Below are 57,671 nucleotides of genomic sequence, written 5' to 3'. Positions count from 1 at the left end.
CGATCCGCCTGATCCGCTCGACCCGCGCGATCGATGACACGTTCGCGCGCGCCCGGCATTACGGCCAACGCGCGATCGACTCGATCGCCGGCTTCCCTAACGGCGCCGCCAAGGACGCCATGATCGAAGCCGTCGAGTTCGCGGTCGCCCGCGCATACTGATCGCGCTAGCGGATCGGTGATCCGGCATTCGGCAGCGTCGCCTCGCCAACCGGCGTCGATTTGCCGAACAAGGCGCGGTCCGCAGGGCCGAACGCGTATTTCCACAGGATGTAGAGATAGGTGGCCGCGATCGCGGGTTCGCCGATCGCAAGCTCGACCCATTCGTAACGTTTGGGCAGCGCTGTGAAGCCTGCGCCCACCACGATCGCTGCTAGTGCGGCCCACACTAGTGGCCAGCGCCACGGCGAGACGCTGGTCCCGAGCAGATGGCCGAGTAGCTTCGATTTGATGATCGAGGTCAGACCCACTGACAGCATCAGCGCGATCGCCGGGCCTGCGGCCTGGTAATTGACGGGGTAGCCCAGTACGCGGATCGTAAAGATCAGCGCAAAGCTCAGACCGACCTGGAACGCGAGCATTGCCGCCGAGATCATAAGGTTGCGGTGTCGGGCGATGTAGACGAGCGCGGATTCGCTGACCGCGCCGGTCGAGGCGAGCACTTCGGCGGTGAGCAGGAACGCGAGCGCGGCGGTGCCGGCGACGAACTGCGGACCGACCACGCCCATGACCGCTTCACCGGGAATCGAGCCCATCAGCGCGAGTCCGCCTTGCGCGGCCATGATCCAGAACGCGACCTGGCGGACCTGGTTGGCGATCGCGGCGCGGTCGTTGATCGCGAGGCTGTGCGTGATGACGGGGCCGAGGATCGGGTCGAAGCTGGTCTTGAGCTTCTGCGGCAACGACGCGACCTGCTGTGCCATGTAATAGATGCCGACGACCTTGGGCTCGAACATCACGCCAAGGATGAAGCGGTCGACGTTACGGCTGCCCCATTCGAGGATGTCGGCGCCGGCAAGCGGCACGTTAGCGCGGGCGAGCGCGTAGAGCGGGCGGAGCTGCGGCGCCCAACCCCGCGGCACGCCGTAGCTGCGCAGGAACGGGACGAGGCTGGCGATCAGCGCCGCGGTCATCGATGCGACGTAGCTGAGGACTAGGCCGTCGCGGATCGTGAAATAGGAGAACGCCCAGGCGGCGATCGAGATCGTCCACGGCTCGACGACCGCGCGGGCGGTGACGGCGGCCTTTACGTTGAGGCGGTAGGCGAGCGCGGCGAGGCTGACGTCGGACCAGGCGATCGCGACGATGATCAGTGGCAAGAACCGGTCGAGCCCGGTGATCGCGCTGTTCGGATACATGATCTGCGGGAAGGTGCAGAGCACGGCACTGGCGATCAGCGAGGCGACGAACGCGACCGCCATCGCATCCCAGACGACGTTGGCGTGTGGGCGGTCGGCGCTGCTGAGCGCTTGGGCGAGGCCGCGCTTGAGGCCGAGCGTGGCGAGGAGTGCGGCGAGTTCGACTACCACGACCGCGATCGCGAACCGGCCGACGAGGTCAGGGCCGTAGATGCGGCCGGCGATGAACAGGAACGGGATCCGCGCGGCGAGGCGGAGGACGAAGCCGGCGATGTTGGTACGGCCGCCCTTGGCGAGCGTGTCGATATCCTGCGTGGCTTCGGTCACGTGTCTCCCCTCCCTGGAAGGGAGGGGTAGGGGGTGGGTTGGCCCGTGAGGTTCGGCTGCGCCTGCCCCAAGCCGACCCACCCCCGGCCCCTCCCTTCCAGGGAGGGGGGAAGGTTTTCGGGCATTGACTGGCTCAATGCGCCGCGCCCCAGCTCAGGCCGGTGCCTATCTCGATACCCAGCGGAACGTCGAGCGTGACCGCAGGTTGCGCGGCGTTCGCCATGACCTGCTCGATCACCGGCTTGGCTGCGTCCACGTCACCTTCCGGCAATTCGAACACGAGTTCGTCGTGGACCTGAAGGAGCATGCGGACATTGGGCAGACCCGCTTCGAGCAACGCCGGCCCCATCCGCACCATCGCGCGCTTGATGATGTCGGCGCTCGTCCCCTGGATCGGCGCGTTGATCGCCGCGCGCTCGGCGCCCTGCCGCTCGTGCTGGATCTTCGAGCGGATGCGCGGGAAGTGCGTTTTGCGACCGAACAACGTGGTCGTGTAGCCGCTCGCGCGAACGCTTTCGGTGGTCTCGACGATGTAGTTCGAGATGCCCGGGAAGCGATCGAAATAGCGGTCGATCATCGCCTGCGCTTCGTCGGCTGACACGTCCAAACGCCCGGCGAGGCCCCAGCGCGAGATGCCGTAGAGGATCGCGAAGTTGATCGTCTTCGCGCGGCCGCGAGTGTCGCGGTTTACCTCGCCGAACAGTTCCTGCGCGGTGAGGCTGTGGATGTCGTCGCCGTTCGCGAACGCGGCCTTCAGCGCCGGGACGTTCGCCATGTGCGCCGCCAGCCGCAGTTCGATCTGCGAGTAATCGGCGGCGAGGATGACGTTGCCGGGTTCCGCCACGAACGCGTCGCGGATCTGGCGGCCGATCTCGGTGCGGATCGGGATGTTCTGGAGGTTCGGATCGGTCGACGACAACCGTCCGGTCTGTGCGCCGGTCAGCGAGTAGGACGTATGGACGCGGCCCGTCGCCGGGTTGATCTGCGCCTGCAACGCATCGGTGTAGGTCGATTTCAGCTTCGACAGCTGGCGCCAGTCGAGCACTTTCCGCGCGATCACTGCGCCGGGCGAGTCCTTGTCCGCCGCAATCCGCTCGAGTTCGTTGACGTCGGTCGAATAGACGCCGGACTTGCCTTTGCGGCCGCCCTTGATGCCCATCTTCTCGAACAGCACGTCGCCCAATTGCTTGGGGCTGCCGATCGTGAACGGCGCGCCCGCGAGCGCGTGGATCTCGGTCTCCAGGCTCGCCATCTGCCCGGCGAACTCGGTCGAGAGCTTCGACAGTTTCGCGGCGTCGACCTTGATCCCGTGCATCTCCATCTGCGCGATGACGGGGACGAGCGGGCGGTCGACCATCTCGTACACGCGGGTCGAGCCTTCCGCGGGCAGGCGGCGCTTGAACCGGCGCCAGAGGCGGAGCGTCACGTCGGCGTCCTCGGCGGCGTAGCGCGTCGCGGCCTTGAGGTCGATTTCGTTGAAGGTCCGCTGCGTCTTGCCGGTGCCGACGACGTCCTTGAACGCGATGCAGCTGTGCGAGAGGTGCGTGGCGGCGAGTTCGTCCATGCCGTGACCGTGCAGCCCGGCGTCGAGATCGAAGCTCATCACAATCGTGTCGTCGAACGGCGTGATATTTACGCCGCCGGTGGACGCATAGGCGCGGCCGAGCACGATCATGTCGTATTTCAGGTTGTGGCCGATCTTCAGGACGCTGGGATCCTCCAGCAACGGCTTCAGTTTCGCTAGCACGAGCGCGCGATCGAGCTGGACCGGGTTTTCCGCGAGCAAATCGGTGCCGCCATGCGCGATAGGTAAGTAGCAGGCGAGGTTCGGATGCAGCGCCATGCTCACCCCGACGAGATCGGCGCGCGTCGCGTCGATGCCGGTGGTTTCGGTATCGATCGCGATCCAGCCCTGGTGTTTCGCCACCGTGATCCAGCGGTCGAGCGCGGCTTCGTCGACGACGGTTTCATAGTCGTCGTGCTTACACGGTTCGTCCTCGTCGAGATCGGCGGTGCTAGTGGGCGCCTCGACAGGGGCCTCGGCGACTGCGGAGAGCTTGGCGATCAGCGACTTGAAGCCGTGATGCTCCAGGAATGCACGCAAGGGCGCGTCGGGGATGCCCTTGAGTTCGAGATCCTCCAGCGGTTCGGGCAGCGCAACGTCGCATTTGAGCGTGACGAGCACCTTCGACAGCCGCGCCATCTCGGCATGCTCGATCAGATTGTCGCGGAGCTTGCCCTTCTTCATGCCGTCGGCGGCGGCGAGCACGGATTCGAGATCGCCGTGCTCGAGGATCAGCTTCGCGGCGGTCTTGGGGCCGACGCCGGGGACGCCGGGGACGTTGTCGACGCTGTCGCCCATCAGCGCGAGCACGTCGCCGAGCTGCGCAGGCGTGACGCCGTGGAATTTCTCCGCGACATGCTCCGCGCCGAGCCGGCGGTTGTTCATCGTGTCGTACATGTCGAGCCCGGGCTCGATCAGCTGCATCAGGTCCTTGTCGGAACTGACGATCGTGACTTCCCAGCCTTGGGCGAGTGCGGCCTTCGCGTAACACGCGATGATGTCGTCGGCTTCGAGGCCTTCGGTCTCGATGCAGGGGAGGCTGAACGCACGCGTGGCGTCGCGGATCATCGGGAACTGGGGGACGAGGTCCTCGGGCGGGGGCGGACGCTGCGCCTTGTACTTGTCGTAGAGATCGTTGCGGAAGGTCTTCGACGACTTGTCGAGGATGACCGCCATGTGGGTCGGGCCGTCGGCGGCGTGAACCTCGTCGGCGAGCTTCCACAGCATCGTCGTATAGCCGTACACCGCGCCGACGGGCTCGCCATGCTTGTTGGTGAGCGGCGGCAGCCGGTGATAGGCGCGGAAGATATAGCCGGAGCCGTCGACGAGATAGAGATGGGGCATCGCGCGCGGTCTAGCGGATGCGAGGGCCCGCACCAATGGGCGAAGCGTGGTTGTTGGGTATCAGGTGGGGAGAAAAGCGGTGGGGTGTTTGGGGGTTATCCCAGCCGCCCAACAAACGCCCCACCCCGGCGGAGGCCGGGGCCCAGTTGGGGGACGGCGATAACGAAGCGATGCGTGTCGTTACTGCAACCTTTCCAACTGGGCCCCGGCCTTCGCCGGGGTGGGGCGGTGGTCAGTGCCAGCGCTTCCTTGTTCTCCCCCGAAGGCGGGAGCCCAGTCTGGGTCCCCGCCTTAGGGGGGAAACATGATGCCTCTACTTCTTGATGAGCCCGATCTCGACCAGCCGCTCGTACAGGTAATCATGCGCGGTGATCGGCGTTGGATAGCGGTTCGCGTTGTCCGGCGTGATCGTGCCCGGCAGCGTCTCGATCAGGAAGTCCGGCGCGGGGTGCAGGAAGAACGGCATCGAATAGCGCGAGTGACCGCGACGCTCCGGCGGCGGGTTGACGACGCGGTGCGTGGTCGAGGGCAGCACGTTATTGGTCAGCCGCTGGAGCATGTCGCCGACGTTGACGACCATCGCGCCCTCGGGCGGCTTGATCGACAGCCAGCGGCCGTTCGCGCGGTCGAGCAGTTCGAGGCCGGCTTCCTCGGCGCCGAGCAGCAGCGTGATGAGGTTGATGTCCTCATGCGCGCCGGCGCGGACACCCTCGGCGTCGGCGGGGATCGGCGGGTAATGCAGCAGGCGAAGGATGCTGTTGCCGTCTTTCACCGCCGGATCGAACCAGTCGGGCTTAAGCTTCAGATGGCGCGCGATCGCAGACAGGAGCTTGTCGCCGGCGCGGTCGAACGCGGCGAAGAGTTCGAGAAAGACCGGCTTGAAGCCCTCGGGCCGCGTCGGCCAGACGTTCGGCGCCATCGTGTCGGCATAGCGATGACCCTCGGGCAGTTCGCGACCGACGTGCCAGAATTCCTTGAGGTCGACGACCTTGGCGTCCTTGGCGATCTCGGTCTTGAACGGCGTGTAGCCGCGCGCACCGCCGCCGCCGGGGATGTGGTAGCCACGCTTTTCGTCCTCGGGGAGGTCGAACAGGAGCTTGGTTTCGGCCCAGGCGCGCTCGATCAGGTCGGCGGGAATGCCGTGGTCGGCGACGATCGCGAAACCGTATCGCTCGAACGATTCGCCGAACGCGGCGGCGAAACCGTCGGGGTCGGTATCCTGCGTGGCGAGGCTGAGCGTCGGGACCTGGGCGGCGGGGGTATCGAGCATGGGGTGCGTGTCCGGTTTGGGGGATGCCCGATATAGGCGATCGGGAGTGGCGTGCCAAATGCCTGGATTAGGGTTGATTTCGATTTTTCACGATCCTCCCCCGCCAGGGGGAGGTGGCGCGAAGCGACGGAGGGGGAGGACAAGGAACCAGCGTCGCTCCTTCCTCCCCCTCCGTCTGGCAAGTGCCAGCCACCTCCCCCTGGCGGGGGAGGATTGGAGCGTTAGCCGCTGATGACGATCGTGCCGGTCGCCTTGTCCTTGCCATCTGGGGCGAGTTCGAGGCGAAAGGGTTTGTTCTCGTCGGTCGTGCCGATCAGATTCGCGCCTTCGCCGTGCACCTTGTAGCCGACCTTGCCAAGCGCTGCGCGAACCAGTCACGGACGATTAGCGGAGTCGCCGGGCTGGTGAATGCAACACGTAGGCCGCTTCCTGCATCGCTACCGTTGTTTTCGTTACCGACGATATTCAGGTTCTTGATCGAAGACCCCGGATACAGGCGCACACCGTTGAGATCGAAATTGCTCGTGTCGATCTTGATTTTCGGCAGCTTCACCGAGCCCTGGAAGCCGGGGACGTCGATCTTCATCTCGCCGGTCTCGCCGTTAATCGCGCCCAGCACATTGCCGCCATCTGCGTTGATCGAGACCGATGCGCCCTCGTTCGAGCGATCACAGGCGGACAGGGCGAGCACGCTGGTGAGACCGACAGCGGCGAGCAAATACGGGCGGATCATGGTCATCTCCGAAGTGTGTTGTTCTGGCAATACAGATAGGGGTCGTCGGTGCACTGCGCAATCGTCGCGTAGCTGCGCCGGTTAGCGGGTTCCGCGCGACTGCCCGAGCGGGTACAGGGCCACGCATCATGCAGACCCAGGATCCACAATCCGACGCGCCAGCGATGCGCGGCGCGCCGATCGGCTTCGTCGAGTTCGTCGCGCTCGTCGCCTCGCTGATGTCGCTGACCGCGCTCGGTATCGACTCGATGCTGCCCGCGCTGCCAGCGATCGGCAACTCGCTCGGTGTAGCGACCGAGAACGGGCGGCAGTTCGTCGTCACCGCGTTCGTGATCGGTTTCGGCGTCGCGCAGCTCGTCCACGGCCCGCTTGCGGATCGGTTCGGGCGGCGGACGGTGCTGCTCTGGTCGCTCATGCTCTACATCATCGCCAACGTTGCCTGCGCGACCGCGGGAAGCTTCACTTTGTTGCTGGCCGCGCGCGCGTTTGGCGGCGCGGTGATCGCCGCGGCCCGTGTCGCGACGATCGCGCTGGTGCGGGACTGTTACCACGGGCGGGCGATGGCGCGGGTCATGTCGATCGCGTTCATGGTGTTCATGATTGTCCCCATTCTCGCGCCGACGTTCGGCTGGGCGGTGCTCCAGTTCGGCGACTGGCGTGCGATCTTCTGGACGGTTGCGGTGCTGACGCTGGGGGTGTTGATCTGGTTCTATCTGCGGATGCCCGAGACGCTGGCGCCCGAGAACGTCCTGCCGATCACGCCGGGGCGGATCCTCAGCGACTGGCAGCAGACGCTCGGCGATCGCAATTCGCTTGGCTATACGCTCGCCTCGACCGCGCTGCTTGGGTCCTTGTATGGCTATCTCAATTCGATTCAGCAGATCATGGCGGACGTGTTCCACAAGCCGTCGCTGCTCGCGCTGATCTTTGCCACCACGTCGGTGACGATGGCGATCTGCAACCTGCTCAACTCGCGGATCGTGATGCGGCTGGGGACGCGACTGATCAGCCATGGTGCGCTGTCGCTGATGATCCTGGTGTCGCTCGTCCATCTGTTCGCAATCGAGGTCGGGTTCGAGACGCTGGTCAGCTTTGCGGTTTTCCAGGCGCTGACGCTCGGCTGTTTCGGGCTGGCGACGTCGAACTTTTCGGCGATGGCGATGGAGAATATGGGGCGGATCGCCGGTACCGCGTCGAGCGTGCAGGGGTTCCTGAGCGTGACCGTCGGTGCGGTCTTCGGCGCATTGATCGGGCAGGCCTTCAACGGCACCACCGTGCCGCTGGTCGGCGGGTTCCTGCTCGCCGGGCTCGCTGCACTCCTGTCGATCCTGGTGACCGAACGCGGGCGGCTGTTCCGGCCCGCATCGACGGCGCCCGTCCGCGCTTGAAGGAACCACCGCGCACGTCCACCGTTCGCATCTGGTAGGCCCGCAACGTGCGGGCGTCCTGGAACGAGGGAGTGTGACCATGGGCGGACATCAGGTGCCGAGTGCCGGATCGGGCGACGACGGTTATGACGAAGAGGGCTATGACGAGAGCCAGCGCGCCGAGATCCTCGAGGCGACGCGCAACGGGCCGAGCGACGGCATCATCCTGACCGACCTCGAACCCGATCTCGGCGAAGACGACACCGACGACGAGTCGATCGACGAGACCAAGATGGATTCGGAAGAGGTCGGCGAGACGGACTCGTCGGTGACGATGGACGAAGCCGACATGGACGAGGACGACGTCCAGGACGAACTCGACGACAACACGATCGACGACGACGAAGACCTTAAGGACGCTGACGACGTCGCGCTGAAGCCCTGAACTATCCGCGGCGCGCCTGTACCGGGCGCGTCGCTCTCAGCCGGCCGCGTTCGCGAGGATCGCGAGATCGTCTGCGTTGAATGCAGCACCGGCGGCGTCGGTCGGTCGCTCCATCGTATTATACAAAGTCGCGTTCGTCGCGACTGGTTCCGGTGCGTCGCTCGCGACGTCATAGGCCGTCCACACGATTCCCGCGGACCAGAAGAGCGCCGCCCAGCGGCTGCGGAACAGGCGTGAAAACCCCATTGATGCTGCATCGCACACTGGATGTCACCAGAGGGTAAACAGACGGCGTTAACACCAGCCGCGGCTGCTTTTTGCCGCTTTTCCGCTGTATTCCTGCCTAGTCCGCCCCGCAGCGGCCATGGTTCGTTCATCCAAATGACAGGAACCGTTGCTGTAACGCAACACAGCGGAACAGTTCCCTGCCAGTTCCCTGAATGTGACGTTTTTTGTGCAACCATGTGCTCGCCGACCGGTTTGGCTTGCCTGGACCGAACCGACGCACCGTGCAGTCGGCGATCCACGCAACAACACGGTATAAGGTCAAACTCATGCGTAAGCTTTCCCTGGCAATCGCCCTCGCCGCCGCAACGGTCGCAGTTCCCGCCTTCGCGCAGGACATGTCGGCACCGGCACCCGTCGACAACAGCGCACAGCCCGGCGAAGCAGCAGCGCCCGACGGCTCGAAGGCATTCGGCATCGAGCCGTATTTCGGCGTGATGGGCGGCTGGGAGCAGTTCGACAACGAGCGCGGCCACGGCATTCCGCAGGCGATCAACGCTGACGGTTCGACCCGTCGCAGCTACAAGCCTTCGGGCTCGCTGGTCCAGGGCGTGCTCGGCGTGAACGTGCCGCTCGGCCCGGTCTTCGTCGGCGCAGAAGGCAACGTGATCAAGGGCATCGATGGCAACATCGATTGGGAATACGGCGCAGCAGGCCGCTTCGGCTTCCGCGCTGGCGACAGCGGCCTGATCTACGGCAAGGTCGGCTACCAGTGGGTCAACTTCGACCATTTCTCGGGTCGTTCGAACGTCGTCGCAGACACCGGTCGTGACTACAGCGCGATCACCTACGGCATCGGCGCAGAAGTCGGTCCGCAGAACATCGGCCTGAAGGGCATCACCGGCAACGCAGGCTTCCGCATCCGTGCAGAGGTCAACACCTTCGGCGACGCGCAGAGCTTCCGTCCGATGCTCGGTATCATCACGCACTTCTAAGCCTTTGCCTCGCAAGAGGGAAAAGCCGGACGCGTAACGGGGGCGGGGAGTGGCTAGGGCCATTTCCCGCCCTTCGTGTGTCTGGAATCGTTGGGTTTTCGGGCCGAGATCGAGCGGTTCGAACGCTTGCCATCGCGGTGTTGCCGATGCCCGGATTGCGCGGAAGTGCACAAAGTTCACACGCTGGCGCGGTTGTGCACATCGCGCGACAGCGTTGTAATCGGTCGTCCGGATGCGGATGGATGCCATGCTCACGCCGCATCTGATCACGGCTCGGCGATGTAGGACAGCGGCATCGCGCGTGCCCACGGCGCGTTCCCGGGATGCTGGACGCCACCATGAAGTTGCTGCGGCACGACGCTGATGCCGCGACGCACACCGGCTATCGTAGCCGAGATGTTCATCCGTCGATGTTCACGATGCGTTCGCCTTATTTCCGACTCCGCCCGTCGCAACCTTCGCCGCCGCGAGGTGACATCGTCGCGCGCGCGCGTACGCGCGAGGGACGATGGAGTATGTGTTTGATTTCATGCGGTTGCTGAGTGGCGATCGCGCTGGCGCCACGCGCCGCGGTGGATCCGGTCGACGCCCGGCGCCCGGAGTCCTGCTGCAACTCCGCCTGGTATTCTACGGCGTGCTGCTCGGGCTGATGGTGCCGGTAATCCGCCAGATCGACTGGGCGGCTCTGGTGCCGCCGGGCTTGAAGGTCGAATGGCCCAGCGGGTTCGGGATCGCCTGGCCCGCCGGGCATCTACGTGTGCCCGGCGGCTGGAGCAAGGCTGCGGACGCTGCCGCGGCGGACGCGTCGTCCTCGGCAAACGCTGCCGCCGCCGCCGCTTCCACCACCACCGGGGCGCTGGCCACCGCGGCAGGCGTCGCGAGTGCGGCGTCGACCGCCGCTGCCGCCGCCTCCGCGCTGTCGGGCGGCAAGGCGGTATCCGCGCGCTTCACGATATGCGGCCATGCCAAGCGGATCGACTGCATGGTCGACGGCGACACCTTCTGGATGGCGGGGACCAAGATCCGCATCGCCGACATCGACACGCCCGAAACCCATCCGCCCCGTTGCGCGTCCGAAGCCCGCGCCGGCAAGGCCGCCACGCTCAAGATGCAGGCGCTGCTAAACGCCGGCCCCTTCACGCTGGTCCCGATCAAGCGCGACGTCGATCGCTATGGCCGCAAACTGCGCATCGTCGAGCGTGACGGGAAATCGCTCGGCGAGGCGCTGGTACGGACCGGGCTCGCGCGGCGTTATGGTGGGGGCAAGCGCGCGCCCTGGTGTCGAACCGGCTGGTTCTGACGGGACGGCGCAGCGGCCTCCCGGCGATCATCCTCGTTTCGGTTACCGACCTCGCCTTCCGGGAAAAGCGGTTTCCCTCTCTCCGTCCGTCATGGTGCGGACGGCTCGCTTAGTCGAAGTGCTTGCGCTCGATCGTGATCCGCTTGTCCTGACAGAACCCGCAGTCCTTGCCGACGAAGCGCGCGGCGGCAGTGCGGTCGTTCTTCAGCCGCCAGTCCAGCCAGGCGGTCACGACCTCTGCCGCGATGCCGCCATGCGGCTGCATGTAGGTGCCGCCATGACCCACCGGTATGTTGACCAGCACCGCGGGGATATGGTCGATCCGCTGGAAATCGTCGGTACCGTTCGCGACCGCGATGTCGGTCGGGCCGCCCAGGACATAGAGGATCGAGCCGTGCAGCGTCTTCAGCAACGCCTTGTCGGACACCACGCCGCCGATCGGGTTCGCGTCCTCGGGAAAGAAGCCGCTGTTCATGATCACCGCGGTGGTCACGCGTGGGTCCTGCGCCGCCGATAATGCCTGCAAGCCGCCGCAACTCCAGCCGGACGCCGCGATCTCGGTGGTGGCGATCCTGTTTTTGAACGGACTGCCGGCGCGGGCATTCTCGCGCTGTGCCCAGTCGATCGCGTCGGTCAGCGCGCGTGTCGGCGTTGCCGAGGTCAGCTTCGTGCCGGGGGCGGGGGTTGGGCCGGGTTTGGTGGCGGCGTCGGACTTCGGCTTGGGGATCGTGCCCGACGCGATGACGAGATAGCCGTGCGAGGCGATCTCCAGCAGGTGGTTGCGCGAACTCGTCCCGTCCGCGCTGCAGCCGCCATTGCCGAAGACGTAGATCCCGAGCTTGGCCCGACCCAGCGCACCAAGGTCCGCCGGGCGGTAGACGACATGGTCGGACAGGTCCGGTCGTTCCTCGAAGATCGCGGGGTACGTGCCCGACCCGCGTTCCCGTGGCGCTGGTTGCGCCACCGCGCCGTCAACGGTGCGCGCGATCGCGGGCGAACCCAGCATCATGCCGGCAATCAGAAGGGCGAGAGCGCGCATGCTGGATCTCCGTATTGGTAGGCGGGGGGCGTCAGAACGAGAAGCGGACGCCGACACGGTAGATGCGCCCGACGATGTCGTACAACGCCGGGTTAGCGCTCTGCGGCGAGGCGGCCGGGTCGTGATCGAAGACGTTGTCGACCTTGAAATACCCGGACACCTGTTTGGTGATGGTATACGTTCCGCCGACGTCGAGATAGAAGGCGCCGGGCATGAAGTTGCGGTCGATCGTCGGCGCGGTCGTGGTCGATTTGGGGCAGGTTCCGGGCGCGCAGACGACGTACTGGTTGCCGTAATTGCCGTCGCTGAACCAGCGTTCCTGTACCGTCAGGCTGAAGCGGTCGTTGCTGAATGCCTGGACCGCGAGCAACTTCCAGCGCGGGGTGGCGCCGAGGTTGACGCCGGCGCCGTCGGTCGGAATCGTCCCCGGCAGGCCGGTATCCGTGACGAACTTCCGGATGTGCGTCGCCAGGCCGCGGAGCGTGAACGTCCCGTCCACACCGAGCGGGCGCCGCCACCGATAGCTTGCCTCGATATCGAAGCCGTCGGTCTTGATCGAGGCGAGGTTGAACGCCTGCGTGTTGATGAAATTGGGGCCGGCGGTGTTGTTCAAATTATACGCGCTGCACGTTTCGGGCAGGATGTTGCGGAAGCACAGGTCGACGATCTGGGCCGCGCCGAGGCTGGAGATCACGTCGGTGACCTTGATATTATAGTAATCGACCGAAGCGCTGAACCCCGGCAGCCAGGACGGGTTGGCGTATACCGCGCCGACCTCCGTATTTCGCGCGATCTCGGGCGTGAGTGTCGGGTTGCCGATCGCGTTCTGGATGGCCACGACGTTGACGTTGCGCGCAGGGTCGAGAAAGTTCGGCAGCGTGGTCGTCACCGGTGCGGCGAACAGCTCGGACAGATTGGGTGCGCGAACGTCGCGCGAGGTGACGCCGCGCAGGCGAAGTCCGTTGAGCGGCGTCTCCCATGTCCCGCCGATCTTCCACGTCCAGACCCGGCCCGACGTGCTGTAGTCGGTGATGCGTGCCGCGCCGTTGACGTTGGCCCTGCCCATCATGTCCCACTTGAAGAGTGGGACGTCGAGCTCGAGGAACGCTTCCTTGACGTCGTAGGCGCCGGTGCCGTTCTTGTAGTTGCCGGCATACCAGTTGTTGCCCGCGGTTAGCAGCGTCGGGTCGGCGGGGTATTCGCTGGTATAGGGACTGAGCGCGGAGACGCCGGCGCCGTATGCATCGGCGCGGACCTTGTAGAATTCCTTGCGATATTCACCGCCGAACGCGACCGACAGGGGACCCGCCCAGAGTTCGACGGGGGTGCCGGAGAAGGCGAGGCTCGCGACGTCCTGCGTCAAGTGGAGGCGCTGGATCGGACCGTTCTCGGGCTGGACGTAGCGGCGTGCCGACTCCGATGGCGTCGCGCCGCCGATGATATTGAGCGGGATACAGCCATTGGCGCGCGCGACCGGATTGGCGCAGACTATGGCGCCGTTGAGCGTGATCGCCTGGATCGCCTGGTTGAAATGCGGCGTGAGGACGATGTCGTCGACGTCGATCGCGGTATCGGTGATGCCGCGCTCGTAATAGGCGTCATAGGTCCAGGGCGAACCACCGAGATCGAACTTGCCCTTCAGGCCACCTACGACACGGTATTGGCGGCGATCGGTATGAACGATGGTGTTCGGCAGGATCGCGACGCTGGCGCCGAACTGGAAGTCCGTGATCCCCGCGGTCGCGCACGCCGCCTGGATCGAGGCCGGGACGAACGGGTTCGCGCACTGCAGCCTTAGGCCGGGTCGGTTGGCGCCGTTGGTCGGCTGGTTATGAGTCTTCACCTGGCCGACATTGACGCTGACATAGACTTCGTTGTCGGTCGCGAAATCATAGCCGATACGCCCATAGCTATCGAGGCGCTGGATCGCCGACTGCAAGGTGCGGCCGGTATCGATGTTCCCCGACAGGTCGCCGCCGACGCAGAAGCCGGGCAGGCAGCCTCGGACCGCGCCGGAATTGTCGCGGGCCGGCACGCCGTTCGAGCCATATTGGAACTGGAAGGGGCGGCCGCTCTGGTCGAACGCCGTGCCCTGCAGCGGACCGGCGGTGATGAGGCCGTATTTCGTGAAGTTATACGGCTGGGCGAAATCGCGCAGGACGTATTGCGGCGATCCGTCGTCGACTACGTTGCGGTTGATCATCGTCGTCTGCGTGAACCAGTCGCGACCACCGGCGAGGTCGGTGCCGAAATCGCCGGGGCCGACACCTGCTTCCTTGGCATATTCGCCGCTGACGACGAGGTGCAGTCGATCGTTCAGGTAGCTCCGTCCCGCGGCAAGCTGGACCAGCCCCTGGCCGTCGTCGCCGTAGTTGGTGATGCCGCCCTGGACGTTGCCCCTTGAAGCCCTGGAAATGCGTGTCGGTGATGAAGTTGACGACGCCGCCGACCGCGTCCGATCCATAGGACGCCGACGCGCCGCCGTTGACGATGTCGACTCGCTTGATCAGCAATTGCGGGAGCAGGCTGACGTCGGTGACGCCGGTATAATAGGCGCCGACGACACGCTGGCCGTCGACCAGGGTGAGCGTGCGGATCGTGCCCAGGCCGCGGAGCGAGAACGAACTCAGGCCCTGCTGGCCGCTCGACGTGCTGAACGTGTTGGTCGTCGAGCCGCTCGATCCCTGCAACGACGGCAGCTGCGCGATCGTCGTGAAGACGTTGGGCTGCGCGTTGTTCTGGATATCGGCTTCGCTGATGACCGTGGTCGGCGTCGGGGCGGTAAAGCCGCTCGACTGGATCCGGGAGCCGGTGACGATGATGTCGGCGGTTCTGACGGCCTCGGGTTCGGCGGCCTTGGGCGTCTCGGCGACCGGCTCTGGGGCGGCGGCGGTGTCCGTGGTTTGCGCTGGGGCGGCCTGCGCGAAAGACGGCGCTGCGTATAGCGAGAGGATGAGCGCGGCGATGCTGCTCGATCCGGCGATGAGGGTGCGCCGTTGCCGTGTAGTCGGACTGGAAACGGTAGAAACCGATCGTGCCGCTGTTGTTAAACGCGATGTCTCTTGCGCCCAAACGCTGGCGCGGACGTGAGCCGACAGAGTCGTGATTCTGGAAACCATTGCATCCTACCCCCTTTTTCGGCGCGCCGATTTACCAGCGTTCCTGCCACGTCATCCCGCAACTCGATGTTGCTGTTTGATAACGTTACCACGCAACAATGCGTCGACATCGTTGAGGAGTCAATACTCATACTATCGGTGGCGTGGAGTGAGGTCGTCGACGTCCGCAGAAACGGCGGATGGCGTTAAGGCGTGGCGTCGTCCTGTGGCGGCGACGTGGACTGTCGCTTGACGATTTCGTGGTCCAGCACCCGGTCGGCGCGCTTGGCGGGTGTTCTCGGCGGCGTGGCGATCTCCGCGACCAGAAGGCCGAGCGCTTCCGCGGCGAGTCGGCGGACCGGCTGATGTACCGTGGTCAGCGGCGGCCACAGCATCACGGCGGCGGTGGTATCGTCGAACCCGACGACCGTCAGTTCGCGGGGTACATCGAGCTGTCGCCGATGCGCGACCGACACGACGGCGGCGGCCATGTCGTCGTTGCTGGCGAAGATCGCGGTGGGGGGCGGATCGGCCTGGAGCAACTGGTCGCCGGCGGCGAGTCCCGAGGCAAAGCTGAAATCGCCCTGCGCGATCGTCGCACGAACGCCCGGATGTTCGCGCACCGCGGCATAGAAGCCGTCGAGCCGCTTGAGACTGGCGACCTGGTCGGGGTTGCCGACGACGAACCCGAGCCGGCGATGACCCATCGCGATCAGCTCGCGCGTCATCTCGTACGCGGCGAGGCGATCGTCGATACGGACGCAGATCACGTTGTCGACATCGTGCGCGCCGACCGCCGCCACCGGCACGCGCGCCTTGCGCAACACGTCGAGGACCGCCGCGGATTCGCTTAACGGCGGCGCGCAGATCATGCCGGAGATGCCCGTTGCGACCAGATTTTCCAGCGCGGCGGGGCTCGGCGGACGACCGTCCTCGCCCTTCAGCAGGATCAGCCGTGCGCCGCGGATCGAGGCCTCCTCGAACACGCCGGTGAGGAAATCGCTCATGAACGCGGCGCTCGGGTTGGCGTAGATCACGCCGATCTTGAGTTCGGTGGACGTGACCAGGCTGCGCGCGGCGAGGTTCGGCGTGTAGCCCAGTGCGTCGATCGCATCCTGGACGCTGGCGCGGGTGGTCGGATCGACGCTGGCGCGGCCGTTGATGACGCGCGACACGGTCATCGGCGATACCCCGGCCTGCGCGGCGACATCGATGATCGTCGGGCTGCGCGAGCGCCGAGCGCGTTCCTTCACACCGATCCCTTCAACCCCGCCCGACGACCGTCACGTCGAGCCCCTCAATACGAACCATACACGTCGAAGCGACCTAGACCTTTGGCCCCGCGATGCAAGTTGGTCGGATCTCGACCAGAGTATGCCGACACGCCGAACGTCCATGTTGACGTTATCATTAGTCTGCGTAATCTATCTGGAAATGCGCTGCGACGTCGGAATCGAACCGGCGCGTCGCGATCATCGCCGGAATGGCGAGCACGCACAAAAGGGGAGAGGTCGATGAAACCGGTCGTCGCAGCGTTTGTCCTGTTTGCGGGTCAAGCCACGGTTTTCGTCTCGGCCGAGGCGCAACAGGCTCAGCCTGTTGCCGTCCGGATCGACGCAACGGCGCGATCTGCGGCCGTCACACCCTATGAATACGGCATGTTTATCGAACCGATCGGCGGACTCGTCGCGCGGACGCTGTGGGCAGAGATGCTCGACGACCGCAAATTCTATTACCCGATAGGTCCTGCGGCGAGCGACGCGCCGCCACCGGTCAATGCCGAAGGGCGGCCCGGTGTCGTCTACCGCAAATGGCGCCCGATCGGCGGCGACGCGGCCGTCAAGATGGACACGCAGCATCCGTACGTCGGCACGCAGAGCGCGCGGATCGCAGTGTCCCCCGACCATGTCACCGGCATCGGCCAAAGCGGGATCGAGGTCGTCCGCGACCGGCGGTATGTCGGCAAGCTCAGGCTGAGTGGCGAGCCAGGCGTGTCGGTGTCGGTGACGTTGGTCTGGGGCGATCGACCGCAGGACCGGCAGGTCGTGTCGTTGCCGACCCCGGGCGCGGACTGGAGCGAGGCCAGCTTTGCGTTCACGCCGACCGCGGCGGCGACCGATGCGCGGCTGGAGATCACTGGCACCGGCCACTCCACCGGTACGGCCGTTTTTCGGGTCGGCGTGGTGTCGCTGATGCCGGCGGACAACGTCAATGGCTGGCGTGCGGATACGACCGCGATCGCGAAGTCGCTGAACTCGGGCTTCTGGCGCCTGCCTGGCGGAAACTTCCTGTCCGACTGGGACTGGCACGAGGCGATCGGGCCCCGCGATGCACGCCCGCCGATGTTCGATCACGCCTGGAGCGCGATGCAGCCGAACGATCTCGGCATGGACGAATGGATGGACCTGACGCGTATCCTGGGCGTCGAACCCTATGTTACGGTCAATGCCGGGCTGGGCGATGCGAACTCGGCGGCGGAGGAAGTCGAATATCTCAACGGTGCGGCGACCTCCGAATGGGGCGCCAAGCGGGCGGCGAACGGTCATCCCGAGCCATATCGCGTCAAATGGTGGAACATCGGCAACGAACCGTTCGGCTGGTGGCAGATCGGCAAGACCTCGCTCGATTACTTCATGATCAAGCACAACGAATTCGCGAAGGCGATGCGCGCGAAGGACCCTTCGATAACGCTGATCGCATCGGGCGCGATGCCCGACCAGTTGCATCCGAAGGGCGTGCAACAGAACTCGTCGATCGAGAGCATCCAGGCGAAGTTCGGTACCGAGGAGGACTGGACCGGCGGCTTCTTCGCCAAGGCATGGGGTAATTTCGACGGCATCACCGAGCATTGGTATGATCGCGCGGAGAAGCGACCCGAAGCGCCGGCCGCCGACGAGCTTATCGAGTTCGTCCGTTCGCCCTCGAACCATGTCCGCATGGAAGCGGAGGAATGGGCGATCTACGAGACGAAGTTCCCCAAGATCCGCGCTGCCAAGACGTTCCTGTCGATCGACGAATACGCGTACATGGCGGGGCCGCCGACGCTGAAATCCTCGCTGGCTTATGCGATGGTATTCCAGGAGATGCTCCGCCACACCGATTTCCTGACGATGTCGGCGTTCACGACCGGCGTGTCGACGATGGACATCTCGCCATCCGCCGCGACCCTCAACGCCACTGGCACCGTGTTCAAACTGTACGGCGAGAATTTCGGCGCCGGGACGGTTCCGCTGAAAGTCGATGGCGATGTACCGCAACCAGAGCCGAAGTATCCGGTCGGCCATGCGCATCCCAAGGTGCGCGCGGGCAGCCCGACCTATCCGCTCGACGTGATCGCGGGACTGTCGCCGGACGGCACCAAACTGCGCCTCGCAGTGGTGAACGCGACGTTCCAGCCGCAGCGACTGAACCTTGCGCTTTCCGGCATGAGGCTGCGCGGCGGCGGCAGGCGCTGGGTCATGACCGGCAAGACGGTGGAGGCGGCGAACACCATTGCGTCCCCGAATGGCGTGACGATCGTCGAAAGCAAGGTGGCGGAGACACGCACCGTGATGGTACCGGCGATCTCCGCGGCGATCTACGAATTGCCGATCGCGGCGGCGCACTGAGCCGGACCGCGACCGCGCCGCGCGTGGCTACAGTTGCTCTCGACCGCATTTCGACGCGTTTTTGCAGCAGCAATGCTTGCCTAAGACGAGCGTCGGCGGCTACCACGCGATGATAACGTTACCGAGGGGGTGAGGGTGCGGCGCTTCAGGAATATCCGCTGGACCATCATCGGCCTGTTCGTGGTGGCGATGGTCATCAACTATCTCGCGCGCAGCGTGCTCGGCGTCGCGGCGCCGGCGATCATGGCCGAGCAGCATATCAGCGCCGCCGAATATTCCTGGATCACCGGCGCATTCCAGATCGGCATCATGTTCCAGCCGCTCGCCGGCTATGTGCTCGACGTCGTAGGGCTGAAGATCGGCTTCACGCTGTTCGTCGCGATCTGGTCGCTGATCACGATGGCGCATGGACTGGCGACGGGCTGGATGGGGTTTGCCGGCCTGCGCGGCGCGCTGGGGTTGGTCGAGGGATCGGCGCAGCCGGCGGGTATGAAGCTGGTCGCCGAATGGTTTCCGGCCCGCGAGCGCGGCGTCGCGGGCGGCATCTATCAGATCGGAGCCTCGTTCGGCGCGGTGTTCGCGCCGCCGCTGGTGGCCTGGGCGGTGCTCAACCATAGCTGGCGGGCGGCCTTCTTCATCGCCGGCGCGCTCGGGCTGGTGTGGGTGATCGCCTGGCTGTTCTGGTATGCGCCGCCCGCAAAACATCGTCGACTGTCGCCGGCGGAACGCACGCTGATCGTCGAAGGACAGGAGGCATCGCTCGCCACGCATCGCAAGCGTCCGCCGCTCGGCGAACTGCTGCGGCGTCGTAACCTGTGGGCGATCGCGGCGGCGCGGTTCCTCGCCGATCCGGTGTGGGGCATGCTGTCGTTCTGGATGCCGCTATACCTCGTGCAGGTGCGCCATTTCGATCTCGGCCAGATCGCGATGTTCGCGTGGCTGCCGTTCCTGGCGGCGGACCTCGGATGCTTGTTCGGGCCGATCGTGGTGGCGTGGCTGCAACGGCGCGGGGTCGACCTGATCGATGCGCGGCGTGGCGCCTTCACGGTGGGTGCGGTGCTGATGACGGGGATGATGTTCGTCGGCACGGTGACCAGCCCGATCGCGGCGATCGCACTGCTGTGCCTTGGCGGCTTTGCGCACCAGACGCTGTCGGTGACGGTCATCACGCTGTCGTCGGACCTGTTCCCGCAGGACCAGGTCGCGACCGCGACGGGTATGTCGGGCACCGCCGCCAATCTCGGCGTCCTGATCTTCACGCTGGTGCTCGGCTCGATGGTCGCGGAGGTCGGCTACCAGCCGTTCTTCATTCTGCTCGGACTGCTCGACCTGGTCGGCGCCGCACTCCTCTGGGTCCTGATACGAAAGCCCGCATGACTATTCGCAACCCGATCCTTCCCGGCTTCAATCCGGACCCGTCGATCGTCCGCGTCGGCGACGATTATTACGTCGCAACCTCGACCTTCGAATGGTATCCGGGCGTCCAGATCCACCATTCGCGCGACCTCGCGAACTGGCGGCTGGCAGCGCGGCCGCTCAACCGCGCGAGCCAGCTGGACATGCGCGGCAACCCGGATTCGTGCGGAGTATGGGCGCCGGACCTGAGCCATGCGAACGGCCGGTTCCACCTGATCTACACCGACGTGAAGCGCTACGGCCAGACCACGATCGACGGTGCGCGCGGGGCGTCGCTGCGCGATTTCCATAATTACTGGGTCACGGCGGAGCATATCGACGGGCCGTGGTCCGATCCCGTCCATCTTAACAGCAGCGGCTTCGACCCGGCGCTGTTCCACGACGATGACGGGCGGAGCTGGCTGCTCAACATGCTGTGGGACCACCGGCCGGGCGGGCGTCGCTTTGCCGGGATCGTCGCGCAGGAGATCGACCTCGCGACGGGCGACATGCTCGGCGACCGTCGCATGATCTTCGAGGGCACGTCGCTTGGCTTCACCGAGGGCCCGCACCTCTACAAGCGCGACGACTGGTATCACCTGCTGGTCGCGGAAGGCGGCACCGAGCGCAACCATGCCGTCGTGATGGCGCGGGCACGGTCGCTGTTCGGCCCGTATGAGGTGCATCCGGATGGCCCGGTACTGACCGCGGCGGGCAAGCAGGGCGTACAGTTGCAGCGGACAGGGCACGGCGATCTGGTCGAGACGCCGACCGGCGAAACCTGGATGGTGTATCTATGCGGGCGGCCGCTGCCCGTCAGTGATCGGTGCGTGTTGGGCCGCGAGACCGCGATCCAACCGATGCGATGGGGCGAGGATGGCTGGCTGCGGACGCTTGACGGCGACGCGAGTCCCGCGCTGGTCGTGGAGGATGGCACGGCGTCAGCCGCGCCCGAACCGCGACGCGAGCGCAGCGTGTTCGATACCGCGACGTTGCCCGAGGCTTTCCAGTGGCTGCGTACTCCGGATGCCGACCGGTTGTTCAGCCTGACCGCGCGGCCCGGTTATCTGCGCCTCTACGGCCGCGAGACGATCGGCAGCCACTTCACGCAGTCGCTGGTCGCGCGCCGGCAGCAGGCGTTCGCCTACGCCGCCGAGACGCTCGTGACGTTCGAACCGCGTCACTTCCAGCAGGCGGCGGGGCTGGTCTGCTACTATAATTCGACGAAGTTCCATTATATGCACGTCACCGCCGACGACGATGGCCGGCGCGTGCTGCAGGTACTGTCGGCGATCCCGACCCCGCTCGGCAGCAGCGTGATCACCCAGCCGATCGCGATCGACGCGGGACCGATCGGACTGCGGGTCGAGGTGGATCACGAAAGCCTTCGCTTCGGATACCGGTGTGCGGGATCGAGCGCGTGGACCTGGCTAGCCGAACGGTTCAACGCGAGTATCCTGTCGGACGAGGCGACCCTGCCGGGCCTGCCCAACTTCACCGGTGCCTTTGTCGGGGTGGCCTGCCAGGATATGTCGGGCGCAGGTGAACCGGCCGATTTCAGCTATTTCGAGTATGTCGAAGCCGGCGGCGACTGAGCGGACTGAACGCGGCGTCGATCCGCGTTCAGTCCGTGACCACTAGCCCAGCCTTATGCCGCGATCTTCAAGTCCTGCATCACGTCGGCGGTGATCGAGAGGCTCCGCTTGCGGGCTTCGTGGTCGTAGATCGCGCTGGTCACCATGACCTCGTCGACGCCGGTCCGCTCGACGAACGCCGCGATGCCGCGGGCGACCTTGGCCGGGCTGCCGACCGCCGAGCATTGCAGGACGTGGTCGAGGATCTGGTTGCCCTGCGCGCCGAGCGACTCGCGGTAGCCGGCGAGGGGGGGCTTCATCTTTCCGGGGTTGCCGGTGCGCAGTGCAACGAACGACTGCTGCTGCGAGGTGGCGAGCAGTTCGGCTTCCGCATCGGTGTCGGCTGCGAAGACGTTGAAGCCGGCCATGACGTGGGGCTTGGCGAGGCGTGCCGAGGGGCGGAAATCGCGGCGGTAGATTGCGAGCGCGGCATCGAGCGCATCGGGGGCGAAGTGCGAGGCGAACGCGTAGGGGAGGCCAAGCGCGGCCGCCAACTGCGCGCCGAACGTGCTGGAGCCAAGGATCCACATCTCGACGTCCGCGCCTGCGCCCGGGGTCGCGACGATGCCGGTCTGGCCGTCGTTGGCGAAGTAGCTTTGCAGCTCCATCACGTCCTGCGGGAAGGCGTTGGCGTCGGTTTCCAGCGTGCGGCGCATCGCGCGCGCGACGCGTTGGTCGGAACCGGGTGCGCGGCCGAGGCCGAGATCGATGCGGCCTGGGAAGAGCGCGTCGAGCGTGCCGAACTGCTCGGCGATCACCAGCGGAGCGTGGTTGGGGAGCATGATGCCGCCCGAGCCTACGCGGATGGTCTTCGTGGCGGCGGCGATGTGCGCGATCACGACGGCGGTCGCGGCCGACGCGATGCCGGTCATGCCGTGATGTTCGGCGACCCAGTAGCGCTGGAACCCGACGCTCTCGGCGTGCCGCGCGAGGTCGGCCGCGTTGGCGAGCGATTGGGAGACGGTGCCGCCTTCGATGACGGGGACCAGATCGAGCAGGGAATAGCGTGTCATGCGGCAGAGATAGGTACCGAGCGGTAGCTTATCCAGCTTTTTGATGAATTGACCTATAATCCTCCCCCGCAAGGGGGAGGTGGCGCCGAAGGCGACGGAGGGGGAGGACACGGAGCAGAGGTTTCCCTTTCCTCCCCCTCCGTCTGGCAAGCGCCAGCCACCTCCCCCTGGCGGGGGAGGATCGCCGCTGCTTTCCTCAGAAGCCCAGGCTGTAGCGCATCGCCATGCCGTAATCGTTCGGCAACGCCGCGAAATTGCCCGGGTCGCGGCGGAAGAACAGGTTCGTATCCAGGCCGCCGCCGAGGGCGGGGACGCCGTAGCGTAGTTCTACGTCGAGTTCGCGGCCTTGCGGGGCGAGGTTGAGGCGTTGGGTGGTCCAGTTGGTGACGGTACCGGACGTGTAATCGTAATAGGTCGGGAGGCCGAGGTCGATGCCGCCGCGCGCGACCCGCAACGGTTGCGCGACGCGGAGGCCGAGCGTGTCATGGCCGAACACACCGTCCTTGCCGATGTCTGCCGCGAAGGCGTTAGTGCGGACGAGGCCGTCGCCGCTGAGACCGCCGCGTACCGCCGCGCGGGTTCGGCCCTGGCGCATCGATCCGCCGATGCTCCAGCCGCTCCCCGCATCGAACCGCGCCTTGGTGTCCACGAACCACGTTGCGGCGCGCGTCCCGCCGAGGGCTGCGTCGAAGCGCGCGCCGAGGACGGTGTCGCGCTCGTCCATCCGCGTCGCGGCGACCATCGTCGAGAGCGCGCCGAAGCGTCGGTCGACTGCAAGCGAGACGCGATTGTAGCCCGAGCGTTGCCAGCGGTCGCGCAGGCGAAGGTCGCTGTCACGCTGCGTCACGACGTCGCCATTCTCGATTCCGAAGGTGAAGCCGAACCCGCCGAAGCTCTGCCGCATCGCGCTCGATGCCCGCGTGGTGCTGTCGAAGCCTATGCCGCCGGGGTTGGCGATCAGGAAGGCGGGTTCGGACTGGCCCGACAACTGCGCACTGAGCGCGCTCGATCCTTGTGCGAAGCCGAACCCGAACGACAGCGTGCTGCCGAGCTTCTGCGTCACCATCCCGGCGATCGCGCGCGCGCTGATCGCGTCGGAGCTCGACAACGAGGTGCGATCGAGCGCGATGTCGCCGTTCGCGCGCGGTGCGAGCGTCATCGAGACGGTCATGCCGCCCTGCGCCAAAGCGACCGTGCGGAATCGTGACTGGAGCGCGCTGCCGAGCGAGCGTTCGGGGCTGCGGCGCGCGATCGTCTTGGCGAGGTCGATCGCGAACGCGCGGCTGTAGCCGTCGAGGATCACCGCGCCGAGTTCGCCTTGGGTTGCGTCGCCCATCGGCGCGGACAGGCTGGCGTTGCTGATCGTAGACACGACCGCTTTCGATCCCGCGATCGAGGTCGTGCCGAGGGGCTGGAATGCGCGCGTCAGGTCGAGCACGCCATTACCGTAGACCGCGTCGACTCCGGGCGCGCCGGCATCGCGCGCGCTGCGAAACAGGATGTCGACGATCTGCGCGCCGGTCAGGTTGGGGAAGGCCTGCGCCAGCAACGCCACCGCGCCGGAAATCTGCGGCGCGGCGAACGACGTGCCCGACCAGAGATAGGCGGTGTCGGTCGCGTCGGGCGCACGGACGCTTTCGCCGACCGCGGTGAGGAAGTGCGCGGCGCCGGTGCCCGCGCGGTCGCTGAAGGTGGAGATTCCGTCGCTCGCGCCGACCGAGCCGGCGATGATCACCTGGTTGCGGCCCTGCGCTTCGCCAGCGACGTTGGTGAACGGATCGGGGTTGACCGAACCGTCATTGCCCGCGGCGATTACGACGACCAGCCCGGCAGCAGTCGCGCGGCCGATCGCATCCTTCAAGCTCTGCGGCATCTCGGAGCCGCCGAGCGAGATGTTGACGACCTTCGCACCGGCCGTGCGGGCCGCATCGACCCCGCGGGTGATCGCGTCGGTGCCGAACTTGCAGCCCGAATCGTCGTCGTCCTTGCTCGCGGTGGCGCAAGTACCGGGGCGGTCGGCGCGGAGGACGATCAGCGTTGCGTCGAACGCCACGCCGTGCGAGCCCGCGCCATTCCTACGGCCCGCCAGCGTGAAGGCGACCGCGGTGCCGTGGCCGCCTTCGTCGTCAATCGAGCTATTGCCGGCGACGTCCTGCGAGGCGGACGAAACGCGGGTGCCGAACTCCTGGCTTTGCAGGTCGATGCCGCTGTCGATCACGCCAACGCCGATCCCCCTGCCGGTCGCGCCGACATTGTAGGCGGCCAGCGCGTTCATCGAGACCGCGCCGACGGTCGCACGATATTCGCTGGTGTCGTTGCTGGACGGTGTCGGGGTCGGGGTCGGCGCGGGAGTCGGAGCAGGGGAGGGCGCTGGTGTCGGAAGCGGTGTCGGCGTCGGGGTGGAAACCGTGGGAGGGGCCGGCGTGCTGTTGATGCCACCACCGCCGCCGCCTCCACAGGCGGCGAGGAGCAGGCCACTTGCCACCGCCGCCGTTCTCAGCAGCCCCGCCTTCGTGCCGCGCATTCATCCCGCCCTTTTGTGATTTTCCGTAACATACTGGAATGCAAAGCCTTACGCGATCGTAAACATCGGTCCTGAAGGTCGGCAGTGTCGCACCCCGCTTGTCGCCGCGTGTCGCGGTCCGTAGAGGTTCCGGCCGATGCTTGCCCGCCTTGACCCCCGCCTCGACCATGTCCGCAACTGGATCTTCGATCTCGACAACACGCTGTACCCGGCGAGCGCGGACCTGTTCGCGCAGGTCGATGCGCGGATGACCGGGTTCATCCAGGACCTCCTCGGGTTGGAGCATGACGAGGCGCGGCGCGTGCAAAAGGGGTATTTCCACAATCACGGCACGACGCTGTCGGGGCTGATGGCCGAGCATCAGGTCGATCCGCATGCGTTCCTGGCGCATGTCCACGACATCGAGATGGACGTGATCGAGCATGACGCACCGCTGGTCGCCGCGATCGCCAAGCTGCCGGGGCGCAAGCTCGTCTTCACCAATGGCGATACGCCGTATGCGACGCGGATCCTGGAGCGGCTCGGGCTGAGCGAGAGCTTCGAGGCGATCCACGACATCCATGCGATGAACTTGATGCCGAAGCCGCATGCGTCGGCCTATGCCGGGTTCTGCGCGGCGTTCGACATCGATCCGCGGGAGTCGCTGTTCGCGGACGACATGGCGCGCAACCTGACGCCGGCCAAGGCGATCGGGATGACCACCGTGTGGATCGACAACGGCTCCGAGCAGTCGCCCGATGCGGCGCGCGATCACATCGATTTTACCGTGCCGGTGCTTGCGCCGTGGCTCGAAACCATCCTGGAGACATCATGACCTTGCAGACCATCATCGACGCCGCCTGGGACGATCGCGCCAACCTCGGCCTGGATACCAAGGGCGAAGTGCGCGACGCCGTCGAGTCCGCGCTGGCGATGCTGGATGCCGGCACCGCGCGCGTTGCCGAGCCGACCGCGGATGGCTGGCAGGTCAACCAGTGGTTGAAGAAGGCGGTGCTGCTGTCGTTTCGCCTCAACGACAATGTCGTGATCGACGGCGGTTCGGCGGGGTCCCCGGGGTTCGACAAGGTGCCGTCGAAGTTCTCGAGCTGGGGTGAAGCGGAGTTCCGTTCGGCGGGCATCCGCGTCGTTCCCGGTGCGGTCGCTCGCCGCGGGAGCTTCATCGCCAAGGGTGCGATCCTGATGCCGAGCTTCGTCAACATCGGCGCGTATGTCGGCGAGGGGACGATGGTCGACGCCTGGGCGACGGTCGGGTCGTGCGCGCAGATCGGCAAGAACGTGCATCTGTCGGGCGGCGCCGGGATCGGTGGCGTGCTCGAGCCGTTGCAGGCCGACCCCGTCATCATCGGCGATGGCGCCTTCATCGGCGCGCGTGCGGAAGTGGCCGAGGGCGTCCGCGTCGGCGAGGGTGCAGTGCTGTCGATGGGCGTGTATCTGGGCGCCTCGACCAAGATCATCGACCGCGCGACCGGCGAAGTGTTCAAGGGCGAAGTGCCGCCCTATTCCGTCGTCGTGCCGGGCTCGATCGGTGGCGGGGACGGCAAGCCGGCCTTGTACTGCGCGGTGATCGTCAAGCGTGTCGATGCGCAAACTCGTTCCAAAACCTCGATCAACGACCTGCTGAGGGACTGATCGGGTCGACAACCGGATGGCCGCTGCCTATCCGGGATGAAACATACCGAGGAGAAATATTTTGACCGCTGCCGCCAGCCAGGTTCTCGACCGCGTTCTCGTCCTCGAAATGGTCCGCGTGACCGAAGCTGCGGCGATCGCCGCGTCCACGCTCGTCGGGCGCGGCGACGAGAAGGCAGCCGATGCAGCGGCGGTCGAGGCGATGCGCGAGGCGCTCAACTCGCTGTACATGGACGGCACCGTCGTGATCGGCGAGGGCGAGCGCGACGAGGCGCCGATGCTGTTCATCGGCGAAAAGGTCGGCTCCGCGATCGGCAAGGGCCCGAAGATCGACATCGCGCTCGATCCGCTCGAAGGCACGACGATCTGCGCGACCGCGGGGCCGAACAGCCTTGCCGTGCTGGCGATCGCTGAAGAGGGTGGGCTGCTCAACGCGCCCGACGTCTACATGGACAAGATCGCGGTCGGGCCGGGTTATCCCGAGGGCATCATCGATCTCGACAAGACGCCGACCGAGAACATCAACGCGGTCGCCGCTGCCAAGGGCGTGCCGGCGCGCGACCTGATCGTGTGCGTGCTCGATCGGCCGCGTCACGAGGCGCTGATCGCCGAACTGCGTCAGGTCGGCTGCGGGATCATGCTGATCGGTGACGGCGACGTCGCCGGCGTGATCGCGACGTCCGATCCCGAGACGACCGTCGACGTGTACATGGGTTCGGGTGGTGCTCCCGAGGGCGTGCTGGCGTGTGCGGCGCTGCGCTGCGTCGGTGGGCAGTTCAAGGGACGGTTGTTGTTCCGCAACGACGACGAGCGCGGGCGTGCGGCGAAGTGGGGGATTACGGATCTCGACAAGCAGTATGACCTTTCGGAACTGGCGAAGGGCGACTGCATCTTTGCGGCGACCGGGGTTACGGATGGGTCGCTCCTGGCTGGCGTGAAGCGGAAGAAGGGCAAGATGACGACGGAGAGCGTTGTGATGCGCGCGTCGTCGGGGACGGTGCGTTGGGTCAAGGGCGAGCATCGCACCGATTGATTCGATACTGCGCTGACCAGCAGCTCAGCACCTCCCCGGCGGAGGCCGGGGCCCAGGTGGGAAGGTCGGAGTAACGGAGCGTTGTCCGTAATCAGCAACGTCCCCCAACTGGGCCCCGGCCTTCGCCGGGGTGGAGCGCCGGGTGAGGGTGGTGAACAAACCACCATGTGTCCCCGCGAAGGCGGGGACCCAGACTGGGCTCCCGCCTTTGCGGGAGAACATAAAGGCCGAGCGGTGGAACGCAGGAGGAGCGAAGTGTCGGCATGATCCTGCCCAACGTCCTCCTCCTCGTCACGATCATGAGCCTGGTCTGGTTCCTCAAGGGCGACCTCCTCGGCTACCGCCGTATCAAGCGCCTCCCCGACACCGCGTCGCGCCAGAAGACCTACCGCCTGTGGATCGCCAAGGCCGCGATCGCCTTCGTCCTGCCGGCAGTGATCGGCCTAGCCTTGCTGGGGCGCCTCGACGCGCTCGTCACCGTGCCGCCCGAGTTCGCTGCGCTCCGCACGCTCCTTCCCAGCTTCGAAGGCTACAGCCGCGCGGAACTGCTCGGGATGATCGGCGGCAGCGCGCTCGGTGGCCTGATCATCGGCGCGGTGCTTGCGACGCGGCGTAACTGGCGTATCCTCAAGACGATCGGCAATGTCGGCTCGCTGCTCCCGCGCAACCGGCCTGAGATCGCGCACGCCGTCGCCATGTCGATCGCGGCGGGCATCTCAGAGGAGCTCGCCTTCCGCCTGTTCCTGCCGCTGCTGGTCGCGCTCGTCTCCGGTAGCGCGTTCGTCGCGTTCGGTGTCGCGGTCGCGGCTTTCGGCGCGATGCATGTGTATCAGGGGCGGGCGGGCGTGATCGCGACCACGCTCGTCGGCGCGCTGATGGCGGCAGTGTATCTGATGACCGGGGAGCTGTGGCTGGCGATGGTCCTGCACGCGCTGATCGATCTCAACTCGCTGGTATTGCGGCCGATACTGACCGGAGCGTGGCGCGCGGCTTGACTTCGCGCGTGTGGATTTGTCCAATCGCGCAAACGTTCAAGGGGAAGAAAATGTCGCGCCACGCCCTCCTGCTCGCGCTCGCGGTCATGACCACGGTCCCTGCCGCCACGCTCGCGCAGACCGCGCCGCAAACCGTTACCCAGTCGCCTTTCACGTTCGAAGAGGTGATGGTGCCAATGCGCGACGGGGCGAAGTTGCAGACGGTCATCATGCGGCCGCGCGGGATGACCGGGCCGCTGCCGATCCTGCTCCAGCGAACGCCCTACGGCGTGCCGGATGCGCCGTTTCCCACCGCCGATCGCTTCGCGCCGTTGATGAAGGACGGCTATGTCTTCGTTGTCCAATCGATGCGCGGGCGATTCAAGTCGGATGGCGTATTCACGCTCTCAACCGCAGTCCACCCGGGTGATCCTAAAGCGGTCGATGAGGCGACGGATGCGTACGACACCGTCGGCTGGCTGGTGAAGAACGTTCCTGCCAACAACGGCAAGGTCGGCATGTGGGGCGTGTCGTACCCCGGTTTCGCCGCCGCCGTCGCGCTGGCGAATCCGCATCCCGCGCTGAAGGCGGTGTCTCCGCAGGCGGCGTGGATCGATTACTGGCAGTCGGACGATCTCCACCGCAACGGCGCGCTGCGGTTGAGCTATGCGACCGACTGGGTGTCGTCGTTGCAACTCGACAAGACGAAGAATTCCGACTTCGTGTATCCGAGCGATACCTACAACTATTTCCTCAAGGCTGGCTCGGCGGAGGCGATCGACCGGACCGTGTTCAAGGGGCGGGTGCCGATGTTCACGTCGCTGCTCGATCATCCCAATCATGATGCGTTCTATACTGCGCAACGCTGGACCGATTCGCTCGGCAAGACGACGGTGCCGACGCTGAACGTCGCCGGGTTCTGGGATCAGGAGGATCCATGGGGCTCGTGGCAGATCTACGCCAAGCAAAAACGCAACGATCCGAACCATCTGGCGCAGATGGTGGCGGGGCCGTGGCGGCACGGCGGGTGGCAGGGCGTGGCGGATCATCTCGGGCCGATCCCGCTTGGCACGGCGAGTGGCACGCAGTTTCAGGAGCAGATCCAGGCGCCGTTTTTCGCATACTGGCTGCACGGCAAAGGGCCGCGGCCGGACTTTGCGGCGAAGATGTTCCAGTCGGGCTCGAACGTTTGGAAGACCTATGCTGCCTGGCCTCCGACTGGTGCGAAGGCGACCGAGCTGTATTTGCATGCGGACGGCAGCCTGTCGTTCACCGCGCCGGCGGCGGGCGAGGGGTGTCGCGATTACGTGTCCGATCCGGCGAACCCGGTGCCGTTCCGCCGGCGACCGATGTCGGCGACCTATGCCAGCCCGGACTGGGCGTGGTGGGAGGCGGACGACCAGCGCTTCGTCGATCACCGGCCCGATGTGCTGGGATATGTGTCGGAGCCTCTGACTGCCGACCTGACCGTGACGGGAGGACTGTCGGCGACGTTGCAGGCGTCGACCAGCGGGACGGACAGCGATTTCGTGGTGAAGCTGATCGATGTGCTGCCCGACGATACCGAGGCGTTCGACAAGTCTCAGGCCCGGCCTGGCGATTACGCGAAGACGTTGAACGGGTATCAGTTGCCGATTGCGATGGAGGTGCGGCGCGGACGGTTCCTCGCGAGCGATACGACGCCGCAGCCGTTGGTGCCGGGCAAGGTGGTCGCGTGGGACGTGCCGCTGCGCGACCATGACCATGTGTTCAAGGCGGGGCACCGGATCATGGTGCAGATCCAGTCGAGTTGGTTCCCGATGATCGACCGCAACCCGCAGTCGTTCGTGCCGAACATCGGGCGGACGAAACCGAGCGATTACGTGAAGGCGACGCAGAAGGTTTGTGCGGGCTCGCGGGTGACGTTGCCGGTAATGCGGTAAGAAGCTTGTTCTCCCGCGAAAGCGGGAGCCCAGACTGGGTCCCCGCCTTCGCGGGGAAACATGGTTCTTCGGTTAGTTCTTCATCCGCCAGCCGGTCTTGAAGATCCAGGCGATCGCGATCAGGCATGCCGCGAGGAAGCCGGCCGTCACCGCGAGGCTCACACCGACCGCGACGTCGCCGACCCCGAAGAAGCTCCAGCGGAAGCCGCTCACCAGGTAGACGACCGGGTTGAACAAGCTGAACGTCCGCCACGGCTGGGGCAGCATGTCGATCGAGTAGAACGCACCGCCGAGGAAGGTCAGCGGCGTGATCAGCAGCGCGGGAACGAAATTCAGCTGCTCGAAGCCGTTGGCCCACACGCCGATGATGAACCCGAACAGGCTGAACGCGACCGCGGTCAGGATCAGGAACGCGATCATCGCGAACGGGTGCTCGATCCGCAGCGGCACGAAGAACGACGCGGTGGCGAGGATGATCAGCCCGAGGATCACCGACTTGGTGGTCGCGGCGCCGACATAGCCGATCACCATCTCCATCGCCGACACGGGCGCCGACAACAGCTCGTAGATCGTGCCGGTGAACTTGGGAAAGTAGATGCCGATCGATGCGTTCGAAATGCTCTGCGTGAGCAGCGACAGCATGATCAGGCCGGGGACGATGAAGCTGCCGTAACCGACGCCGCCGACCTGCTGCATCCGGCTGCCGATCGCGCCGCCGAAGACGATGAAATACAGCGAGGTGGTGAGAACGGGCGTGACGAGGCTCTGCCACAGGGTGCGCAATGCGCGCGCCATTTCGAAGCGGTAGATCGCCCAAATACCGTGAGTGTTCATGCGCGTTCCCCCACCAGGTCGACAAAGATGTCTTCGAGGCTCGATTTGCTGGTTTCGAGGTCCTTGAAGCCGATGCCGAGCTCGCTGAGCTTGCGTAGCAGCGAGGGGATGCCGGGGTGGTCCGCCTGTGCGTCGAACACGTAGCGGAGGCGTTTGCCGTCGTCTTCCAGTGACACATCCCAGTCGGCAAGGTCCGCGGGAAGCGCCGTCATCGGGTCCTGGAGCGCGATGTCGAGTTCGCGCTTGCCGAGCTTCTTCATCAGCGACGCCTTGTCGTCGACGAGGAGCAGCTTGCCCTTGTCGATGACGCCGACGCGGTCGGCCATTTCCTCGGCTTCCTCGATGTAGTGCGTTGTCAGGATGATCGTCGTGCCGCCTTCGCGCAGGCGGTGGACGAGCTTCCACATGTCGCGGCGCAGCGCCACGTCGACGCCCGCGGTGGGTTCGTCGAGGAACAGGATTTCGGGTTCGTGCGCGAGGGCTTTCGCAATCAGCACGCGGCGCTTCATCCCACCGGAGAGTTCGCGGATCTTCGCGTCGCGCTTGTCCCAGAGCGAGAGGTCGCGGAGCACCTGTTCGATGTATGCGCTGTGGCCCGAGCGGCCGAACAGGCGGCGGCTGAAGGTGACGGTGGCGAGCACCGTCTCGAACATGTCGACGTTGAGTTCCTGCGGCACTAGTCCGATCCGACTGCGCGCCTGCTTATAGTCGCGGATCGCGTCGTAGCCGGCGACCTTGATCGTGCCGGCGGACGGCGTGACGATGCCGCAGATGATGCTGATGAGCGTCGTCTTGCCGGCGCCGTTGGGGCCGAGGAGGGCGAAGATCTCGCCTTTCTGGATGTCGAGGTCGACGGGGTGGAGGGCCGTGGTGCCGCTCTTGTAGGTCTTGGTGACGCCCGCGATGGACAGGATCGGTTCGGTCATTGGCACCCCTTTTTGTGAGGGGAAGATGGGGGTGGCGGGACGTGAATGATAGGTCTTCCCTCCTCTTCTTGTTCTCCCGCGAAGGCGGGACCCCAGACTGGGTCCCCGCCTTCGCGGGGAAACAAGGAGGGGGCGTCAACCGGCGCGGGCGGCTGCTACGGCTTTCTGGAGGTCTTCTAGCGGCAACGCACCCGACAACACGCGGTCGCCGACTACCCAGCTTGGCGTGCCGGTCATGCCGAGTTTGGCGGCGGTTTCCATGTTCTTGGCGATCTCGGCGTCGGCGGTCTTGGTGAAGTTCGCCTGCGTGGTGTCTACCCCGGCCTTGCCCGCAGCGGCGGCGATCGAGGCGTCGCTGACGGGGCCGCCGGCGTAGAGCGCGTCGTGGAAGGTGGCGAACTTGCCCTGTTGCGCGGCCGCCAGGCTGGCGCGGGCGGCGATGCGGCTTTCGGCGCTGAGGATCGGGAGTTCGCGGAAGACGACGCGGACTTTCGGGTCGGCGGCGATTAGCTTGGCGATCATCGGCAGGCTCGCGCGGCAATATCCGCAATTGTAATCGAAATACTCGACGAGCGTGACGTCGCCCTTGGGGTTGCCGGCCCAGGCGCTGCCGAACGGGGTGACGATCGCGTCGCGGTTGGCGGTGACGGTCTTGCCGGACTCGCGGTCGCGCAGTTTCTCCATCGCCTCGGGGAGGATCTCGGGGTGCGCCAGGACATAGTCGTGGACGATCGATTCGACCTGCGCGCGCTCGACGCCGCCACCCTGGCGGTCATAGCCCCAGACCGCGAGGCCTCCGATGACGGCGCCCGCGACGGCAATTGCCGGGAATGTAAGTTTGCTCATTTGCGGCGCTTATACTGCTTCGGGTTGTCGTCCATCTCGTTCTGCGCGGCCATCGCGATATCCTGTGCGCGGATCCAGTCGGTGGTGTTCGCCGGGATGTTCGCGAGCGCATATTGCGCGCTCGCCGACGCGGTCCGCATGTCGCCGCCCATGCTGGCGCGCTCGGCGGTGGCGAGCGCGGCGCGCGCGGTATCGCCGGTCAGTTCGTAGACGGTGCCGAGCTGCATCCAGGCGAACGGGTTCTGGTCGTCGCGACCTACCGCGGTGCGCAACACGCGAGTCGCCTCGGGGTAGTTCGCCTTGTTCTCGGTCGCGATCAGCGCGTGGCCGAAGGTGGTGGCGATCAGCGGGTTGTTGCGCGAGCCTTCCGTGGCTTCGCGCAGGGGGACCAGCGATTCGGTCGGCTTGCCCGCCTCGAGCAGGATCTGCCCCTTGATCTCGAGGAAATACGGGTCGGTCGGCTCGGCCTTTACCAGCGCGTTGGCTTCGGCGTCGGCTTTCTCGGGGTAGCCGGCTTTGTGATACGCGTAGGCGCGGGCGTAGTGCGCGTAGATCGACTGGTTGCTGGGCGGGAAGGCCTGCAGCGTCTGGTCGGCGGGCATGACGTAGCCGGCGAGCTTGGCCTTTACACGGCGGAAGCGTTCTTCGAGCGCGGCGTCGGGTTTGTTGGCCCAGGCGGGCGAGGCTTGCAGGTCGGCGGTGAGGGTGGCGACGCGTTCGCCCGAGAGCGGGTGCGACTGCATGAACGGATCGATGTTGGCGGTGCCGAAGCGGTATTCCTGCTGCTGCAATTTCTTGAAGAAGCTGAGCATGCCGCGGCCGGAGACGTTGGCCTCGCGCAGGAATTTCGCGCCGGTCGCGTCGGCGGTCGATTCCTGGACTCGGCTGAACGAGAGGTAGCTGCCCATCGCCGCCTGCTGGCCCGCCGCCATGATGCCTGCGCCTGCCTCGCCGCTGCCGGCCGCCATCGCGGCGAGGCCGAGGACCATCGAGAGCAGGTACATGCCCATTGCCGGCTTGGTGCCGCGGTCAGCGAGGACGACATGGCCGTCGGCGATGTGGCCGAGCTCGTGCGCGATGACGCCCTGGACTTCGTTGGCGTTGTCGGCGGCTTGGATGAGCCCTGAGTGGACGTAGACGGTCTGGCCGCCGGCGACGAACGCGTTGATCGAGTCGTCGTTGATGAGGACGACCTTCACATCGCGCGTCGAGAGCCCGGCCGCCTTGATCAGCGGGTTCGACATCTCCGCGAACATGGTTTCGGTCTCGGCGTCGCGGAGGATCGACTGGGCTTGGAGGGGCGTCGTCCCGAGGAGGAGGGCGGTGGCTGCGGCGGCTACGAAGCGCTTCATATTACGGGGTATCGTCGATTGGGGGCGGGGGGGCAATGGTCGTGCGGTCGGGCGTGCGGTGGAGTGAAGTATAGGAAGTGCAGGCGCTGGGAGCGGTTTTGCGGTTCGTTGGGGGTGGGGGGGGCATTGGGGGAGGGGAGCAGGGTTTGGGTGTGTAGGACAGGGGTTTGAGGGGGGGGCGCCCTAAGAGGTTGCTGCGCCGGCTATCGGCCACTTACCCGGCTATTGGTTTCCTCCCTGGCTATCAGACCACCTCCCCGGCGGAGGCCGGGGTCCAATTGGGGGACCGAGCGAACTGAGGGTGGCGCTTCGTTATTGGCACCTTTCCAATTGGGCCCCGGCCTTCGCCGGGGTGGTGGTGGGTGGGGGGAGCTCGGCGTGCATCATCAGAGGAGCTAGAACACAAGCCCAGGGCCGCCCTTCTGTCGTGTTCACCCGCGAAGGCGGGTGCCCAGTCTGGGTCCCCGCCTTCGCGGGGATACAAGCTTTTCTCGTTCGCCACGTGAGGCATTGGGCGCTCACGGATATCGTGCTGCCGGAGGATCGCTTCCCACAAACGAAAACGGGCGCGGCCTTTCGGTCGCGCCCGTTCTTTGGTCTCGGCGTCCGGGTTTAGCCGAAGGTGCGCTGCCACCAGCCGCGGCGGGGGGCGCCGTCGGGGTCGTCGTTGGCGCCGTCGTTGGTGTCCGAGGTCGCGACGTCCTGGGGCTGGACTTCGGCCTTGGGCGGGGTGGTTGCGATCGGCTCGGCGAGGGGTTCGCTGGTCGGAGCGGCATCGCCTGCGTCGACCACGGCTGCCTTGCGCGGACGACCGCGGGGCTTGGCGACCTTGGCTGGCGCTTCCTCGACGACCGGCGCTTCCACCGCTGGCGCTTCGACCACCGCGTCCGACGCCTTGCGACGCGCACGCTTGGGCTTCGGCGCCGACGCTTCGATCGTCTCGGCGGGCGTTGCGCTCACCTCGTCCATCGTCGCCTCCGCAACCGCTTCGCGACGGCGACGACCGGGCTTCGGTGCAGCCGGCTCGGCAGCGACGGGCTCCGGAGCGATCGGCTCGGGAACCACTGGCTCCGGTGCAACCGTCTCGGCTTCCGCCTCGACCGCACGTGGCTTGCGACCACGACGAGCCTTTGGTGCTGCGTCGGCCACCGCCTCGGCGATGTTCGCCGCTGCGGCTGCCGCACGGGCACGCGGACGACGGCGCATCTTCGGACCCTCGGCGACTTCCGCGACCGGGGCTTCCTCGACGACCGGTTCGAACGCCGGTTCGTAAGGCGGCTCGGCATAGGTCGACTCGACCGGCTCATACGCTTCCGGCTCGGGAGCCTCGGCGATCAGCTGGGCATCGTCGACGCTGCTGACGGCCACCGACTGGCCGTTCTCGGCGCCCTGCTCGTTGCGACGACCGCCACGACGTCCCCGACGACCGCGACGACGACGACCTTCGCCCTCTGCGCCATTGGCCTGCTCGGATGGCGCACCAGCCGAGACCATTTCGCCACCGCCGACTTCGACGATGTCGCCCTCGACCTCGTCGATCTCCTCGACGTTGGTGTCGGCGTCCTCGAACGTGCCGTCCTCGTTGACGCCCTCTGCTGCACCTTCCTCGCCGGGACGTGCACGACCGCGACGACCGCGACGACGGCGGCGCTTCTTGCCGCCTTCACCATCCGCATCGCGAGCCTCACGCGGCGCACGCTGCTCGCCATTGCCTTCGCGGGGCTCGCGACCCCCCTCACGACGACGCGGCTGCTCGGCTTCGGCCTCCTCGACTTCCTCTTCCTCGATCTCGTCCTCGATCTCCTCGGGGAGGTCGTCTTCGTCTTCCTCTATGATCTGGACGAACTTCGGCGCGTGCGCGGGCGGTGGGCCGCTGGCCTCGACCGTCATGTGCGCGCCTTCCTCGTCCTGGCCGGGGATGATCTCGACGATCACGCCGTAGCGATCTTCGATCTCGGCGATGTCGGCACGCTTGCGGTTGAGGATGTAGACCGCGGCTTCCTGGCTCGCGCGCAGGGTGAGCAGCGAACCGCGACCGCGGGCGGCCTCGTCCTCGATCAGGCGCAATGCGGAGATGCCCGACGACGATGCGGTGCGAACCAGCCCGGTGCCTTCGCAATGCGGGCAGGCGCGGGTCGACGCTTCGAGCACGCCGGTGCGCAGGCGCTGGCGGCTCATTTCCATGAGGCCGAACGACGAGATGCGGCCGATCTGGATGCGCGCGCGATCGTTCTTGAGCGCCTCCTTCATCGCCTTCTCGACCTTACGGACGTTGGAATTGTTATCCATGTCGATGAAGTCGATGACGACGAGCCCGGCCATGTCGCGCAGGCGGAGCTGGCGGCCGATTTCCTGAGCCGCCTCGAGGTTGGTCGCGGTCGCGGTCTGCTCGATGCTGTGCTCGCGCGTCGAGCGGCCCGAGTTGATGTCGATCGAGACGAGCGCTTCGGTCGGGTTGATGACCAGGTAGCCGCCCGACTTCAGCTGGACGACGGGGTGGTACATCGCGGCAAGCTGATCCTCGACGCCGGCGCGCTGGAACAGCGGCACGGGGTCGGCGTAATGCTTGATGCGCCGCGCGTGCGTCGGCATCAGCAGGCGCATGAACTCGCGCGCCTGGCGATAGCCGTCCTCGCCCTCGACGATGACCTCTTCGATTTCCTTGTTGTAGATGTCGCGGATCGCCCGCTTGATCAGGTCGCTGTCGCCGTAGACGAGCGCGGGGGCCGATGCGTTCAGCGTGGCTTCGCGGATGCCGTCCCACAGGCGGGCGAGGTAATCGAAGTCACGCTTGATCTCGACCTTCGAGCGCTGGAGGCCCGCGGTGCGGACGATGCAGCCCATCGACGGCGGCAACTGCATGTCGGCCATGATCGTCTTGAGGCGCTTACGATCGCCCGCGTTGCTGATCTTCCGCGAGATGCCGCCGCCGTGCGACGTGTTCGGCATCAGCACGCAGTAACGACCGGCGAGCGACAGGTACGTGGTCAGCGCCGCGCCCTTGTTGCCGCGCTCCTCCTTGACGACCTGGACGAGCAGCACCTGGCGGCGATGGATCACGTCCTGGATCTTGTAGCGACGGCGCAGGTTCATGCGACGCTCGCGCAGGTCCTCGACCGCGGCATCGTCGGCGCTCGGCTTGCGCTTGCGACGGGGGGCTTCGCCCGCTTCGCCGCCTTCGAGTTCCTCGGCGACGTCGGGATCTACCCCGCCATCGTCCTCGAAGCGCTCGATGTCGTCCTCGTCGTCACCCTCTTCGTCGTCCGAATCGTAGTCGGCGCGCAGGGCGGCTTCCTCGGCGGCGTGCTCGGCTTCCTCACGGAGCAGCGCGTCGCGATCTTCCTTGGGGATCTGGTAGTAATCGGGGTGGATCTCGCTGAACGCGAGGAAGCCGTGGCGATTGCCGCCGTAATCGATGAACGCCGCCTGGAGCGACGGCTCGACCCGCGTGACCTTGGCGAGGTAGATATTGCCCTTGAGCTGCTTGCGTTCGGCACTCTCGAAATCGAATTCCTCGATCCGGTTACCCTTGACGACTGCGATCCGGGTCTCTTCCCGGTGGCGTGCGTCGATCAGCATGCGCGTTGTCATTGTAAATTCTCCGCGCGCGCGCCGGGCCTGTCGGCAGCCGTCGCGCGCTTGATGGTGGTGCGGTCGGGCACGGACGCCCGGACTCGCGGATGGTGTGCGAAACTGCCTCTGCGCGAAGTGCATGCCGCGGGAACTCTCCCTGCGGCGCCCGCACGACCGCGAGTCCGTCGGCGAAGGCCGGTCGGAGTGCGGGGCGGGGGGAATGCATCATTCGAGCGTCAACCTGAATTGCCGCGCCGGCGAGAATCCGCTGGCGGGCGTCGAGACCGGCGCGTCGCTGGTAAAATCCAGGCGACACACGGCTGTACGACAGGACTAGCACTGCATACCCGATCCCGCAACTGGCCCCGGAACCGTCGCTTTCGTGGGCGTTTCGGCTCGAATTCGGGGCAGCGAGGCGCAGACTTGCCGGGGCGGCAGAGCCTTGCCGGCAAATACATGGCAAACGGCAAATTAACCGCACTGCGCAACCGCGTCTTGTGATGCGAGGCGCTATCGCTCGCTCACAGAGATCGGATGTATCGATCAAAGGGGTGTAGCATGGGTTTTCGCTGGACCGGCGGCAGGGCCGCACGGCAAGGACGCGAGGTGTTGACGGTCATCGCCCTCATCGCCGGCTGGCTGGCGAGCGTTCCCGCCTGGGCCGCGACCGTGCAGAGCGTCGCGATCCGGGACGGGCGGATCGTCATTCGCTTCGACGAGGCGGTCGGCGATGCCGCCAGCCGCGTGCTCACCGGACCGCGCCAGATCGCCGTCGACGTGTCGGGCGCTACACCGGGCCGGGAGGTGTTGGGGCGCGGTCTGGTGACTGGTGTCACGCAGATGCGCAGCGGGCGATCGGGGATGCGGATGGTGTTCGATCTGGCCGAGCCGGCGATCGTCACCGACGGCGGGTTCGACTCCGACGGGCGGGAGCTGACGCTGGCGTTGCGCACGGTCGATTACGATCAGTTCGCGGAAGCCGGGATCGCCGGGCCGCTGAATTTCTTCCCGTTCAATTTCGGCGCAGGCTCGCGGCCCAAGTACAAGGTGTCGGTGCCGGTGCCGCCCAAGGCGCGGGGCATAAAACTGCCGCGCGTGCAGGGCGACGACACGCGGCCGCTCGTGGTGATTGATGCGGGACATGGCGGTGTCGACCCGGGCGCGATCGGGCCGAACGGGCTGCGCGAGAAGGACGTGACGCTGAAGGTCGCTAAGGCGATCCGCGACGAGTTGCTGGCGTCGGGGCGGGTGCGCGTGGCGCTGACGCGGAACGACGACCGCTATTTGATCTTGCGCGAGCGGTACGGCGTTGCTCGGCGGCTCAAGGGTGACCTGTTCATCTCGATCCATTGCGACAGCACGGGTTCCGAGAACGCGACCGGGGCGACGGCGTACACGTTGTCGGAGGTGGCGTCGGACAAGGAAGCGGCGCGGCTGGCGGCGCGCGAGAACAAGGCGGACGTGATCTCCGGCGTGAACCTCGGCGAGGCGCCCGCGGACGTGTCGTCGATCCTGATCGACCTGACGCAGCGCGAGACGATGAACGCGTCGGCGACGTTCGCGCGGCTGCTCGGGCGGGAGGCCAAGCCGTTGATGCCTTTGAAGGCGAACTTCCACCGGATGGCGTCGCTGATGGTGCTGAAGGCGCCGGACATGCCGTCGATCCTGTTCGAGACGGGGTATATCTCGAACCCGCAGGACGCGGCGTTCCTGGACAGCGAAGAGGGGCGGCACCGGATCGCGGAGAGCGTGACGCGGGCGGTCGAGGTGCATTTCGCGCGGCGGATGGCAACGCGGTAGGTTTGGGTTGCGGGTTGGGCGAGGTCAGCCCGCCCTTCCTTGTTCTCCCGCGAAGGCGGGAGCCCAGTCTGGACTCCCGCCGTCGCGGGAGAACACACTAGTGACGGTCGATACGGTTTCCTCACGCCCCACATCATGTCACAAGTCGCCCGAATTGCTTTGAGGCTGACCAGATGACCGACGCGACGCGGGGCGTAACCGACACGGGCCCCGAGACCAGCATGCGCGAACTGACGTTCCGCGGGATCGTGCTCGGCGGGATCATCACGCTGCTGTTCACTGCGGCCAACGTGTATCTCGGGCTCAAGATCGGGCTGACGTTCGCGACGTCGATCCCGGCTGCGGTCATATCCATGGCGGTGCTGCGGCTGTTCAAGGATTCGACGATCCTCGAGAACAACATCGTCCAGACGATCGCGTCCGCCGCGGGCACGCTCGCGGCGATCATCTTCGTGCTGCCCGGCCTCGTGATGATCGGCTGGTGGCAGGGCTTCCCATTCTTCACCACCGCGGCGATCACGATGTTCGGCGGCGTGCTCGGCGTGCTGTTCTCGGTGCCGCTGCGTCGTGCGCTCGTCGTCGACACCGTGCTGCCGTATCCGGAAGGCCGCGCGGCGGCGGAGGTGCTGAAGGTCGGCGCAGGTAGTCGCGAAGGCGGCGAGGAGAGTGCGCGCGGGCTCGGCATCATCGTCGCCAACGCGGTCGTCTCGGCCGGGTTCGCGATCCTGACGCAGACCAAGCTCGCCGCCGCGGAGGCCGCGACGTGGTTCCGCGTCGGTGCAGGCGCGACCGGGATCTCGGGAGGGCTGTCGTTCGCGTTGCTCGGCGCAGGGCATCTGGTCGGTATCTCGGTCGGCATGGCGATGTTCGCGGGCGTGGTGATCGGCTGGTGGATATTGCTGCCGATCCTGACCTCAGGCGGCAGCGTCACTGGGACCGCGGAGGTGATCGCCAACACCGTGTTCCGCTCGGACGTCCGCTTCTTCGGCGCTGGCGTCATCGGCGTCGCGGCGATCTGGACGTTGTTGAAGATTGCCGGGCCGGTCGTCGGCGGCGTCCGTTCGGCTCTCGCGGCGTCGGCGGCGAAGCGGGGCGGCGAAGTACTGGCTCTCGAAGAGCGCGACATTCCGATCGGGATCGTCGGGATCGGCTCGCTGGCGATGCTGGTGCCGATCGGCATCCTGCTCTGGACCGTGTTGCAGGGCGGGCCGCTGGAGGCGTCGGCGATCGGGTTGATCGCGGGGAGCCTCGTGTTCATCCTCGTCATCGGCCTCGTGATCGCGGCAGTGTGCGGGTACATGGCGGGGCTGATCGGTGCATCGAACTCGCCGGTGTCGGGGATCGGCATCCTCGCCATCCTCGCGGCGTCGATTCTGCTGGTGTCGTGGTTCGGTCGCGCGGTCGAGCCGGGGACGACGCAGGCGTTGGTCGCCTACGGGCTGATCGTGACGGGCATCGTGTTCGGGATCGCGACGATCTCGAATGATAACCTGCAGGATCTGAAGACCGGGCAGCTGGTCGGCGCGACGCCGTGGAAGCAGCAGGTGGCGTTGCTGATCGGCGTGGTGTTCGGGTCGATCGTGGTGCCGCCGGTGTTGAACCTGCTGGGGAGCACGCTCGGGTTTGCCGGTGCGCCGGGGGCGGGGCCGAATGCGCTGGCGGCACCTCAGGCGGCGTTGATCTCGGCGCTGGCGAAGGGCGTGCTGGGGGGGAACCTGAACTGGGCTATGATCGGGTATGGGGCGCTGACCGGCGTGGTCGTGATCGCGGTCGACGAACTGCTGGGCAAGGCAGGGAAGCTGCGGTTGCCGCCTCTGGGGGTTGGGCTCGGGGTGTATCTGCCGATGTCGGTGACGTTGCCGGTTACGATCGGGGCGGTCGTGGGGTTTGCGTATGATCGTTGGGCGGACCGGGCTCGGGATCCTGAGCTTGCCAAGCGGATGGGGGTGCTCACTGCGACGGGGATGATCGTCGGGGAGTCGCTGTGGGGCGTTGGCTTTGCGGGGATTGTGTATCTGACCAACAAGGAGACGCCGCTGGCGCTGGTTGGCGATGGGTTCGCGAGCGTGGCGCTGGTTGGCGGGACGCTGTTGTTCGCGGTGCTGACTTGGGTGATGTACCGGCGGACGATGGCGGCTTCGCGCTAGGCACGTGCCCTCACCCTTCCCACCCGGTAAGCGCCGGGCGGGCCCCTTCCCTCTCCCCGAGGGGAGAGGGAGTAGAGAGTTTGTTTCCCCGCGAAGGCGGGGATCCAGACTGGGCTCCCGCCTTCGCGGGAGAACAAGGAGCAGGAGATGCGCTCTGTTCTAGCGTACCACCCCGGCGGAGGCCGGGGCCCAGTTGGGGGGCGTTGCTAATTGAGCAATGCGCTTCGTCACTACAGCCTTGCCAACTGGGCCCCGGCCTCCGCCGGGGTGGCGGCTTAATGCCGGGGTGGTGCTAACGCGTGGGAGAAGGATGGCGTCCGTCTTGACGCCCCGTCACTTCATCGCAGCAAGCATGTCCTTGATCGGCACGAACGCGAAGCCCACCGAACTGTCCGCGATCCCGTACGGCATGAAGATCGTGTCGCCGTGCTTCAACGCACCGCAGCTATAGACGACGTTGGGGACATACCCCTCGCGGTCCTGATCCTTCGCGGCCAGGATCGGCTGGCTCGTCCGGCCGATCACTTTCGACGGGTCGTCCTTGTCGAGCAGCACCGCGCCGATCGAATACTTCCGCATCGCGCCGACGCCGTGCGTCAGCAGCAGCCAACCCTCGTCGAGCTCGATCGGTGGGCCGCAATTGCCGATCTGCACCAGTTCCCATGGATATTCGGGCGTCAGGATCTTCTCGCCGTCGTCCCAGTCGGTCAGCGTGTCCGACTTGAGCAGGAAGAGGTTCTCACCGTCCTGCCGGCCGATCATCATGTACTGGCCGTTCACCTTGCGCGGGAACAGCGCCATGCCCTTGTTGCGCGCGGCGGGGCCGGTCATCGGCACGAGGTCGAACGCGCGGAAGTCGCGGGTGCGCATCAGTTCGGACTGGATCACCGAGCCGTTATACGCGGTGTAGGTGCCGATCCACTCGTAATCGCCGTCCTCGTGCTGGAAGCGGACGATGCGGAGATCCTCGAGGCCCTTCGACTGCGCCTGCGTGATCGGGAAGATCACCGTGCCGCTCAGCGTGCTGTCGCGGTGGCGGTAGACGGTGACGGGGCCGATCGGCATCTCGTCCTCGCCGCTGCCGACCGCATCGGTCGCGGTCGCGAACGGGGGTTCCGGCGCAAGCTTCATCTGGTTTTCGCAGGTGATGATGCCCTCGCGGAACGCCACCGACGAGATGTGACCCTCGCCGACCGCGCGCAGCGACATCAGGATACGCATCGAGCCCGGCGGCATGCCCGACTGGTCGAAATGCGGCACCGCGCTAGGGTTCATCAGCGCGGCGGCGGCATAGCTGTATTCGTGACAGAAATACGCGCCGATCAACTGGCGTTTCTCGTCGCCGATCTCCGCGCCGTTCAGCCCGAGCATGTCCTCGATCTGGTCGTAGCGCGTCATGAACACGCGGCGCGTCTGCCAGTGGCGCGCCTCGAAATCCTTCAGCACGACCTCGAGCTGCGCGCGCGCCTGTGCGGGCGACATTTCCAGCACTTCGCCGACGAGCCGCTCGGTGCGGCTCGGTGCGCCGCCATGACCGCCCCAGGCGATATGGAACGGCCGCACGACGACACGCGAAGGGTCCGCGTGCAGCCGCAGCTGGTGGTTGAACAGATCCATCGTAGCAGTGCCCCGCGTCGTTCCACTCAGCGCACCGTCGCCTGTCAGGCTGTCACTAGCGTGGCTAGGCGACGACGCGCGCCGCTCCTGCCACGCTTTGCGCTGCCTTTGATACCCCTGAAATCGCACAGCTTGCGAGTTGGAGCGCCAAAATCGACTCGGCACCCTGGTTTCGGTTGAGCCCGGTCGGCATCAGGCCGTCATAGCAACCGCCGTCCGCTACGCTCGCGAGCGGCAGGTCGAGGTCGTTGACGCCGAGGAACCAGCCGTAGGCGCGCAACGCCTCGTCACGCCAGCGCACGTCGCCGGTCGCGTCGTACGCAGCAGCGCACGCGTCGACGGTCGCCTGCGCTTCGAGCGGCTGCTGGTCGAACTGCAACGGCTCGGCATAGGGTCGGTTGAAGCTCTCCGACCCGACCGCGCGGAAACGGCCCTCGGGAGAGGTCTGCTTGGCGACGATCCAGTCGAGCGTGGCGAGGCCGCAGTCGATCAGGTCCTGACGCCCGAGCGCCTGGCCTGCCCGGATCAGCGCCTGCGGAAGGCGCGTATTGTCGTAGGCAAGGACGATCTCGAACCACTGCCACTCGGGGCGGCGCGCCTTGGCGAGCAGGTCGAGATGGACCTTGGGGAAGGCTTCGAGGATCGACAGCGACAGCTGGTGACCGGGCTTGGCTTCCAGCATCGCCGCCGCGCCGAGCATCGCGAACGCCTGCGCGCGCAAGGAGCCGAGTTCCAATGCCATCGACGCGGTCGAATCGAACATCGCGGTCGCCCAGTCGCGGTGCTTGGCGGCCTGCGCATCGCGCGCGGTGACGCCGAGCGACCAGAGCGTGCGGCCGTTCGAATCTTCCGACCCCGAATCCTCGCACCATGTGCGATCGAAGTTCATGAAGTTGCGGAACCGGCGCGTGTCCGGGTTCCAGGCGTATTGCACGAACGACGCGTAGATCGTCATCCACTTGTCGCGTGTCACGTCGTCGAGACCCGGTATCGCGCTCATCAACATCAGCGCGCGGCAGTTATCGTCGATGCAGTAGCCGTGGCGACGATCGGGAATCGAGTAGATCGAATGCTGGAGCATGCCGGTCGAATCGCTCATCCGCTCGACCGCGGCGAAATCAGGCGTCAGCTGCTTCAGCGGGGCTGGCACCTTGGCGAGGCGAAAAGGGCGCGCCGCCACGATCGCACGGATCTCCGTCATCATCGCTTCGGCGAGCTTCGGCCAGATCATCGTGCGGCCGCGCGCATAGGCACGCTCGGCCAGACGGTTGCGATCGCGGTCGTTCGACATCAGCGCATCGATCTCGCGCGCGAACGCATCGACATCGCCGAAGGGCACGAGCACACCGTGACCATCCGCGAGGATCTCGGTCGCGTGCACGTACGGCGTCGAGATGACGGGCTTGCCGACGCCGATCGCGTAGCTGAGCGTGCCCGACGTGATCTGCGCGGGGTTTGTGTACGGAGTCACATAGACGTCCGACGCCTGGAGATAATCGAGCAGTTCGCCATGCTCGAGGAAGGCATCGACGAACGAGACGTTGTCGGCGACGCCCTTCTCGGCAGTGAGCGCCTTCAGCTTGTCGCGGTACTTCTCGCCCTCGTACGCGACGAGGTTCGGGTGGGTCGCGCCGAGCACGACGTACAGCAGGTCGGGATGCTTCGCGATCACCGCAGGGAGCGCGTTGATGACCGTCTCGATCCCCTTGTTGGGCGCGAGCAGGCCGAACGTCAGCATGACTTTCCGCCCTTCCCAGCCGAACTTGTCCTTCAGCACGGCGGGATCGAGCAGGTCGCGATCGGGCACGCCGTGCGGGATCATGACGATCTGGCGCGAATTGGCACCGTAGACACGCTGGAGGATGTCGCGACCACGTTCGGCCATGACGATCACGCGAGCGGCGCGACGGAGCAGGCCCTCGAGCACGCGACGCTCGTCGGCGTTGGGCTTTTCGAGGATCGTGTGCAGCGTGACGATGACGGGCAGCGTGGTGCGATCGAGCAGTGCGAGGATGTGCTCGCCTGCCGGGCCACCGAAGATGCCGTATTCGTGCTGGAGCCAGATCGCCTGCGCGCCGCTGGCCTCGATCTTCCGTGCGGTGTCGATGTATGACGACAGATCAGGCTCGGGGATCGTCCCTGTGACTTCGGCCGGATAATCGTATTTGCCGGGGTGATCGTCCATCGCGTAGACGTCGACGGCGATCTCGGGGAAGCGCGCGCGCATGGCCGTGAAAACGTCGGTCGTGAAGGTGGCGATGCCACACTGTCTCGGCAGGAAATTACCGATCAGCGCCAGTCGCGCGATATTCCCACCGTCCGCCGGTTTCACCATACCCTGTCCCTCGTTTGAGCGCGCACTTCTGGGAAAACCCGGTCGCGCATCCATTTGAACGGTTCAGGTAGCATAAAGTTTCATCACATACTGCAGTGCAGCACGGCAATACTATCAACCCAGATCAAACCGGTTTTGCGCGTGCCTCATCCGCGACCGCGATAAGAGGCGACTCCCTGGTCCGGCAGCCACAGATCGTGCGGCGGTGCACTCGATTGCCAGAACACGTCGATCGGGATTCCGCCGCGCGGATACCAGTAACCGCCGATGCGCAGCCACACCGGCTTCATCTCGTCGAACAGGCGCTCGCCGATGCCGACGGTGCAGTCTTCGTGGAACCCGGCATGGTTGCGGAAGCTGCTCAGGAACAGCTTGAGCGACTTGGACTCGACGATCGTCTCGCCGGGGACATAGTCGATGACGAGATGCGCGAAGTCGGGCTGGCCGGTGACCGGGCACAGCGACGTGAACTCGGGCGCCGCGAACCGCACGAGATACGTCCGGCCCGGGCGCGGGTTCGGAACATAATCGAGCACGGCCTCTTCTGGAGAGGCGGGGAGGGCGCTGTTCTGGCCGAGATGCAATGGGTTCTGGGGAGCGGTCATGTGCCGCCATGTAGGATGCGATGACGCGCAAGAAAACCACACTCGTACCGATCCTCGGCGACCAGCTCACGATCGACCTCGCCTCGCTGCGGGACTGTGATCCTGAAACCGCGATCGTGCTGATGATGGAGGTCGACGGGGAGGCGACCTATGTCCGTCACCACAAGCGCAAGATCGCGTATATCCTGTCGGCGATGCGGCACCACGCCGAGGCGCTGCGCGAGGCCGGGTGGACGGTAGAATACACGCAGCTCGACGACCCCGATAATGCAGGCAGCTTCACCGGCGAGATCGCGCGCGCGGTCGAGCGGCATGACCCGGATCGGATCGTCGTCACCGAGGGCGGCGAGTGGCGCGTGATGGCGATGCTCGAAAGCTGGGAGACGCTGTTCGGCATCCCGGTCGAGATCCGCAGCGACGACCGCTTCCTCGCCAGCCATGCCGATTTCGAGACCTGGGCGGCGGAGCGCAAGTCGCTGACGATGGAATGGTTCTATCGCCAGATGCGGACGCGCACCGGGCTGTTGATGACCGCCGGCAAGCCCGAGGGCGACCGCTGGAACTTCGACAAGGAGAACCGCAAGCCCGCCAAGAACGACCTGCTGATGCCGCGCCCGCTAGTCTTCGCGCCGGATGCGATTACGAAGGACGTGCTGGCGCTGGTGGCGGAGCGGTTCGCCGAGCATCCGGGGAGCCTCGACGGGTTCGAATACGCCGTGACCGCGAAGGATGCGGAGCGGCAGGCGGCGAACTTCTTCAAGCACGCGCTGGCGCAGTTCGGCGATTACGAGGACGCGATGCTCACCGGCGAGCGGCACCTGTGGCACTCGATCCTGTCGCCCTACATCAATTCGGGGCTGCTCGATCCGCTCGACCTGTGCCGGCGCGCGGAAGCGGAATATCGCGCCGGTCGAGCGCCATTGAACGCGGTCGAGGGGTATATTCGCCAGATCATCGGCTGGCGTGAATACATGCGCGGGATCTACTGGCGCGAGGGGCCGGACTATGTCGAGCGCAACTTCCTCGATCACCACCGCGAGCTGCCCGGCTGGTACTGGACCGGCGAGACCGACATGCACTGCCTGCGGGAGGCGATCGGCCAGACGCTGGAGACCGCGCACGCGCACCATATCCAGCGGTTGATGGTGACGGGCAATTTTGCGCTGCTGATCGGCGCGGACCCGGCCAAGGTGCACCTCTGGTATCTGGAGGTGTATGTCGACGCGTATGAATGGGTCGAGCTGCCCAATACGCTGGGGATGAGCCAGTTCGGCGATGGCGGCTTGTTGGGGTCTAAGCCGTATATCTCGTCGGGCGCGTATATCGACCGGATGTCCGATTATTGCGGGACGTGCCGGTATAACGTGAAGCAGCGGATCGGGCCCGATGCGTGTCCGTTCAACGCGCTGTACTGGGATTTCCTCGCGCGGCACGAGGACAAGCTCGGGCGGAACAACCGGCTGGCGATGCCGTATCGGAACTGGGCGAAACAGTCCGAGGCGGACCGTGAGGCGACGCGTGCGCAGGCGGCCGGGTTCCTCGCGTCCCTCGACGCGAGCGGCCCGGCTGGCTACTGACCGATCGAGCACAAGGAGCCGCATATGGACGCGTTGGTAAGCACCGATTGGCTGGCGAACGAACTGGGCGCGAGCGATCTGAGGATCGTCGACGCGACCTACGCCGAGGGGCGCGATGCGGCGGCGGAGTATGAGGCCGCGCATATTCCCGGCGCGGTGTTCATGACTTGGGCGAACTTCGCGATACCGACAGCGACCTGCCCAACATGCTGCCCTCTGCAGATAAGTTCGCGAGCCAAATGCAGACGCTGGGGCTCGGCGATGGCAGCCGGATCGTCTTGTACGACAGCTCGCCCTGGCACACGTCGGCGCGAGCATGGTGGATGCTGCGGCTGTTCGGCGCGCACAACGTTGCGATCCTCGATGGCGGGCTGGCCAAGTGGCAGGCCGAGGGGCGCGAGACCGCATCGGGCAAGGATACGCCGCGGCATCGTCATTTCACGACCTGGGCGGACCTGAAGGGCGTGCGCGATCTCGACCAGATGAAGGCGAACGTCGCAAGCGGGGCGGAGCAGGTACTCGACGCGCGCTCCGGGGCACGCTTCACGGGTGCGGAGGAAGATCCGAGGCCGGGGACGGCGCCGGGGCATATTCCGGGGTCGAAGAACCTGCCGCAAGGTGCGGTGTTCAACGCGGACGGGACGTGGAAGACCGGCGACGCGCTGAAGGCCGAGTTCGACAAGGCCGGCATCGACCTGGCGAAGCCGCTGGTGATGACCTGCGGCTCGGGGATCACGGCATCTGTCCTTGCGTTCGGCGCGCACCTGCTCGGTAACGACGCGGCGCTGTACGACGGCAGCTGGTCCGAATGGGGCGGCGATCCCGAGACACCCAAGGCGACAGGCACAGTATGAGCGACACGAACAAGCCGGTCGGCGACGCGACCAAGGTCGTCCTCGCCGGTCGTCGCCCGGAATGGACTCAAGGGATCGTCAGCCCGCCGGTCTGGCGCGCCTCGACCATCCTCTACGATTCGGTCGGCCACCTTCGCGACAGCGCCACGCGCGATACGCATCACCGCCTGTTCTACGGGCGCAAGGGTACGCCGACGCAGTGGAGCCTCGCCGACGCGCTGACCTCGCTCGAGCCCGGCGCGGAGGGGACGTTCCTCTATTGCTCTGGCGTCGCGGCGATCGCGGCGGCCCTGCTGTCGGTGCTGTCCCCCGGCGACGAACTGCTGCTGGTCGACAGCGCCTACGACCCGACGCGCGGCATGGCGGGCGGGCTGCTCAAGCGGTTCGGGATCACCACGCGCTATTACGACCCGATGATCGGCGCGGGCATCGCCGACCTGATCGGCGAGAAGACGCGGGCGATCTTCATGGAGAGCCCCGGCTCCTTGAGCTTCGAAGTGCAGGACGTCCCCGCGATCGTCGCCGTCGCGAAGGCGAGGGGGGTGACCACCCTGCTCGACAACACCTGGGCGACCCCGCTGTTCTTCCCCGCGATCGAACGCGGCGTCGACCTGACGATTCTCGCCGGCACCAAGTACGTCGTCGGCCATTCGGACGTCATGCTCGGCTCGGTCACCGCCGCACCCGGGCATTTCAAGAAACTGCGCGAGACGAGTTTCCAGCTCGGCCAGGTCGCCAGCCCTGACGATTGCTGGCTCGGCAGCCGCGGTCTGCGGACGATGGCGGTCCGCCTCACGCAGCATCAGTCGAGCGCGCTGACCATCGCGAAGTGGCTTCAAGGCCGCCCCGAAGTCGCGCAGGTCCTCCACCCCGCGCTTCCCGACTGCCCCGGCCACGACCTGTTCGTCCGCGACTTCAAGGGCTCCAGCGGCCTGTTTTCGTTCGTCCTGAACGGCGGTGACGAAGCGTCCCGCGCCGCCTTGATCGACACGCTGCAACTGTTCGGCATCGGCTATAGCTGGGGCGGTTTCGAAAGCCTCGCCATCCCCGCCGACCCGCAGCGCCACCGCAGCGTCACCAAGCGCGACGCCGCAGGCCCGATGGTCCGCCTCCAGATCGGCCTCGAAGACCCCGCCGACCTGATCGCCGATCTCGAAGCCGGGCTCGCGGCCTTCACCGCAGCGCGGACCTAGGCGATTTTCGACCAAGTCGCGCACGCGGGGGAGGCCACCGAAGCACCGATCTTCGCACCCGCGTTCCAAGCCGAACTCGAAACGCTGTTCCGCTGGCGCCGCGATGTCCGGCATTTTCGGCGCGACCCGCTGCCGACCGGGTTGCTCGACCGGTTGCTGGAGATCGCCAACGCCTCGCCGTCGGTCGGGCTCAGCCAGCCCTGGCGGTTCGTCACGATCGATGACCCCGCCCGCCGCGCCGCAGTCCGCGCGGACTTCGAGGCGTGCAACGCGGCGGCGTTGACGACGCAGGAGGGGGCGAGGGCAGCTAGCTACGCACGGCTCAAGCTTGCCGGGCTCGAACGGGCGCCGTGCCATGTCGCGGTGTTCGTCGAACCCGACCCGGAGCAGGGCCACGGTCTCGGCCGCCGGACCATGCCCGAAGCCGTCGCCTATTCCGCGGTGATCGCGGTCCATACGCTGTGGCTGGCCGCCCGCGCGCAAGGGATCGGCCTCGGCTGGGTCTCGATCCTCGACCCGTCGCGCATCCGTGGGATCCTCGACGTGCCCGAGACCTGGCAGCTCGTCGCATATCTCTGCATCGGCTATCCCGAGACCGACGCGGTCGTCCCTGAACTCGAGCGCGAAGGGTGGGAAAACCGAAGCCCGATTAACGCCATAGCGCGCTGAACGCGCGTTGGATGCGACGGCTGCCTTTTAAATAAGTGTGGCGGTTGCGCAACATGCGCGCTGTCAAAGCCCGGTTGTACGCAAGATTCGCTTGTGCGGCGCACCATGGGCTGTCATCGCGGTGTCACCGTTGGAAAGACCGCACTGGGGTTTGGCCCCGAAAGATGCGGCGTTCACGGATGCAGGGCGGACATCGACTTCCGGTATCGAAAGGGAAACGATGCGCTTCACCACACTTCTTCTCGGCGGCATTGCTTTGGCTGCCGCAACGCCAGCGTTCGCACAGGATGCGGCTACGGCGCCTCCCAAGGAGGTCACCGTCTCCGGCTCGGTCGGCCTCACCAACGACTATCGCTTTCGCGGCGTGTCGCAATCGGACGAGAATCTCGCCGTCCAGGGCGGCATCACGATCGCGCACAAGAGCGGCGTGTATATCGGCACCTGGGGTTCAAACCTCGCGGGCTGGGGTACGTTCGGCGGTTCCAACATGGAGCTCGATCTGATCGCCGGCTACAAGACGCCGATCGGTGGCGGCGGCGCGATCGACGTCGGCGCGACCTGGTACATGTATCCAGGCGGCTTCGACAACACCGACTTCATCGAGCCCTATGCCAAGCTGTCGGGTACCGTCGGCCCGGTCGCGTTGCTCGCGGGCGTCGCCTATGCGCCCAAGCAGCAGGCGCTCGGGCCTTGGTATGTCAACGGCACGTCGGCTGCGAACGGGGTGTACGACCGCGTCAATGCGAAGGACGACAACCTCTATCTCTGGGGCGATATCAGCAGCGGGATCCCCAACACCGGGCTGACCGTGAAGGCGCATGTCGGCCATTCGAACGGCAACAAGGGCCTCGGGCCGTTCGCGACCAGCGTGTCGCCGACCGGCGAGTATTGGGACTGGCTGTTCGGTGCGGACTACGTGATCCCGACGACCCCGCTGACGCTGGGCGTGGCGTATGTCGACACCGACATCTCGAAGCGCGAGTCGGCGTATCTCCAGCCGAGCTTCAGCCGTGGCCAGGACGGCACCGGCTCGATTGCTGGCGGCAAGGTGCTGGTGTCGCTGACCGCGGCGTTTTGAACGCCTGAGGAGAGGGCGCGGCGAGCTTTCCGCGCCCCTCAACCTGAAAGCTTGTTTCCCCGCGAAGGCGGGGACCCAGACTGGGCTCCTGCCTTCGCGGGAGAACAAGGAAGGGAAGCTAAGGCTTCCACTGGCATCTCCTGCTCTTCGAATCTTTAGGCACGAAAAAGGGCGGCCCCGCGAGGAGCCGCCCTTCTTTCGTCAGCCGCTAGGACCTACTCAGTTCGCGGTGGTCTTCGCGTCCTGGCCGTCGCCCTCCGGTGCGGCGACGATGTCGCGCGTCGTCGAACCCTTGTCGACGACCGTCGTGCCGGGATCGCCTGCGCTGGAGCGGATGCCGGGATCGTCATTGTCGGCGCCCGCATCAGCGACGACACCCGACTCGGCCGGGCTGCGCGCAGCGGCCCCACCGAACAGCGCGTCGAGCGTCTGCGCGTTGGCCGCGGTATCCTGCGGGCGGGCGGCGCCGGGCTGCGGCGGGACCAGCGCGAAGTCGGGCGGGATCACCAGCGGCGCCTGGCGCGCGACGGCGAACTCGTCCGGACGTGCGCGATCGAGGCTACGGCCTGCCCCGCAACCCGAAAGCAGCGCGACGCATGTGAGGCCGGCGGCCAGGGGTACGAACTTACGCATGGGAATTCTCCACAGGGGGCTTCTCGCGCACGAGGAGCGCCCGAACAAGCAGGACGAGCACGCCGACAGTAATCGCTGCATCGGCGACATTGAAGACCAAAAACGGACGCCACTCGCCGATATGCAGGTCGCAGAAATCGACCACGTAGCCGAGCCGGATCCGGTCAAGGATGTTGCCGACCGCGCCGCCGAGCACGAAGCCCAAGGCGACCTGATCGGCGGGGTTCTTCTCGCGCGTCATCCACACCGCGACGCCGATCGCGATCGCGCCGGTCAGCAGCACCAGCGCCCAGCGGGTCAGGTGCCCGTCGGCGGGGAGCAGGCCGAGCGAAATGCCGATGTTCGGCACGAAGCGCAGGTCGAAGAACGAGGTGATCGTCTGCGACTCGCCGAGCGAATCGATCCCGAGCGGCTTGGTGACGGCCCATTTGCTGAGCTGGTCGGCTAGGAACAGCGCGATCGCCGCGCCGAACCCGGCTTTTGGCAGGTTACGCATCGGCCACCACCTCGTCGCACCGGTTGCAGAGCTCGCCATCGACCGTCACCTCGGGGAGGTGGCGCCAGCACCGGCCGCATTTGTGGAACTCGGTGCGCGTCACGGTGACCACGTCGCCCGGCGTGACCTTGGCGACGATGAACGCTTCGGCGAGCGCGTCCGCATCGAGCAGCATCGACGGCACGGTGATTTCGGCCTCCAAGCTGGAGCGCACGGTCTTTTCGCGGCGGAGTGGTTCGATCGCCTCGGTGACTTGAACGCGTAGCTGGCGGATCTCATGCCATTTGCGGCCGACCACGTCGTCGGCGTCGAGCGACGGTAGCGTCGGCCATTCGAGGTAGTGGACCGAGCTGTCGTCGCTCGGGAAACGCGACTGCCACACTTCTTCCGCGGTAAAGCAGAGCACCGGCGCGGCGTAGCGGACCAGCGCGTGGAACAGCACGTCGAGGACGGTGCGGTACGACCGGCGCTTGATGTCGCCCGGCGCGTCGCAATAGAGCGAGTCCTTGCGGATATCGAAGAAGAACGCGGACAGGTCCTCGTTCGCGAAGTCGGTCAGCAGGCGCGTATAGCGGTTGAACTCGTAGGCTTCGGCCGCCTGGCGCAGCTCCGTGTCGATCATGCCGAGGCGGTGGAGCACGTAGCGTTCCAGCTCGGGCATGTCGGACACGGCTACGCGCTCCGACTCGTCGAAGTCTTCGAGCGCGCCGAGCATGTAGCGGAACGTGTTGCGCAGCTTCCGATACGCGTCGGAGGCGGTGGCGAGCACTTCCTTGCCGATCTTCACGTCGTCGAAATAGTCGGTCGAGGCGACCCACATGCGCAGGATGTCCGCGCCGGACTCGCCGATGATCTTCAAGGGATCGACGACGTTGCCGAGCGACTTCGACATCTTCCGCCCCTGGCCGTCGAGCGCGAAGCCGTGGGTGAGGACCGCGTCATACGGTGCGCGACCGCGCGTGCCGCAGCTTTCGAGCAGCGACGACTGGAACCAGCCGCGATGCTGGTCCGAACCTTCGAGATACAGATTGGCCCGCGTACCTTCGCCGTAGCGCGCTTCGACGGTGAAGACGTGCGTGCAGCCGGAGTCGAACCAGACGTCCAGGATGTCCTTGACGACCTCATAGTCGGCCAGGTCGTAGTCAGGGCCGAGCAGCGCCTGGTGACCGTCGGCGTACCAAGCGTCCGCGCCGTTCTGGCGGAAGGCTTCGACGATGCGGGCGTTGACGGCCGGGTCGTTGAGATACTGGCCGGTGAGGCGGTTGACGAACAACGCGATCGGCACGCCCCAGGCACGCTGGCGCGAGATGACCCAGTCGGGGCGGCCCTGCACCATCGACGTGATCCGGTTTTCGGCGCGCGCGGGGATCCAGGTGGTCGCCGCGATCGCGTCGAGCGCGATTTCGCGGAGGGTGGCGCCGTTGCCTTCTGCTTCTGCTCCCCTCCCGCTAGCGGGAGGGGTTGGGGGAGGGGAGGCGTCGAGCGCAGCATTCGCGGCACTGCCCTCCCCTAGCCCCTCCCGCAAGCGGGAGGGGGACTCGGTGTCGCTCCGGTCCATCGGGATGAACCATTGCGGGGTCGCGCGGAAGATCACTTTCGCCTTCGAGCGCCACGAATGCGGGTAGCTGTGCTTGAAGTCGTCGCTTGCCGTCAGCAGCGCACCAGCCTCGCGCAGGTCGGTGCAGATTGGGCCATCCGCGCTAACGAACTTCTTGTTGATGACGCTGCCCTGGCCACCGAGCCAGGCCCAGTCGGCACGGTACATGCCGGCGCCGTCGATCGCGAAGACCGGGTCGATGCCGTATTGCTTGCAGAGTTCGAAATCGTCCTCGCCGTGATCCGGCGCCATGTGGACGAGTCCGGTGCCCGCGTCGGTCGTGACGAACTCGCCGGGGAGGAACGGGCGCGGCTTTGCGAAGAACCCGCCGAGTGCGTGCATCGGGTGCCGCACGGTTGCGTCGGTGAGCGCAGAACCCTTCCCGCGCCAAAGGATCGCAGCGCCACCCTCCTCTCCGTCACCCCGGCGGAGGCCGGGGCCCACCTCACCGCGGTCTCCCCCGTTGGTAAGTGGGTCCCGGCCTCCGCCGGGATGACGGGAGGGGAGGGTACGGGCAAAGAAGCTGTCGATCAGCGCCTCGGCGATCAGGAAGCGACGATCGCCGTCCGCCAGCAGAACATACTCGATCTCAGGCCCATAACTCAGCGCCTGGTTCACCGGGATCGTCCACGGCGTGGTCGTCCAGATCACCGCATGCGCGCCGACCAGTTCGGGCGCGTTCGGCGCAGAGTCGATCTCAAACGCCACGTCGATCTGCGTGGAAACGATGTCCTCATACTCGACTTCGGCCTCGGCGAGCGCGGTCTTTTCAACCGGCGACCACATCACCGGCTTGGCGCCGCGGTACAGCTGGCCGCTCTCGGCGAACTTCAAAAGCTCGCCGACGATGGCGGCTTCCGCCTCGTACTTCATCGTCAGATACGGATCGGCCCAGTCGCCCATCACGCCGAGCCGTTCGAACTCGGCCTTCTGCACGGCGACCCATTTCTCGGCATAGGCGCGGCATTCGGCGCGGAACTGGTCGACGGGGACGTCGTCCTTGTTGAGCTTCTTGGCGCGATACGCTTCCTCGACCTTCCACTCGATCGGCAGGCCGTGGCAGTCCCAGCCGGGGACGTACGGCGCGTCCTTGCCCATTAGCGACTGCGAGCGGACGATGATGTCCTTCAGGACCTTGTTCATCGCGTGGCCCATGTGAATGTCGCCGTTCGCGTAGGGCGGGCCGTCATGCAGGATGAACCGCTCGCGCCCGAGCCGCTGTTCGCGCAACCGGTCGTAGATGCCGAGCTTGGCCCAGCGCTCCAGGATCGCCGGCTCCTTGGCGGCGAGGCCCGCCTTCATCGGGAAGTCGGTCTTCGGCAGGAAGACGGTGTCGCGGTAATCGCGGGCGGGCGCAGGAGTATCGGTCATAAGTGGGCCGGGCTGTAGCCGGTAGCTTGCCGCGTTGCCATCCCTGTCCCGCTCTTGCTCCCCTCCCTGGAAGGGAAGGGCTGGGGGTGGGTTGGTTCGGAATTGCCGTCACGTCCGCCAACCGGCCGACCCACCCCCGACCCCTCCCTTTCAGGGAGGGGGGAAGTCAACCGAGGATCGCCCGGGCCCGCGCGCAGTCGGCATTCATCTGCGTCGTCAGCGCTTCGAGACTGTCGAACTTCGCCTCCGGGCGGAGATACTCGACCAGCGAAACCTCGACGCGACGGCCGTACAGATCCTCCGAGAAGTCGAAGAAATACGGCTCCAGCAATTCCTTCGGCGGATCGAAGCTCGGGCGGATGCCGAGGTTGGCGGCGCCCTTCAGCACGCGGCCGTCGTCCAGCCGCCCGGTCGCCGCATAAATCCCGTACGCTGGCCGAAGGTAATTGCCCATGTCGAGATTGGCGGTCGGATAGCCGATCGTCCGGCCCAGCTTGTCGCCGTGCTGCACCACGCCCTCGATCGCGAACGGCCGGGTGAGCAGGCGCGTCGCGGTCGCCATGTCGCCGCTGCGCAAGGCGTCGCGGATGCGCGTGGACGAGACGGTCTCGCCGTTCAGCGCGACCGCGCCGACGGTCTCCGCGCGGAACCCGTGGACCGGGCCGCGCGAGGCAAGCGTGTGGACGGTGCCGGCTTTGCCCTTGCCAAAGGTGAAGTCCTCGCCGGTGACGACGCCGCCGATGCGGAGATTGTCCTCGAGCCGCTGGGCGATGAACTCCTCGGCGGTCAGCGCGGCAAGATCGCCGTCGAAATGGAACACCACCATCGCGTCGGCGCCGGCGTCCGCGAACAGCCGCTCGCGCTGGTCGAGTGTGGTGAGGCGGAATGGCGCGGTGTCGGGGCGGAAATGCCGGACCGGATGGGGATCGAACGTCGCCACCAGCGCGGGGCGGCCCTCGGCTTTGGCCCAGGCGATCGCGCGCGCGACCACCGCCTGGTGACCGAGGTGGAATCCATCGAAATTGCCCAGCGCGACGATCCCGTTCGCGAGATGCGAAGGAATGGACGCGCCGCCGTCGAGCCGCTGCATGCGCGGTTCAGTAACCAGCCGCCGCGAAAGGCGATAGTCCTTCCGTGCGGTCGTCTCCCGCAACTCCCTGTTCTCCCGCGAAGGCGGGAGTCCAGCCTGGGCTCCCGCCTTCGCGGGAGAACACGTCTTAGGCGCGGTTGAGGGTGACGAAGCTGAAAGCGGGCCGTTGCTGTTCGCCTGGGTGGTCCTCGCGGGCGATTTCGTGCCAGCCCTCAAACGCGGGGACCACAGCGTCGCCCTCGGGTTCGTCATGGACTTCGGTCAGTTCGATCCGGTCCGCAT

At 66.2% G+C, this 57,671-nt stretch carries 42 protein-coding genes and 2 pseudogenes (2 of these 44 only partly in view); 20 read left to right on the top strand and 24 right to left on the bottom strand.

Annotation, left to right across the window (positions count from 1 at the left end):
- Positions 1-161: the 3' end of a polyprenyl synthetase family protein gene (locus J4O76_RS00775; RefSeq protein ID WP_426279737.1), read on the top strand. Its footprint begins 868 nt before the window's first position; 161 of the gene's 1,029 nt are visible here — the last part of the coding sequence; the start codon falls outside the window, past its left edge; its stop codon occupies positions 159-161.
- Positions 162-166: 5 nt separating this feature from the next.
- Here J4O76_RS00775 and J4O76_RS00770 read toward each other — a convergent pair whose 3' ends face one another.
- The 4 genes from J4O76_RS00770 to J4O76_RS00755 all read right to left on the bottom strand — a co-directional run bounded on the left by J4O76_RS00770 (position 167) and on the right by J4O76_RS00755 (position 6,595).
- Positions 167-1,684, bottom strand: a complete 1,518-nt coding sequence (locus J4O76_RS00770; RefSeq protein WP_426279736.1) for a lipopolysaccharide biosynthesis protein — start codon at positions 1,682-1,684, stop codon at positions 167-169.
- A 133-nt stretch (positions 1,685-1,817) separates the two neighbouring features.
- Positions 1,818-4,592, bottom strand: coding sequence for a DNA polymerase I (gene polA, locus J4O76_RS00765; RefSeq protein ID WP_426279735.1), 2,775 nt, complete (start codon positions 4,590-4,592; stop codon positions 1,818-1,820).
- 313 nt (positions 4,593-4,905) lie between these two features.
- Complete coding sequence (locus tag J4O76_RS00760) at positions 4,906-5,862, bottom strand: isopenicillin N synthase family dioxygenase (protein ID WP_120301325.1); 957 nt, start codon at positions 5,860-5,862, stop codon at positions 4,906-4,908.
- Positions 5,863-6,175: 313 nt separating this feature from the next.
- On the bottom strand, positions 6,176-6,595 hold the full coding sequence (locus tag J4O76_RS00755; RefSeq protein WP_426279734.1) for a hypothetical protein: 420 nt from the start codon (positions 6,593-6,595) through the stop codon (positions 6,176-6,178).
- 128 nt (positions 6,596-6,723) lie between these two features.
- Between J4O76_RS00755 and J4O76_RS00750 the strand changes: the two genes are divergently transcribed.
- Both J4O76_RS00750 and J4O76_RS00745 read left to right on the top strand, forming a co-directional pair.
- Positions 6,724-7,983, top strand: a complete 1,260-nt coding sequence (locus J4O76_RS00750; RefSeq protein ID WP_426279733.1) for a multidrug effflux MFS transporter — start codon at positions 6,724-6,726, stop codon at positions 7,981-7,983.
- 79 nt (positions 7,984-8,062) lie between these two features.
- On the top strand, positions 8,063-8,407 hold the full coding sequence (locus tag J4O76_RS00745; RefSeq protein WP_426279732.1) for a DNA primase: 345 nt from the start codon (positions 8,063-8,065) through the stop codon (positions 8,405-8,407).
- A gap of 36 nt (positions 8,408-8,443) precedes the next feature.
- Here the strand turns inward: J4O76_RS00745 and J4O76_RS00740 are convergent, their stop codons facing one another.
- Positions 8,444-8,653 carry a hypothetical protein gene (locus J4O76_RS00740; protein ID WP_426279731.1) on the bottom strand — a complete coding sequence of 70 codons (210 nt, stop codon included), beginning with the start codon at positions 8,651-8,653 and terminating at the stop codon, positions 8,444-8,446.
- 308 nt (positions 8,654-8,961) lie between these two features.
- On the opposite strand from J4O76_RS00740, the gene J4O76_RS00735 reads away from it, so the two are divergent.
- Complete coding sequence (locus J4O76_RS00735) at positions 8,962-9,627, top strand: outer membrane protein (RefSeq protein WP_056065788.1); 666 nt, start codon at positions 8,962-8,964, stop codon at positions 9,625-9,627.
- Between the two features lie 266 nt (positions 9,628-9,893).
- Here J4O76_RS00735 and J4O76_RS00730 read toward each other — a convergent pair whose 3' ends face one another.
- Positions 9,894-10,031, bottom strand: coding sequence for a hypothetical protein (locus tag J4O76_RS00730; RefSeq protein ID WP_426279730.1), 138 nt, complete (start codon positions 10,029-10,031; stop codon positions 9,894-9,896).
- Positions 10,032-10,144: 113 nt separating this feature from the next.
- Between J4O76_RS00730 and J4O76_RS00725 the strand changes: the two genes are divergently transcribed.
- Positions 10,145-10,927, top strand: a complete 783-nt coding sequence (locus tag J4O76_RS00725; protein WP_426279729.1) for a thermonuclease family protein — start codon at positions 10,145-10,147, stop codon at positions 10,925-10,927.
- A 109-nt stretch (positions 10,928-11,036) separates the two neighbouring features.
- On the opposite strand, the gene J4O76_RS00720 is transcribed toward J4O76_RS00725, so the two are convergent.
- From J4O76_RS00720 to J4O76_RS00710, 3 genes and pseudogenes are all read right to left on the bottom strand, one after another.
- The gene (locus J4O76_RS00720; RefSeq protein ID WP_426279728.1) at positions 11,037-11,966 is read right to left on the bottom strand and encodes a hypothetical protein; all 930 of its coding nucleotides are present in this window, start codon (positions 11,964-11,966) and stop codon (positions 11,037-11,039) included.
- 31 nt (positions 11,967-11,997) lie between these two features.
- A pseudogene (locus tag J4O76_RS00715) lies at positions 11,998-14,950 on the bottom strand (TonB-dependent receptor plug domain-containing protein).
- 320 nt (positions 14,951-15,270) lie between these two features.
- Positions 15,271-16,317, bottom strand: coding sequence for a LacI family DNA-binding transcriptional regulator (locus tag J4O76_RS00710; RefSeq protein ID WP_426279727.1), 1,047 nt, complete (start codon positions 16,315-16,317; stop codon positions 15,271-15,273).
- Positions 16,318-16,578: 261 nt separating this feature from the next.
- Between J4O76_RS00710 and J4O76_RS00705 the strand changes: the two genes are divergently transcribed.
- From J4O76_RS00705 to J4O76_RS00695, 3 genes are all read left to right on the top strand, one after another.
- Positions 16,579-18,672 carry an alpha-L-arabinofuranosidase C-terminal domain-containing protein gene (locus J4O76_RS00705; RefSeq protein WP_426279726.1) on the top strand — a complete coding sequence of 698 codons (2,094 nt, stop codon included), beginning with the start codon at positions 16,579-16,581 and terminating at the stop codon, positions 18,670-18,672.
- Between the two features lie 135 nt (positions 18,673-18,807).
- On the top strand, positions 18,808-20,049 hold the full coding sequence (locus tag J4O76_RS00700) for an MFS transporter (protein ID WP_244187058.1): 1,242 nt from the start codon (positions 18,808-18,810) through the stop codon (positions 20,047-20,049).
- Entirely contained in the window at positions 20,046-21,662 is a 1,617-nt protein-coding gene (locus J4O76_RS00695) for a glycoside hydrolase family 43 protein (protein WP_426279725.1), read from the top strand. Before J4O76_RS00700 ends, J4O76_RS00695 begins: the two co-directional genes overlap by 4 nt.
- Positions 21,663-21,715: 53 nt before the next feature.
- Here J4O76_RS00695 and J4O76_RS00690 read toward each other — a convergent pair whose 3' ends face one another.
- Entirely contained in the window at positions 21,716-22,714 is a 999-nt protein-coding gene (locus tag J4O76_RS00690) for an LLM class flavin-dependent oxidoreductase (protein ID WP_426279724.1), read from the bottom strand.
- 196 nt (positions 22,715-22,910) lie between these two features.
- Positions 22,911-25,238 (bottom strand): S8 family peptidase, encoded by a 2,328-nt coding sequence (locus J4O76_RS00685; RefSeq protein WP_426279723.1) that lies wholly within the window; start codon positions 25,236-25,238, stop codon positions 22,911-22,913.
- A 136-nt stretch (positions 25,239-25,374) separates the two neighbouring features.
- Here J4O76_RS00685 and J4O76_RS00680 point away from each other — a divergent pair, with 136 nt between their 5' ends.
- The 5 genes from J4O76_RS00680 to J4O76_RS00660 all read left to right on the top strand — a co-directional run bounded on the left by J4O76_RS00680 (position 25,375) and on the right by J4O76_RS00660 (position 30,796).
- A complete protein-coding gene (locus tag J4O76_RS00680) occupies positions 25,375-26,052 on the top strand; it encodes a pyrimidine 5'-nucleotidase (RefSeq protein WP_426279722.1) in 678 nt (225 codons plus the stop codon).
- On the top strand, positions 26,049-26,867 hold the full coding sequence (dapD, locus tag J4O76_RS00675) for a 2,3,4,5-tetrahydropyridine-2,6-dicarboxylate N-succinyltransferase (protein WP_093398760.1): 819 nt from the start codon (positions 26,049-26,051) through the stop codon (positions 26,865-26,867). Before J4O76_RS00680 ends, dapD begins: the two co-directional genes overlap by 4 nt.
- 61 nt (positions 26,868-26,928) lie before the next feature.
- Positions 26,929-27,900 carry a class II fructose-bisphosphatase gene (glpX, locus tag J4O76_RS00670; protein WP_056065803.1) on the top strand — a complete coding sequence of 324 codons (972 nt, stop codon included), beginning with the start codon at positions 26,929-26,931 and terminating at the stop codon, positions 27,898-27,900.
- A gap of 263 nt (positions 27,901-28,163) precedes the next feature.
- Entirely contained in the window at positions 28,164-28,895 is a 732-nt protein-coding gene (locus tag J4O76_RS00665; protein WP_426279721.1) for a CPBP family intramembrane glutamic endopeptidase, read from the top strand.
- A 50-nt stretch (positions 28,896-28,945) separates the two neighbouring features.
- Positions 28,946-30,796, top strand: a complete 1,851-nt coding sequence (locus J4O76_RS00660; RefSeq protein ID WP_426279720.1) for a CocE/NonD family hydrolase — start codon at positions 28,946-28,948, stop codon at positions 30,794-30,796.
- A gap of 72 nt (positions 30,797-30,868) precedes the next feature.
- Here the strand turns inward: J4O76_RS00660 and J4O76_RS00655 are convergent, their stop codons facing one another.
- From J4O76_RS00655 to J4O76_RS00635, 5 genes are all read right to left on the bottom strand, one after another.
- Positions 30,869-31,630, bottom strand: coding sequence for an ABC transporter permease (locus J4O76_RS00655; RefSeq protein ID WP_060526780.1), 762 nt, complete (start codon positions 31,628-31,630; stop codon positions 30,869-30,871).
- The gene (locus J4O76_RS00650; protein WP_426279719.1) at positions 31,627-32,556 is read right to left on the bottom strand and encodes an ABC transporter ATP-binding protein; all 930 of its coding nucleotides are present in this window, start codon (positions 32,554-32,556) and stop codon (positions 31,627-31,629) included. Before J4O76_RS00650 ends, J4O76_RS00655 begins: the two co-directional genes overlap by 4 nt.
- Before the next feature lie 135 nt (positions 32,557-32,691).
- The gene (locus tag J4O76_RS00645; RefSeq protein WP_426279718.1) at positions 32,692-33,402 is read right to left on the bottom strand and encodes a DsbA family protein; all 711 of its coding nucleotides are present in this window, start codon (positions 33,400-33,402) and stop codon (positions 32,692-32,694) included.
- Entirely contained in the window at positions 33,399-34,754 is a 1,356-nt protein-coding gene (locus J4O76_RS00640) for a M48 family metalloprotease (protein ID WP_426279717.1), read from the bottom strand. Before J4O76_RS00640 ends, J4O76_RS00645 begins: the two co-directional genes overlap by 4 nt.
- 612 nt (positions 34,755-35,366) lie before the next feature.
- Entirely contained in the window at positions 35,367-38,345 is a 2,979-nt protein-coding gene (locus J4O76_RS00635) for an Rne/Rng family ribonuclease (protein ID WP_426279716.1), read from the bottom strand.
- A gap of 540 nt (positions 38,346-38,885) precedes the next feature.
- Between J4O76_RS00635 and J4O76_RS00630 the strand changes: the two genes are divergently transcribed.
- Positions 38,886-40,127, top strand: coding sequence for an N-acetylmuramoyl-L-alanine amidase family protein (locus tag J4O76_RS00630; RefSeq protein WP_426279715.1), 1,242 nt, complete (start codon positions 38,886-38,888; stop codon positions 40,125-40,127).
- Between the two features lie 173 nt (positions 40,128-40,300).
- Positions 40,301-42,274, top strand: coding sequence for an OPT family oligopeptide transporter (locus J4O76_RS00625; protein ID WP_243645455.1), 1,974 nt, complete (start codon positions 40,301-40,303; stop codon positions 42,272-42,274).
- 333 nt (positions 42,275-42,607) lie between these two features.
- Here J4O76_RS00625 and J4O76_RS00620 read toward each other — a convergent pair whose 3' ends face one another.
- From J4O76_RS00620 to queF, 3 genes are all read right to left on the bottom strand, one after another.
- On the bottom strand, positions 42,608-43,891 hold the full coding sequence (locus tag J4O76_RS00620; RefSeq protein WP_056051630.1) for a glycoside hydrolase family 130 protein: 1,284 nt from the start codon (positions 43,889-43,891) through the stop codon (positions 42,608-42,610).
- Positions 43,892-43,955: 64 nt separating this feature from the next.
- Positions 43,956-46,226, bottom strand: coding sequence for a glycosyltransferase (locus J4O76_RS00615; protein ID WP_426279714.1), 2,271 nt, complete (start codon positions 46,224-46,226; stop codon positions 43,956-43,958).
- A gap of 146 nt (positions 46,227-46,372) precedes the next feature.
- Complete coding sequence (gene queF, locus J4O76_RS00610; protein ID WP_120301343.1) at positions 46,373-46,831, bottom strand: preQ(1) synthase; 459 nt, start codon at positions 46,829-46,831, stop codon at positions 46,373-46,375.
- Positions 46,832-46,851: 20 nt separating this feature from the next.
- On the opposite strand from queF, the gene J4O76_RS00605 reads away from it, so the two are divergent.
- The 5 genes and pseudogenes from J4O76_RS00605 (at position 46,852) to J4O76_RS00585 (ending at position 52,202) form a co-directional block, all read left to right on the top strand.
- Positions 46,852-48,408, top strand: a complete 1,557-nt coding sequence (locus J4O76_RS00605) for a cryptochrome/photolyase family protein (RefSeq protein ID WP_426279713.1) — start codon at positions 46,852-46,854, stop codon at positions 48,406-48,408.
- Positions 48,409-48,432: 24 nt separating this feature from the next.
- Positions 48,433-49,262 (top strand): annotated as a pseudogene (locus tag J4O76_RS00600) (sulfurtransferase).
- Entirely contained in the window at positions 49,259-50,455 is a 1,197-nt protein-coding gene (gene metC / locus J4O76_RS00595; RefSeq protein WP_426279712.1) for a cystathionine beta-lyase, read from the top strand. Before J4O76_RS00600 ends, metC begins: the two are co-directional and overlap by 4 nt.
- Positions 50,456-50,458: 3 nt before the next feature.
- Positions 50,459-51,124, top strand: a complete 666-nt coding sequence (gene bluB, locus J4O76_RS00590; protein ID WP_426280384.1) for a 5,6-dimethylbenzimidazole synthase — start codon at positions 50,459-50,461, stop codon at positions 51,122-51,124.
- Positions 51,125-51,344: 220 nt separating this feature from the next.
- On the top strand, positions 51,345-52,202 hold the full coding sequence (locus J4O76_RS00585; protein WP_426279711.1) for a TorF family putative porin: 858 nt from the start codon (positions 51,345-51,347) through the stop codon (positions 52,200-52,202).
- A 219-nt stretch (positions 52,203-52,421) separates the two neighbouring features.
- Here the strand turns inward: J4O76_RS00585 and J4O76_RS00580 are convergent, their stop codons facing one another.
- The 5 genes from J4O76_RS00580 to J4O76_RS00560 all read right to left on the bottom strand — a co-directional run.
- Positions 52,422-52,835, bottom strand: a complete 414-nt coding sequence (locus J4O76_RS00580) for a DUF3035 domain-containing protein (RefSeq protein ID WP_056065856.1) — start codon at positions 52,833-52,835, stop codon at positions 52,422-52,424.
- A complete protein-coding gene (gene lspA / locus J4O76_RS00575; protein ID WP_426279710.1) occupies positions 52,828-53,331 on the bottom strand; it encodes a signal peptidase II in 504 nt (167 codons plus the stop codon). The genes J4O76_RS00580 and lspA overlap by 8 nt, the downstream gene beginning before the upstream one ends.
- On the bottom strand, positions 53,324-56,299 hold the full coding sequence (locus J4O76_RS00570) for an isoleucine--tRNA ligase (protein WP_426279709.1): 2,976 nt from the start codon (positions 56,297-56,299) through the stop codon (positions 53,324-53,326). Before J4O76_RS00570 ends, lspA begins: the two co-directional genes overlap by 8 nt.
- A gap of 166 nt (positions 56,300-56,465) precedes the next feature.
- Positions 56,466-57,389: a bifunctional riboflavin kinase/FAD synthetase gene (locus J4O76_RS00565; protein ID WP_426279708.1), complete on the bottom strand. Its 924-nt coding sequence runs from the start codon at positions 57,387-57,389 to the stop codon at positions 56,466-56,468.
- Between the two features lie 127 nt (positions 57,390-57,516).
- Positions 57,517-57,671 carry the final stretch of a dihydrofolate reductase gene (locus tag J4O76_RS00560; protein ID WP_426279707.1) on the bottom strand. The gene runs 310 nt beyond the window's last position, so only the last 155 of its 465 coding nucleotides appear in the window; its start codon lies beyond the right edge, outside the window — the gene reads right to left on this strand; it ends in the stop codon at positions 57,517-57,519.

This window comes from Sphingomonas sp. NFX23, from assembly GCF_049887795.1.
GTDB lineage: Bacteria > Pseudomonadota > Alphaproteobacteria > Sphingomonadales > Sphingomonadaceae > Sphingomonas.
This window is presented reverse-complemented; position numbering and strand designations above follow the sequence as displayed.

What these genes read in the sequence shown, in the direction of transcription:
- J4O76_RS00640 (WP_426279717.1), bottom strand. Translation starts at nt 34,754, where the DNA reads ATGAAGCGCTTCGTAGCCGCCGCAGCCACCGCCCTCCTCCTCGGGACG.
- J4O76_RS00720 (WP_426279728.1), bottom strand. Translation starts at nt 11,966, where the DNA reads ATGCGCGCTCTCGCCCTTCTGATTGCCGGCATGATGCTGGGTTCGCCC.
- J4O76_RS00680 (WP_426279722.1), top strand. Translation starts at nt 25,375, where the DNA reads ATGCTTGCCCGCCTTGACCCCCGCCTCGACCATGTCCGCAACTGGATC.
- J4O76_RS00695 (WP_426279725.1), top strand. Translation starts at nt 20,046, where the DNA reads ATGACTATTCGCAACCCGATCCTTCCCGGCTTCAATCCGGACCCGTCG.
- J4O76_RS00635 (WP_426279716.1), bottom strand. Translation starts at nt 38,345, where the DNA reads ATGACAACGCGCATGCTGATCGACGCACGCCACCGGGAAGAGACCCGG.
- J4O76_RS00585 (WP_426279711.1), top strand. Translation starts at nt 51,345, where the DNA reads ATGCGCTTCACCACACTTCTTCTCGGCGGCATTGCTTTGGCTGCCGCA.
- J4O76_RS00745 (WP_426279732.1), top strand. Translation starts at nt 8,063, where the DNA reads ATGGGCGGACATCAGGTGCCGAGTGCCGGATCGGGCGACGACGGTTAT.
- J4O76_RS00655 (WP_060526780.1), bottom strand. Translation starts at nt 31,630, where the DNA reads ATGAACACTCACGGTATTTGGGCGATCTACCGCTTCGAAATGGCGCGC.
- queF (WP_120301343.1), bottom strand. Translation starts at nt 46,831, where the DNA reads ATGACCGCTCCCCAGAACCCATTGCATCTCGGCCAGAACAGCGCCCTC.
- J4O76_RS00580 (WP_056065856.1), bottom strand. Translation starts at nt 52,835, where the DNA reads ATGCGTAAGTTCGTACCCCTGGCCGCCGGCCTCACATGCGTCGCGCTG.
- J4O76_RS00660 (WP_426279720.1), top strand. Translation starts at nt 28,946, where the DNA reads ATGTCGCGCCACGCCCTCCTGCTCGCGCTCGCGGTCATGACCACGGTC.
- J4O76_RS00685 (WP_426279723.1), bottom strand. Translation starts at nt 25,238, where the DNA reads ATGCGCGGCACGAAGGCGGGGCTGCTGAGAACGGCGGCGGTGGCAAGT.
- J4O76_RS00755 (WP_426279734.1), bottom strand. Translation starts at nt 6,595, where the DNA reads ATGATCCGCCCGTATTTGCTCGCCGCTGTCGGTCTCACCAGCGTGCTC.
- lspA (WP_426279710.1), bottom strand. Translation starts at nt 53,331, where the DNA reads ATGCGTAACCTGCCAAAAGCCGGGTTCGGCGCGGCGATCGCGCTGTTC.
- J4O76_RS00630 (WP_426279715.1), top strand. Translation starts at nt 38,886, where the DNA reads ATGGGTTTTCGCTGGACCGGCGGCAGGGCCGCACGGCAAGGACGCGAG.
- polA (WP_426279735.1), bottom strand. Translation starts at nt 4,592, where the DNA reads ATGCCCCATCTCTATCTCGTCGACGGCTCCGGCTATATCTTCCGCGCC.
- J4O76_RS00730 (WP_426279730.1), bottom strand. Translation starts at nt 10,031, where the DNA reads ATGAACATCTCGGCTACGATAGCCGGTGTGCGTCGCGGCATCAGCGTC.
- J4O76_RS00565 (WP_426279708.1), bottom strand. Translation starts at nt 57,389, where the DNA reads ATGCAGCGGCTCGACGGCGGCGCGTCCATTCCTTCGCATCTCGCGAAC.
- J4O76_RS00625 (WP_243645455.1), top strand. Translation starts at nt 40,301, where the DNA reads ATGACCGACGCGACGCGGGGCGTAACCGACACGGGCCCCGAGACCAGC.
- J4O76_RS00735 (WP_056065788.1), top strand. Translation starts at nt 8,962, where the DNA reads ATGCGTAAGCTTTCCCTGGCAATCGCCCTCGCCGCCGCAACGGTCGCA.
- J4O76_RS00650 (WP_426279719.1), bottom strand. Translation starts at nt 32,556, where the DNA reads ATGACCGAACCGATCCTGTCCATCGCGGGCGTCACCAAGACCTACAAG.
- J4O76_RS00620 (WP_056051630.1), bottom strand. Translation starts at nt 43,891, where the DNA reads ATGGATCTGTTCAACCACCAGCTGCGGCTGCACGCGGACCCTTCGCGT.
- J4O76_RS00570 (WP_426279709.1), bottom strand. Translation starts at nt 56,299, where the DNA reads ATGACCGATACTCCTGCGCCCGCCCGCGATTACCGCGACACCGTCTTC.
- J4O76_RS00690 (WP_426279724.1), bottom strand. Translation starts at nt 22,714, where the DNA reads ATGACACGCTATTCCCTGCTCGATCTGGTCCCCGTCATCGAAGGCGGC.
- J4O76_RS00760 (WP_120301325.1), bottom strand. Translation starts at nt 5,862, where the DNA reads ATGCTCGATACCCCCGCCGCCCAGGTCCCGACGCTCAGCCTCGCCACG.
- J4O76_RS00740 (WP_426279731.1), bottom strand. Translation starts at nt 8,653, where the DNA reads ATGGGGTTTTCACGCCTGTTCCGCAGCCGCTGGGCGGCGCTCTTCTGG.
- J4O76_RS00615 (WP_426279714.1), bottom strand. Translation starts at nt 46,226, where the DNA reads ATGGTGAAACCGGCGGACGGTGGGAATATCGCGCGACTGGCGCTGATC.
- dapD (WP_093398760.1), top strand. Translation starts at nt 26,049, where the DNA reads ATGACCTTGCAGACCATCATCGACGCCGCCTGGGACGATCGCGCCAAC.
- J4O76_RS00750 (WP_426279733.1), top strand. Translation starts at nt 6,724, where the DNA reads ATGCAGACCCAGGATCCACAATCCGACGCGCCAGCGATGCGCGGCGCG.
- J4O76_RS00665 (WP_426279721.1), top strand. Translation starts at nt 28,164, where the DNA reads ATGATCCTGCCCAACGTCCTCCTCCTCGTCACGATCATGAGCCTGGTC.
- J4O76_RS00605 (WP_426279713.1), top strand. Translation starts at nt 46,852, where the DNA reads ATGACGCGCAAGAAAACCACACTCGTACCGATCCTCGGCGACCAGCTC.
- J4O76_RS00705 (WP_426279726.1), top strand. Translation starts at nt 16,579, where the DNA reads ATGAAACCGGTCGTCGCAGCGTTTGTCCTGTTTGCGGGTCAAGCCACG.
- J4O76_RS00645 (WP_426279718.1), bottom strand. Translation starts at nt 33,402, where the DNA reads ATGAGCAAACTTACATTCCCGGCAATTGCCGTCGCGGGCGCCGTCATC.
- metC (WP_426279712.1), top strand. Translation starts at nt 49,259, where the DNA reads ATGAGCGACACGAACAAGCCGGTCGGCGACGCGACCAAGGTCGTCCTC.